The organism is Streptomyces sp. NPDC054770 (assembly GCF_053611985.1).
In genome coordinates this window covers 70,912-124,205 of sequence record NZ_JBSHBL010000026.1, presented here as the reverse complement: position 1 = coordinate 124,205, position 53,294 = coordinate 70,912, and the positions used below count along the sequence as shown (strand labels likewise).

The 53,294-nt window shown below is 70.8% G+C and carries 50 protein-coding genes, 5 tRNA genes and 1 other RNA gene (1 of these 56 running past the window's edge); 27 read left to right on the top strand and 29 right to left on the bottom strand.

Features of this window, described 5'->3' with window-relative positions; all coding sequences use genetic code 11:
- Window positions 1-50: 50 nt before the first annotated feature.
- Together ACWGKQ_RS23385 and ACWGKQ_RS23380 are read right to left on the bottom strand one after the other, a co-directional pair.
- Complete coding sequence (locus ACWGKQ_RS23385) at window positions 51-518, bottom strand: ArsI/CadI family heavy metal resistance metalloenzyme (protein WP_453293878.1); 468 nt, start codon at window positions 516-518, stop codon at window positions 51-53.
- A gap of 28 nt (window positions 519-546) precedes the next feature.
- A complete protein-coding gene (locus tag ACWGKQ_RS23380) occupies window positions 547-1,926 on the bottom strand; it encodes an NAD(P)-binding domain-containing protein (protein WP_453293877.1) in 1,380 nt (459 codons plus the stop codon).
- 105 nt (window positions 1,927-2,031) lie between these two features.
- On the opposite strand from ACWGKQ_RS23380, the gene ACWGKQ_RS23375 reads away from it, so the two are divergent.
- From ACWGKQ_RS23375 to pstS, 3 genes are all read left to right on the top strand, one after another.
- Window positions 2,032-3,090 carry a flavin-containing monooxygenase gene (locus tag ACWGKQ_RS23375; protein WP_453293876.1) on the top strand — a complete coding sequence of 353 codons (1,059 nt, stop codon included), beginning with the start codon at window positions 2,032-2,034 and terminating at the stop codon, window positions 3,088-3,090.
- A gap of 48 nt (window positions 3,091-3,138) precedes the next feature.
- On the top strand, window positions 3,139-3,504 hold the full coding sequence (locus ACWGKQ_RS23370) for an ArsR/SmtB family transcription factor (RefSeq protein WP_234540149.1): 366 nt from the start codon (window positions 3,139-3,141) through the stop codon (window positions 3,502-3,504).
- 119 nt (window positions 3,505-3,623) lie between these two features.
- Window positions 3,624-4,772, top strand: coding sequence for a phosphate ABC transporter substrate-binding protein PstS (gene pstS, locus ACWGKQ_RS23365; protein WP_453293875.1), 1,149 nt, complete (start codon window positions 3,624-3,626; stop codon window positions 4,770-4,772).
- 14 nt (window positions 4,773-4,786) lie between these two features.
- Here pstS and ACWGKQ_RS23360 read toward each other — a convergent pair whose 3' ends face one another.
- Genes ACWGKQ_RS23360 through ACWGKQ_RS23350 form a run of 3 tightly spaced genes read right to left on the bottom strand, consistent with a single transcriptional unit; the run spans window position 4,787 to window position 6,932 of the window.
- Window positions 4,787-5,851, bottom strand: coding sequence for an ArsO family NAD(P)H-dependent flavin-containing monooxygenase (locus tag ACWGKQ_RS23360; protein WP_453293874.1), 1,065 nt, complete (start codon window positions 5,849-5,851; stop codon window positions 4,787-4,789).
- Window positions 5,848-6,627, bottom strand: coding sequence for an aquaporin (locus tag ACWGKQ_RS23355; protein ID WP_453293873.1), 780 nt, complete (start codon window positions 6,625-6,627; stop codon window positions 5,848-5,850). The genes ACWGKQ_RS23360 and ACWGKQ_RS23355 overlap by 4 nt, the downstream gene beginning before the upstream one ends.
- Window positions 6,624-6,932, bottom strand: a complete 309-nt coding sequence (locus ACWGKQ_RS23350; RefSeq protein WP_453293872.1) for an ArsR/SmtB family transcription factor — start codon at window positions 6,930-6,932, stop codon at window positions 6,624-6,626. The genes ACWGKQ_RS23355 and ACWGKQ_RS23350 overlap by 4 nt, the downstream gene beginning before the upstream one ends.
- 88 nt (window positions 6,933-7,020) lie before the next feature.
- Between ACWGKQ_RS23350 and ACWGKQ_RS23345 the strand changes: the two genes are divergently transcribed.
- From ACWGKQ_RS23345 to ACWGKQ_RS23330, 4 genes are all read left to right on the top strand, one after another.
- Window positions 7,021-7,434, top strand: coding sequence for an arsenate reductase ArsC (locus ACWGKQ_RS23345; RefSeq protein ID WP_389331596.1), 414 nt, complete (start codon window positions 7,021-7,023; stop codon window positions 7,432-7,434).
- Window positions 7,431-8,414 carry a thioredoxin-disulfide reductase gene (gene trxB, locus ACWGKQ_RS23340; RefSeq protein WP_453293871.1) on the top strand — a complete coding sequence of 328 codons (984 nt, stop codon included), beginning with the start codon at window positions 7,431-7,433 and terminating at the stop codon, window positions 8,412-8,414. Before ACWGKQ_RS23345 ends, trxB begins: the two co-directional genes overlap by 4 nt.
- A gap of 17 nt (window positions 8,415-8,431) precedes the next feature.
- On the top strand, window positions 8,432-8,755 hold the full coding sequence (gene trxA / locus ACWGKQ_RS23335; RefSeq protein ID WP_453293870.1) for a thioredoxin: 324 nt from the start codon (window positions 8,432-8,434) through the stop codon (window positions 8,753-8,755).
- A 63-nt stretch (window positions 8,756-8,818) separates the two neighbouring features.
- A complete protein-coding gene (locus ACWGKQ_RS23330; RefSeq protein WP_453293869.1) occupies window positions 8,819-10,261 on the top strand; it encodes an FAD-dependent oxidoreductase in 1,443 nt (480 codons plus the stop codon).
- 6 nt (window positions 10,262-10,267) lie between these two features.
- Here the strand turns inward: ACWGKQ_RS23330 and ACWGKQ_RS23325 are convergent, their stop codons facing one another.
- Window positions 10,268-10,669: an ArsR/SmtB family transcription factor gene (locus ACWGKQ_RS23325; protein WP_453293868.1), complete on the bottom strand. Its 402-nt coding sequence runs from the start codon at window positions 10,667-10,669 to the stop codon at window positions 10,268-10,270.
- Window positions 10,670-10,872: 203 nt separating this feature from the next.
- Here ACWGKQ_RS23325 and ACWGKQ_RS23320 point away from each other — a divergent pair, with 203 nt between their 5' ends.
- Both ACWGKQ_RS23320 and ACWGKQ_RS23315 read left to right on the top strand, forming a co-directional pair.
- Window positions 10,873-11,568 carry an arsenate reductase/protein-tyrosine-phosphatase family protein gene (locus tag ACWGKQ_RS23320; protein WP_453293867.1) on the top strand — a complete coding sequence of 232 codons (696 nt, stop codon included), beginning with the start codon at window positions 10,873-10,875 and terminating at the stop codon, window positions 11,566-11,568.
- Window positions 11,561-12,223 (top strand): arsenate reductase ArsC, encoded by a 663-nt coding sequence (locus tag ACWGKQ_RS23315; protein WP_453293866.1) that lies wholly within the window; start codon window positions 11,561-11,563, stop codon window positions 12,221-12,223. Before ACWGKQ_RS23320 ends, ACWGKQ_RS23315 begins: the two co-directional genes overlap by 8 nt.
- 53 nt (window positions 12,224-12,276) lie before the next feature.
- On the opposite strand, the gene ACWGKQ_RS23310 is transcribed toward ACWGKQ_RS23315, so the two are convergent.
- The 3 genes from ACWGKQ_RS23310 to ACWGKQ_RS23300 all read right to left on the bottom strand — a co-directional run bounded on the left by ACWGKQ_RS23310 (window position 12,277) and on the right by ACWGKQ_RS23300 (window position 15,254).
- Entirely contained in the window at window positions 12,277-13,803 is a 1,527-nt protein-coding gene (locus ACWGKQ_RS23310) for an FAD-dependent monooxygenase (protein WP_453293865.1), read from the bottom strand.
- A gap of 90 nt (window positions 13,804-13,893) precedes the next feature.
- Window positions 13,894-14,799, bottom strand: a complete 906-nt coding sequence (locus tag ACWGKQ_RS23305; RefSeq protein ID WP_453293864.1) for a ClpX C4-type zinc finger protein — start codon at window positions 14,797-14,799, stop codon at window positions 13,894-13,896.
- 47 nt (window positions 14,800-14,846) lie between these two features.
- Window positions 14,847-15,254, bottom strand: coding sequence for a heavy metal-responsive transcriptional regulator (locus ACWGKQ_RS23300; protein ID WP_453293863.1), 408 nt, complete (start codon window positions 15,252-15,254; stop codon window positions 14,847-14,849).
- A gap of 84 nt (window positions 15,255-15,338) precedes the next feature.
- Here ACWGKQ_RS23300 and merB point away from each other — a divergent pair, with 84 nt between their 5' ends.
- Together merB and ACWGKQ_RS23290 are read left to right on the top strand one after the other, a co-directional pair.
- The gene (merB, locus tag ACWGKQ_RS23295; protein WP_453293862.1) at window positions 15,339-16,367 is read left to right on the top strand and encodes an organomercurial lyase; all 1,029 of its coding nucleotides are present in this window, start codon (window positions 15,339-15,341) and stop codon (window positions 16,365-16,367) included.
- A complete protein-coding gene (locus ACWGKQ_RS23290; protein WP_453293861.1) occupies window positions 16,361-16,843 on the top strand; it encodes a DUF5990 family protein in 483 nt (160 codons plus the stop codon). Before merB ends, ACWGKQ_RS23290 begins: the two co-directional genes overlap by 7 nt.
- A gap of 129 nt (window positions 16,844-16,972) precedes the next feature.
- Here the strand turns inward: ACWGKQ_RS23290 and ACWGKQ_RS23285 are convergent.
- Window positions 16,973-17,060: transfer RNA gene (locus ACWGKQ_RS23285), tRNA-Ser, on the bottom strand.
- A gap of 72 nt (window positions 17,061-17,132) precedes the next feature.
- Here ACWGKQ_RS23285 and ffs point away from each other — a divergent pair.
- The 6 genes from ffs to ACWGKQ_RS23255 all read left to right on the top strand — a co-directional run bounded on the left by ffs (window position 17,133) and on the right by ACWGKQ_RS23255 (window position 25,786).
- An RNA gene (ffs, locus tag ACWGKQ_RS23280) (signal recognition particle sRNA small type) lies at window positions 17,133-17,231 on the top strand.
- 45 nt (window positions 17,232-17,276) lie between these two features.
- Entirely contained in the window at window positions 17,277-19,469 is a 2,193-nt protein-coding gene (locus ACWGKQ_RS23275) for a DNA polymerase III subunit gamma and tau (RefSeq protein ID WP_453293860.1), read from the top strand.
- A 130-nt stretch (window positions 19,470-19,599) separates the two neighbouring features.
- A complete protein-coding gene (purD, locus tag ACWGKQ_RS23270) occupies window positions 19,600-20,862 on the top strand; it encodes a phosphoribosylamine--glycine ligase (protein ID WP_453293859.1) in 1,263 nt (420 codons plus the stop codon).
- Between the two features lie 281 nt (window positions 20,863-21,143).
- Complete coding sequence (locus ACWGKQ_RS23265; protein ID WP_453293858.1) at window positions 21,144-23,039, top strand: hypothetical protein; 1,896 nt, start codon at window positions 21,144-21,146, stop codon at window positions 23,037-23,039.
- Window positions 23,040-23,297: 258 nt separating this feature from the next.
- Complete coding sequence (locus ACWGKQ_RS23260) at window positions 23,298-24,794, top strand: N,N-dimethylformamidase beta subunit family domain-containing protein (protein WP_453293857.1); 1,497 nt, start codon at window positions 23,298-23,300, stop codon at window positions 24,792-24,794.
- A 92-nt stretch (window positions 24,795-24,886) separates the two neighbouring features.
- Window positions 24,887-25,786: a phosphoribosylaminoimidazolesuccinocarboxamide synthase gene (locus ACWGKQ_RS23255; RefSeq protein ID WP_453293856.1), complete on the top strand. Its 900-nt coding sequence runs from the start codon at window positions 24,887-24,889 to the stop codon at window positions 25,784-25,786.
- A 42-nt stretch (window positions 25,787-25,828) separates the two neighbouring features.
- Here the strand turns inward: ACWGKQ_RS23255 and ACWGKQ_RS23250 are convergent.
- From ACWGKQ_RS23250 to ACWGKQ_RS23215, 8 genes are all read right to left on the bottom strand, one after another.
- Window positions 25,829-25,901: transfer RNA gene (locus tag ACWGKQ_RS23250), tRNA-Gly, on the bottom strand.
- A 22-nt stretch (window positions 25,902-25,923) separates the two neighbouring features.
- On the bottom strand, window positions 25,924-26,538 hold the full coding sequence (locus tag ACWGKQ_RS23245) for a response regulator (RefSeq protein ID WP_453293855.1): 615 nt from the start codon (window positions 26,536-26,538) through the stop codon (window positions 25,924-25,926).
- Complete coding sequence (locus ACWGKQ_RS23240; RefSeq protein ID WP_453293854.1) at window positions 26,535-27,767, bottom strand: histidine kinase; 1,233 nt, start codon at window positions 27,765-27,767, stop codon at window positions 26,535-26,537. The genes ACWGKQ_RS23245 and ACWGKQ_RS23240 overlap by 4 nt, the downstream gene beginning before the upstream one ends.
- A 17-nt stretch (window positions 27,768-27,784) precedes the next feature.
- Window positions 27,785-28,552, bottom strand: coding sequence for an ABC transporter permease (locus tag ACWGKQ_RS23235; RefSeq protein ID WP_453293853.1), 768 nt, complete (start codon window positions 28,550-28,552; stop codon window positions 27,785-27,787).
- Window positions 28,549-29,472 (bottom strand): ABC transporter ATP-binding protein, encoded by a 924-nt coding sequence (locus ACWGKQ_RS23230; RefSeq protein ID WP_453293852.1) that lies wholly within the window; start codon window positions 29,470-29,472, stop codon window positions 28,549-28,551. Before ACWGKQ_RS23230 ends, ACWGKQ_RS23235 begins: the two co-directional genes overlap by 4 nt.
- Window positions 29,473-29,632: 160 nt before the next feature.
- Window positions 29,633-29,708: transfer RNA gene (locus tag ACWGKQ_RS23225), tRNA-Gly, on the bottom strand.
- Between the two features lie 80 nt (window positions 29,709-29,788).
- Window positions 29,789-29,860 (bottom strand) — tRNA-Gly (locus ACWGKQ_RS23220).
- A 134-nt stretch (window positions 29,861-29,994) separates the two neighbouring features.
- Window positions 29,995-30,312: a histone-like nucleoid-structuring protein Lsr2 gene (locus ACWGKQ_RS23215; RefSeq protein WP_453293851.1), complete on the bottom strand. Its 318-nt coding sequence runs from the start codon at window positions 30,310-30,312 to the stop codon at window positions 29,995-29,997.
- 344 nt (window positions 30,313-30,656) lie between these two features.
- Between ACWGKQ_RS23215 and purS the strand changes: the two genes are divergently transcribed.
- From purS to purL, 3 genes are read left to right on the top strand one after another with little or no spacing between them, the layout of a single operon-like run.
- Window positions 30,657-30,920, top strand: coding sequence for a phosphoribosylformylglycinamidine synthase subunit PurS (purS, locus tag ACWGKQ_RS23210; protein ID WP_015659417.1), 264 nt, complete (start codon window positions 30,657-30,659; stop codon window positions 30,918-30,920).
- Window positions 30,917-31,621: a phosphoribosylformylglycinamidine synthase subunit PurQ gene (purQ, locus tag ACWGKQ_RS23205; protein WP_453293850.1), complete on the top strand. Its 705-nt coding sequence runs from the start codon at window positions 30,917-30,919 to the stop codon at window positions 31,619-31,621. The genes purS and purQ overlap by 4 nt, the downstream gene beginning before the upstream one ends.
- Window positions 31,618-33,876, top strand: a complete 2,259-nt coding sequence (gene purL, locus ACWGKQ_RS23200; protein ID WP_453293849.1) for a phosphoribosylformylglycinamidine synthase subunit PurL — start codon at window positions 31,618-31,620, stop codon at window positions 33,874-33,876. Before purQ ends, purL begins: the two co-directional genes overlap by 4 nt.
- 56 nt (window positions 33,877-33,932) lie before the next feature.
- Here the strand turns inward: purL and ACWGKQ_RS23195 are convergent, their stop codons facing one another.
- Both ACWGKQ_RS23195 and ACWGKQ_RS23190 read right to left on the bottom strand, forming a co-directional pair.
- Window positions 33,933-34,517: a Uma2 family endonuclease gene (locus tag ACWGKQ_RS23195; RefSeq protein WP_453293848.1), complete on the bottom strand. Its 585-nt coding sequence runs from the start codon at window positions 34,515-34,517 to the stop codon at window positions 33,933-33,935.
- Between the two features lie 90 nt (window positions 34,518-34,607).
- Window positions 34,608-35,030, bottom strand: coding sequence for a MarR family winged helix-turn-helix transcriptional regulator (locus ACWGKQ_RS23190; protein WP_453293847.1), 423 nt, complete (start codon window positions 35,028-35,030; stop codon window positions 34,608-34,610).
- Window positions 35,031-35,138: 108 nt separating this feature from the next.
- Between ACWGKQ_RS23190 and ACWGKQ_RS23185 the strand changes: the two genes are divergently transcribed.
- Window positions 35,139-36,002 carry an SDR family oxidoreductase gene (locus ACWGKQ_RS23185; RefSeq protein ID WP_453293846.1) on the top strand — a complete coding sequence of 288 codons (864 nt, stop codon included), beginning with the start codon at window positions 35,139-35,141 and terminating at the stop codon, window positions 36,000-36,002.
- 30 nt (window positions 36,003-36,032) lie between these two features.
- Here ACWGKQ_RS23185 and ACWGKQ_RS23180 read toward each other — a convergent pair whose 3' ends face one another.
- Window positions 36,033-36,497, bottom strand: coding sequence for a Clp protease N-terminal domain-containing protein (locus ACWGKQ_RS23180; RefSeq protein WP_453293845.1), 465 nt, complete (start codon window positions 36,495-36,497; stop codon window positions 36,033-36,035).
- A gap of 7 nt (window positions 36,498-36,504) precedes the next feature.
- Window positions 36,505-36,708, bottom strand: a complete 204-nt coding sequence (locus ACWGKQ_RS23175; protein WP_089100649.1) for a helix-turn-helix domain-containing protein — start codon at window positions 36,706-36,708, stop codon at window positions 36,505-36,507.
- 105 nt (window positions 36,709-36,813) lie between these two features.
- Here ACWGKQ_RS23175 and ACWGKQ_RS23170 point away from each other — a divergent pair, with 105 nt between their 5' ends.
- From ACWGKQ_RS23170 to purM, 4 genes are all read left to right on the top strand, one after another.
- Window positions 36,814-37,611: a sterol carrier family protein gene (locus tag ACWGKQ_RS23170; protein WP_453293844.1), complete on the top strand. Its 798-nt coding sequence runs from the start codon at window positions 36,814-36,816 to the stop codon at window positions 37,609-37,611.
- Between the two features lie 165 nt (window positions 37,612-37,776).
- Window positions 37,777-38,124: an META domain-containing protein gene (locus ACWGKQ_RS23165; protein ID WP_453293843.1), complete on the top strand. Its 348-nt coding sequence runs from the start codon at window positions 37,777-37,779 to the stop codon at window positions 38,122-38,124.
- A gap of 221 nt (window positions 38,125-38,345) precedes the next feature.
- The gene (gene purF / locus ACWGKQ_RS23160; protein WP_453293842.1) at window positions 38,346-39,875 is read left to right on the top strand and encodes an amidophosphoribosyltransferase; all 1,530 of its coding nucleotides are present in this window, start codon (window positions 38,346-38,348) and stop codon (window positions 39,873-39,875) included.
- Window positions 39,876-39,909: 34 nt separating this feature from the next.
- Window positions 39,910-40,980, top strand: a complete 1,071-nt coding sequence (gene purM, locus ACWGKQ_RS23155) for a phosphoribosylformylglycinamidine cyclo-ligase (protein ID WP_453293841.1) — start codon at window positions 39,910-39,912, stop codon at window positions 40,978-40,980.
- Between the two features lie 122 nt (window positions 40,981-41,102).
- On the opposite strand, the gene ACWGKQ_RS23150 is transcribed toward purM, so the two are convergent.
- Both ACWGKQ_RS23150 and ACWGKQ_RS23145 read right to left on the bottom strand, forming a co-directional pair.
- On the bottom strand, window positions 41,103-41,369 hold the full coding sequence (locus ACWGKQ_RS23150) for a DUF3073 domain-containing protein (RefSeq protein WP_189262707.1): 267 nt from the start codon (window positions 41,367-41,369) through the stop codon (window positions 41,103-41,105).
- Window positions 41,370-41,669: 300 nt separating this feature from the next.
- Window positions 41,670-42,761, bottom strand: coding sequence for a Leu/Phe/Val dehydrogenase (locus tag ACWGKQ_RS23145; RefSeq protein ID WP_453293840.1), 1,092 nt, complete (start codon window positions 42,759-42,761; stop codon window positions 41,670-41,672).
- A 253-nt stretch (window positions 42,762-43,014) separates the two neighbouring features.
- Between ACWGKQ_RS23145 and ACWGKQ_RS23140 the strand changes: the two genes are divergently transcribed.
- A complete protein-coding gene (locus ACWGKQ_RS23140) occupies window positions 43,015-43,857 on the top strand; it encodes a hypothetical protein (RefSeq protein ID WP_453293839.1) in 843 nt (280 codons plus the stop codon).
- A gap of 656 nt (window positions 43,858-44,513) precedes the next feature.
- Complete coding sequence (bldC, locus tag ACWGKQ_RS23135; protein ID WP_003949541.1) at window positions 44,514-44,720, top strand: developmental transcriptional regulator BldC; 207 nt, start codon at window positions 44,514-44,516, stop codon at window positions 44,718-44,720.
- 519 nt (window positions 44,721-45,239) lie between these two features.
- On the opposite strand, the gene ACWGKQ_RS23130 is transcribed toward bldC, so the two are convergent.
- The 5 genes from ACWGKQ_RS23130 to ACWGKQ_RS23110 form a co-directional block, all read right to left on the bottom strand.
- Window positions 45,240-45,431: a DUF6274 family protein gene (locus ACWGKQ_RS23130; protein ID WP_453293838.1), complete on the bottom strand. Its 192-nt coding sequence runs from the start codon at window positions 45,429-45,431 to the stop codon at window positions 45,240-45,242.
- 631 nt (window positions 45,432-46,062) lie between these two features.
- A tRNA-Asp gene (locus ACWGKQ_RS23125) sits at window positions 46,063-46,137 on the bottom strand.
- Between the two features lie 94 nt (window positions 46,138-46,231).
- Window positions 46,232-50,176, bottom strand: coding sequence for an ATP-dependent RNA helicase HrpA (gene hrpA / locus ACWGKQ_RS23120; RefSeq protein WP_453293837.1), 3,945 nt, complete (start codon window positions 50,174-50,176; stop codon window positions 46,232-46,234).
- A 202-nt stretch (window positions 50,177-50,378) separates the two neighbouring features.
- Entirely contained in the window at window positions 50,379-50,657 is a 279-nt protein-coding gene (locus ACWGKQ_RS23115) for a hypothetical protein (protein WP_453293836.1), read from the bottom strand.
- A gap of 36 nt (window positions 50,658-50,693) precedes the next feature.
- Window positions 50,694-53,294 carry the 3' portion of a PKD domain-containing protein gene (locus ACWGKQ_RS23110; RefSeq protein WP_453293835.1) on the bottom strand. Its footprint extends 267 nt past the window's final position, so 2,601 of the gene's 2,868 nt are visible here — the last part of the coding sequence; its start codon lies off the right edge, out of view; it ends in the stop codon at window positions 50,694-50,696.

Genomic DNA, 53,294 nt, shown 5'->3' with positions numbered 1-53,294 from the left:
CTCCCGTCCCGGTCACGGCCTCGCTGGTGTGGAGGTCGGTCATCGGCGGATCAGCAGCAGCCGCCCGCAGCGACCGGTTCCTTCGCGTCGGCGTCGATCGCCGCCGGGCCGGTACAGCAGGTGCTGCCCTGCTGCTTGGCCAGGGAGTCGGCGTCGGCCTTGACGACGTACACCTCCCACGATTCCTGGCCGGGGCCGTGGACCCAGACCTTGTCCTGGAGGGCGTAGCAGCAGGTGGTGTCGTTCTCGACGTCCGTGGTCAGGCCGGCCTCGCTCAGGCGGGCGGTGGCGGCGTGGACGGCCTCCGTCGACTCGACTTCGACGCCGAGGTGGTCCAGGCGGGTGTCCTCGTCCGCGGTTCCTTCGATCAGGACGAGCTTGAGCGGGGGCTCGGCGATGGCGAAGTTGGCGTAGCCGTCGCGGAGTTTGGCGGGTCCGGTGCCGAACAGCTTGCTGTAGAAGGCGATGGACGCGTCGAGATCCGGGACGCGGAGGGCGAGCTGTACGCGGGACGTCATGGCGAACCTCCTTGGTTGGGTGGGGCGTTCAGCAGCCGCCGGAGGCGGCGGTCGGGGCTCCGATGCCGATCTGGAGAGTGGCAGGCGCGGCACAGCATCCGCCGCCGGACTGCTCGGCGTTCTCCGGCTCGTCGAACAGGCCCGCGCCGCCGCACACACCGGTCTCCGGGAGGGTGAGTTCGACGCGCTCGGCGGCCTCCTGGTCGCCTGCGAGGGCGGCGGTGATGGAGCGGACCTGCTCGTAGCCGGTCATCGCGAGGAAGGTCGGGGCGCGGCCGTAGGACTTCATGCCGACCAGGTAGACGCCCTGTTCGGGGTGGGAGAGCTCGGCCACGCCGTGCGGGTAGACGGTGCCGCAGGAGTGGACGTTCGGGTCGATGAGCGGGGCGAGGGCGGCCGGGGCCTGGAGGCGTTCGTCGAGGCCGAGGCGGAGCTCGGAGAGGAAGGACAGGTCGGGACGCAAGCCGGTCAGGACGATGATCTCGTCGACCGGGTCGAGGCGACGGCCGTCCTCGGCAACGAGGACGAGCTGGTCACCGTCGCGTTCCACAGCCTGTGTGCGGAAGCCGGTGACCGCGCTCGCGTGGCCGGCCTCGACGGCATCCTTGGCACGCAGGCCCAAGGCGCCTCGGGCAGGGAGCTGGTCGGCCTCGCCGCCGCCGTACGTGTTCGCGCCGATACCGCGCCGCAGGATCCACACCGCGTGCGTGCCCTCCTCCTCCTTCGCCAGGTCGGCGAGGAGGGCCAGGGCGGTGAAGGCGGAGGCGCCGGACCCGACGACAGCGGTGCGCTTGCCCGCGTAACGGGCGCGTACGGCTGGGTCCTTCAGGTCCGGGACGCGGTAGGAGACGCGGTCGGCGGCCGACTTCTCACCGAGGGCGGGCAGGCCGTCCGCTCCCATCGGGCTCGGGACGGACCAGGTGCCGGAGGCGTCGATGACGGCGCGAGCGGTGATCCGCTCCTCGCGTCCGTCGGCGGACTGGATGTGCACGGTGAAGGGCTGCTCGTCGCGGCCGGCGTCGACGATGCGGTCGCGGCCGGTGCGGGCGACGCCGGTCACCGTGGCGCCGTAGCGGACCTTGTCGCCGAGGACGTCGGCGAGGGGCTGGAGGTAGCGCTCGGCCCAGTCGCCGCCGGTCGGGTAGGCCGTGCCGTCGGGGCGGATCCAGCCGGTCGGGGCGAGCAGCTTCTCGGCGGCCGGGTCGATGACCTCGCCCCAGGTCGAGAACAGGCGGACATGGGACCAGTCGCGTACGGCGCTGCCTGCGGTGGGGCCGGCTTCCAGAACCAGGGGTTCGATGCCGCGCTCGACGAGACGGGCTGCGGCAGCCAGGCCGATCGGGCCGGCTCCGATGACCACGACGGGTAGCTGGTCGGTGGTGAGCACGCAGTTGGTGGACACGGCCACGAGGTTCCCCTTTGCTTCGACATTCGTCGATCTCTTGCGCGGCCCAGCATGACACCTGTATCGATAAGCGTCAACATAGACATTCGTCGAATCCGGGAGTCGGATATGGAACGTGTGGATGTAGCGGTGATCGGCGGCGGACAGTCCGGACTGGCCGCGGCACATGCCCTGCGCAGGGCGGGCTTGGTGCCGGTGATCCTGGAGGCGTCCGACCGGCCGTCAGGATCGTGGCCGCGCTACTACGACAGCCTCACGCTCTTCTCTCCCGCCGCATACAGCTCGCTGCCAGGGTTGTCCTTCGGCGGGGACACGGGCCGCTATCCGCACCGGGACGAGGTAGCCGCCTACCTGCTGCGCTATGCCGACTGGTTGGATGCCGACATCCGTACGGGGGTGCGGGTCCGGGAGGTCCGAGCCGCAGCCGACGGCACATTCACCCTCGTACTGGAGGGCGGGGACGCTCTGTGCACCCGGAGCGTGGTTGCGGCTTCCGGTACCTTCGGTCGCCCGTACCGCCCACCGCTGCCGGGGCTGGAGGGCTTCGCCGGCGCGGTGCTGCACGCGGCCGAGTACCGCACTCCGGAGTCGTTCACCGGGCAGCGGGTGGTGGTCGTCGGCGCCGGGAACTCGGCCGTGCAGATCGCTGCCGACCTGGCCGCACACGCCCAGGTCACCCTGGCCACGCGGCACCCGGTGCGCTTCGCAGCACAGCGCACACTGGGGCGGGATCTGCACTGGTGGCTGAAGCGGACCGGGGCAGACACCCTGCCCCTGGGCCGGTTTCTGCGTACGCCTCCGACCCAGCTGGTCATCGACGACGGCCGCTACCGGGCCGCCGTTGCTTCCGGCGCTCCGGACCGGCGTCCCGTGTTCACGGGGATCAACGGAACCAAGGTCACCTGGGGCGACGGCGGCAGTGAGGAGGTCGACACGATCCTGCTGGCCACCGGCTACCGCCCCGACCTCGCCTACCTGGCCCCACTGGGTGCTCTCACGGCATCCGGTCACCCTCGCCATCGCGAGGGGGTGTCGCTTTCGCATCCCGGGCTGACCTACGTCGGCCTGGAATGGCAGCGCAGCCTGTCGTCGAACTCCCTGCGCGGGGTCGGCCGGGACGCGGAACGGATCGCGCGACACCTCACTGCCCGCCTCTCCCGAACCTGAGGCCGTCCCGCCCTCGCTCACTGGTTCGACATATGTCAACATAGATGCATGTCGAATACGAAGGCGCTGCCGCTGCTGGAACCCGCCTCTGGCGAGGCCGCGGCGCCGTGCTGCCCGCCGCTCACCGAGCGTCCGTTCACCGCGGAGGAGGCCGACGTGGCGGCGCGGATGTTCAAGGCGCTCGGCGATCCGGTGCGGTTGCGGCTGTTCTCCGCGGTCGCCTCCCACGAGGGCGGTGAGGCGTGCGTGTGCGACATCTCCGACGTCGGTGTCTCCCAGCCGACCGTCTCCCACCACCTGAAGAAGCTCAAGGACGCCGGCCTGCTGACCTCCGAGCGGCGTGGCACGTGGGTGTACTACCGGGTCGAGCCGTCGGTGTTCGCCGCGATGGGACAGCTTCTCGCTCCGCGCTGATCCTGCGGGTTACGCACGAGAAGGCATCTCGCCGCCTCGCATTCACGCGTCCGCCTCCCGCCACCGTCGAAACATAGGCAACCATCTATGTACGGTCCGACGGAGTTCCGGGAGGCGCGGTGCGTCCACACCAGCGGGATCTTCGGGTGATGGTGCCGGTCGCCGCGGCGACCCTGGCGGCGTGCCTCGCGGTCGGGGGCGCGGTGTGGATGTGGGTGTCGGGCGATGAGGGCGTGGTCAGCGGCAGGCCCCCGGTAGTGGGTGCCGGCATCCGGGACCCGAGGATCCACTGCGCGTCGCAGGGCCAGCTTCAGGGCGACGGCGCGACCTCCCAGCAGTCGCCCATGACGTACTGGATCACCGCATACGAGCAGTCGTGCCCGAGCGTGGAGGTCGCCTACCGGCCCAGCAGTTCGGCCGGCGGCGTGGCCGTGTTCCTCGACGGCTCCGCGGCGTTCGGCGGGACGGACGAGGCGCTGAAGCCCGCGGACGTCGCCCGGTCCCGGGCAGTCTGCGGCGGTGGGCAAGCCGTCGATGTGCCGGTGGCGGGCGCAGCGATCGCCGTCGTCTACCACCTCAAGGGAGTCGACGGGCTGGTGCTGGACGCCCCCACCCTGGCGAAGATCTTCGATTCGGCGATCACCCGGTGGAACGACCCCGCGATCCGCGCGCTGAACCCGTCCGCCGCGCTGCCCGACGAGCCGATCCGGACCGTGCACCGCTCCGACAGTTCGGGCACCACTTACCACTTCACGGGTTACCTCTCCGCTGCCGCACCTCGATCCTGGCCCCATGCCGTGGCGCAGCTCTGGCAGGCCGACGGGGGCACCTCGGCCACCGATTCGGACGGGCTCGCAGCCATGGTGGGCCGGTATCAGGGAGCGATCGGCTACGTCGACTCAACGTTCGCGACCACCCACCGCCTCAAGGCAGCCGCCATCAGGACGGGCCCGGGCAAGCCGGTCGTGCCGAGCGTCGAGGCCGTTTCGGCCGGCATCGCCGGGGCACGAGTGACCGGCACGGGCAAGGACCTGGCGCTGAAGCTGGACTACGTCCCGCGCTCGGCCGGTGCGTATCCGATCGTCATGGTGACCTACGACGTCGTGTGCGAGCGCGGCAACAAGCCCTCCGTTCTGCCCGCGTTGAAGTCCTTCCTCTCCTACACCGTCGGCGAAGCGGGCCAGGAACTCCTTCCCATGGTCGGATACGCGCCGCTGCCCGAAGGCATCGCCGCCCGGGCCCGCAAGGTCGTCGGCACCCTGTCCTGATCCAGGGCGTGCCTTCAAGACCGGGTGAGTTCGGCGAGCGCCCGTGCGGCATCGCGCGCCGGGCGGCCGACGCCGATGAGGGTGGCGGAGGCGGGGCCGGTCCAGTCGCCGTAGCCGAGCAGGTGCACGCGGGGCTCGTCCACCGCGCGCGTCCCGGCGGTGGCGATATGGCCGCGTCGGCCCCGGAGCCGGAGCCGGAGCGGGGCGAGGTGCGAGAGGGCGGGGCGGAAACCGGTGCACCAGATGATCACGTCGGCGTCGGCGCGGCTGCCGTCGGCCCATTCGACGCCATCGGGGATGAGACGCGAGAACATCGAAGTGGCCTTCAGCAGGCCACGATCACGGGCTTCGCGTACGGGCCGGACCGCGACGATGTCGCCGAGCGAGGCGACGCCGCCCGTGTCGGTGCGGCCCTCGTCGAGGGCGCGGCGGCGTGCGGTGGCCGCGTCGAACAGGGCACGGCCGTCGATGTCGTCGGCGAGGAAGCGGGGCGGGCGCTGGGTGACCCAAGTCAGGTCCGTGTCGTACGCCAGGTCAGCGGCGATCTGGGCGCCGGAGTTGCCGCCGCCGACCACGATCACGCGTTGGCCTGCGACGTCGGCGGGGTTGCGGTACTCGGCCGTGTGCAACTGGCGGCCCCCGAAGGCCGCTTGCCCAGGAACGGCGGGGAGGAAGGGCCGCCACCAGGTGCCGGTCGCGCTCATCACCGCACGGGCGTGCCAGGTGCCGGAGTCGGTCTCCACCCGCAGGTGCCGGCCGTCCTGGTGGACACCGAGGACGCGTACGGGGCGCTCGACGGGTAGCTCGTATCGCCTCTCGTAGTCGGTGAGGTACTCCACCACGTGCTGCGCGTCGGGGTAGGTCTCGCCGGACTGCGGTGGCATGAGGCGGCCGGGCAGCGAGGAGTACGCGGCCGGGGAGAACAGGCGCAGTGAGTCCCAGACGTGCTGCCAGGCGCCGCCGGGGGTGGTCTGGGCGTCGAGGATGACGAAGTCGAGGCCCAGGCGGCGCAGGTGGTAGCCCGCGGCGAGCCCGGACTGGCCGCCGCCGATCACCACCACCTGCGTACTGTGGCTCATTCCGCCGATCGTCCGGGCATGAAGATGAGCGCCACCAGGGCCAGCCCGACCACGGCGCCCACGAGTTGCACGCCGATGAAGCCCAGAACCGAACCCGGCGCGATGCCCGCGAAGGTGTCGGTGAAGGCGCGGCCGATGGTCACCGCCGGGTTGGCGAAGGACGTCGACGAGGTGAACCAGTACGCGGCGCCGATGTAGGAGGCGACCGCGACGGGCGCGAAGCGCAGCTGGTTCGCCCGAGCCAGGCCGAAGATCAGCAGGATCAGACCGGCTGTGGCGACGACCTCACCCAGCAGCAGATGGCCCGCAGACCGGTCGTGCGTGGACCACTTCACCAGCGGCTCGCCGAACATCGCGTCCGCCAGGATCGCGCCCGCGATAGCGCCGACGATCTGCGCGGGCAGGTACACGGCCGCCTCGCGCAGGGTGACCCCGGCGCCCCCACGTCGTGCTGTCCACCACTCGGCCAGCGTGACCACGGGGTTGAAGTGGGCGCCGGAGACCGGGCCGAGCAGCAGGATGAGGATGCCGAGGCCGAAGACGGTGGCCGTGGAGTTGGCCAGCAGCTGCAGGCCGACGTCCTTGGTCAGTTCGGTGGCCTGGATGCCGGAGCCGACCACGACCGCCACCAGCGCCGCGGTGCCTATGAGTTCGGCGGCGGCCCGGGCGACCAGCGGGGTGCGCGGCGGGGTGGCACCCGGCGCGGGCGCGACGGACTCGGCCGCAGGCGCCGCTGGCGCGGACTCCTCGGTCGGGGCGGCTTCGGCGGGGGTCATGGGCAGGCCCTCTTGTTCTCTGCGGCGGCGCGGGCGGACTCGGCCAGGTCGGCGAACTGATCGGCGAGTGAGGCGATGACGTCCGGACGCAGCTTGTAATACGTGAACCGGCCGCACGGCTCCGTCTCCACGACCCCGGCCTCGCGCAGCACCTTCAGGTGGTTGGAGAGGTTGGTCTGTCTCGCGCCCGTCTCCTCGACGAGATGCGTGGTGCACAGCGTCTCTTTGGCGAGCAGGGTCACGATCTGGAGCCTGAGCGGGTCGGCCAGGACCCGGATCAGATCAGTGTCGACTGACGTCAGCATGCACTGATACTGTCACATCAGCGGTGACTGACACCACCGGGTACTGATATGTCGTGCCCGTTCTGTTGCGAGACAAGAGAGACCTCTGATGTCCGACAAGCCCTCTGTGCTGTTCGTCTGTGTCCACAACGCCGGCCGTTCCCAGATGGCCGCCGCGTGGCTGACCCACCTGGCCGGGGACCGCGTCGAGGTCCGCTCGGCCGGTTCCAACCCCGGCGCGGGCGTCAACCCGGCCGCCGTCGAGGCCATGGCCGAGGTCGGCATCGACATCTCCGCCGAGGTCCCCAAGATGCTGACCGTCGACGCCGTCAAGGAGTCCGACGTCTGCATCACCATGGGCTGCGGCGACACCTGCCCCGTCTTCCCCGGCAAGCGTTACCTGGACTGGGATCTGGAGGACCCGGCCGGCCAGGGTGTCGAGGCCGTCCGCCCGATCCGCGACGAGATCAAGGTGCTGGTCGAGGGCCTGATCAAGGAGATCGCGCCGGAGCCCCAGGCGTGAGCACGGCGACGGACATACGCAACGTCATCGTCATCGGTTCCGGTCCCGCCGGATACACCGCCGCCCTCTACACCGCCCGCGCCTCGCTGAAGCCGCTGGTCTTCGAGGGCGCGGTCACGGCCGGCGGCGCGCTGGTGCAGACGACCGAGGTGGAGAACTTCCCCGGCTTCCGCGACGGCGTCATGGGCCCGGACCTGATGGACAACATGCGGGCCCAGGCCGAACGCTTCGGCGCCGAACTCGTCCCCGACGACATCGTCGAGGTCGACCTCACCGGCACCGTCAAGACGGTCACCGACAGCGCGGGCACGGTCCACCGGGCGAAGGCCGTGATCGTGGCGACCGGCTCGCAGCACCGCAAGCTGGGCCTGCCGGGCGAGGACGCGCTCTCCGGCCGCGGTGTGTCGTACTGCGCGACCTGCGACGGCTTCTTCTTCCGCGAGCATCACATCGTGGTCGTCGGCGGCGGCGACACGGCGATGGAGGAGGCTACCTTCCTCTCCCGCTTCGCTGCCTCCGTGACGATCGTCCACCGCCGTGACACCCTGCGGGCTTCCAAGACCATGCAGGACCGCGCGTTCGCCGACCCGAAGATCTCCTTCGCCTGGAACAGCGAGGTCGCCGAGATCCACGAGGACGGCGGCAAGCTCGCCGGGCTCACCCTGCGCGACACCGTCACCGGCGAGACCTCCCGGCTGCCGGCCACCGGCCTGTTCGTCGCCATCGGCCACGACCCGCGCACCGACCTGGTCACCGGCCAGCTCGACCTGGACGACGAGGGCTACCTCAAGGTCGCCTCCCCCTCCACCCGCACGAACATCCGGGGCGTCTTCGGCGCGGGTGACGTGGTCGACCACACCTACCGGCAGGCGATCACCGCGGCCGGCTCCGGCTGCGCGGCCGCCCTGGACGCCGAGCGGTACCTCGCAGCCTTGAGCGACACCCACACCGCAGGCGAACCGGCCGTGGCCGCCGTCTGACGCCCCGAAGGAAGATCATGGCTCTCAAGAACGTCACCGACGACTCCTTCGAGCAGGACGTCCTGGCCAGCGACAAGCCGGTCCTGGTCGACTTCTGGGCCGCCTGGTGCGGCCCGTGCCGCCAGATCGCGCCCTCGCTGGAGGCGATCGCCGCCGAGCACGGCGACAAGATCGAGATCGTCAAGCTCAACATCGACGAGAACCCCGCCATCGCCGCCCGCTACGGCGTGATGTCCATCCCGACGATGAACGTCTACAAGGGCGGCGAGGTCGTTCAGACCATCGTGGGTGCCAAGCCGAAGGCCGCCCTCGAACGCGAACTCGCCGACCACCTCGCCTGACACCCAACCCACAGCGGGGCATCCGCTCTGCCCCGCCGTCCTCTCCCTTTACGGAGGCACCCGGTGGCCAGTAAGCGCATCGTCGCCATCGGCGGCAGCGACGCCGGTATCAGCGCGGCCCTGCGCGCCCGCGAGCTGGATCCCGACAGCGACGTCACCGTCGTCGTGGCCGACGCCTACCCGAACTTCTCCATCTGCGGCATCCCGTACTACGTCTCCGGCGAAGTCGGCCACTGGAGCGACCTCGCCCACCGCACCCTGGCCGACCTGAAGGCCACCGGCATACGGGTGCGCACCGACACGCTCGCCACCGGCATCGACGTACCCGGAAAGCGCCTGGCCGTACGCGACGCCGACGGCCGCACCGAGCAACTGCCGTACGACGCACTGATCGTGGGCACCGGCGCGGTCAGCGCCCGCCCGCCCATCGAAAGGCTGAGCGGCCCGGACGCCCTCGGCCCGGCCGACGGCGTCCACCTCCTGCACAGCATGGGCGACACCTTCGCCGTCATGCAGACGCTCACCGCCCGCCAACCGAAGTCCGCCGTCGTCATCGGCGCCGGCTACATCGGTCTGGAGATGGCCGAGGCCCTGACCACCCGGGGCATCAAGGTCATCCAGATCGAGGCGCTGCCCGAGGTCCTGCCCACCGTCGACCCGGAGCTGGGTGCGCTCGTCCATGCCGAGCTCGAAACCCACGGCGTCGACGTCATCACCGACACCCAGGTTTCCGCGATCACCCGCACTCCCGCCGGCGACCTGCTCCGAGTCACTGCCGCGGCCAAGGACGGCACGACCGTCACTTGTGACACCCACCTCGTCCTGGTCGTCGTCGGCGTACGCCCCGACACCGCCCTCGCCGCCGATGCCGGAGCCCAACTCGGCGTGAAAGGCGCGATCGACGTCGACGAGTACATGCGCACCTCACTGCCGGACGTGTACGCGGCCGGCGACTGCGCTGTCACCCACCACCGCCTCCTCGGCAAGACCTGGCTGCCTCTGGGCACAACCGCCCACAAGCAAGGCCGGATCGCGGGCGAGAACGCCCTCGGCGGTACCCGCTGGTTCGCCGGCAGTCTCGGCACCCAGGTCGTGAAGGTCTTCGACCTCGTCGCCGCCCGCACCGGCCTGCGCGACCACGAAGCCGCAGACGCCGGACGAGGCTGGATCCCGGCCACCACCGCCAGCCACCCCGACGACCACAAGGCGTACTACCCCGGCGCCACCCCGATCTCCATCCGCATCACCGGCGACACCTCAAGCGGACTCCTGCTCGGCGCCCAACTCGTCGGACGACGCAGTGCCGAGATCTCCAAGCGCGTGGACACGTACGCCGCCGCGCTCTTCCACGGCATGCCGGTCGACGGCCTCAGCGAACTCGACCTCTCCTACACCCCACCTCTCGGCTCCCCTTGGGACGCGGTCCAGGTCGCGACGCAGGCGTGGATGCACGAGCACCACCTCGATGTGCAACGCCGCATGGTGCGGACGTCTACCGAGCCGTGACGGCGGTCAGGCGGCGGTAGCCCCGGCCTCCGGCTCGTCCGCCGGCTGCAGGATCGCCTGGAGACGGCTCAGCCCCTGATGGTCGACGGAGTACCAGGCCCAGGTACCCCGCCGCTCGCGGTTGAGCAGCCCCGCGTCAGTCATCACCTTCAGATGGTGGCTGACGGTCGGCTGACGCAGACCGAGACACGCGGTCAGGTCACACACGCACGCTTCGCCGCTGGGTGCGCGTTCGATGAGACGGAAGAGCTGCAGCCGGGTCGGGTCCGCGATGGCCTTCAGCATGGCCGCCAGCCGCTCCGCCTCATCGCGGTCGATCAGCAGACAGGACAGCGACGGGGCGCAGGTGTCCGGCTGATCCGCAACCGTCACCGCCTCCGTCACTCCGCCCTGCTGAGAGAAAGCCACCGCAACACCATAGGCAGTGACCGCGCGCCGCCCACAGTGCTCGAAGACCCCGGCCGGGAGTTGTTCGCCGTGGGTTCACCTGCCCCGTAGCCCTCGGTGGCCGGCCACCTCGCACCTGCCGACCGACCCGTCGGCCGGACCCGTGCGGCCCGGTCAGCACGGACCCATTGACACCCTGATTTATCTCAACCAAAATTGAGTCAATGAACGCTGAGTGGTCTTCATCGGTAGTGGCGCGAGCCCAGCGGCACGCGGCACTGGGGGAACCCGCGCGCCTGGCGATCATCGACCGGCTGCTGCTGGGCGACGCCTCGCCCGGCGAACTCGGCCAGGAGCTGGGCCTGCCCAGCAACCTTCTGGCCCACCACCTCAAGCTGCTCGAACAGGTCGGCCTGATCGAGCGGTCCCGCTCCGAAGGTGACCGACGGCGCACCTACCTGCGCCTACGCGTCGAAACCCTGGCTGACACCATGCCCGCACCCCTGCGGACGGCACCCCGCGTCGTGTTCGTCTGCACCCACAACTCCGCCCGCTCCCACCTCGCCGCCGCCCTCTGGAAACGCCACAGCAGCATCCCCACCGCCTCGGCGGGAACCGACCCCGCGCGACGCGTCCACCCCGGCGCCGTCGCGACCGCCCGCAGACACGGTCTCTCCCTCGCCGCGGCCCGCACCGCCCACATCGACGAGACGCTCCGCCCGGACGACCTGGTGGTCGCCGTCTGCGACAACGCCCACGAACAACTCGGCACCCGCATCCCCGACCGCCTGCACTGGTCGGTCCCCGACCCCACCCGCACCGGCACCGACGACGCCTTTGCCGACGCCCTGAGTGATCTCGCCGACCGGATCGACCGGCTGGCTCCCGCCGTCCGCCCTCCTGGAGGCAGCGATGACTGAGACCGCGTCCACCCCGCACCGCAACCTGAGCATCGACCAGCAACTCGCCCTGCGCACCGCCGCCACCCACCTCAGCCGCGAGTTCGACGGGATCTTCGGCCAGGAGACCATCGAACGCTTCCTGCACACCAGCTACGACCAGTTCGCCGGCCGGAGCACCATCCCCAACTACCTCCCTCTCATCGCCGAACGCTTCGCCCGCCAGCGCCTGCGGGCCCTGGCCAAGGTCGAGGGCCACCACACCGACGGCAAGCCCGTCGTGCTCTTCCTCTGCGTCCACAACGCCGGACGCAGTCAGATGGCCATGGGCTTCTTCCAGCACCTCGCCGGCGAGGGCGCCGTCGCCTGGTCGGGAGGCTCCGAACCCGGCAACGAGGTCAACCCGTCAGCCATCGCCGCGATGAGCGAGCGCGGCATCGACATCTCCCGCGAGTTCGCCAAGCCCTGGACCGACGAGATCGTCCGGGCCGCCGATGTCGTCGTCAGCATGGGCTGCGGCGACGCCTGCCCCGTCTTCCCCGGCAAGCGCTACCTCGAATGGACTCTGGACGACCCCGCCGGCCAGTCCGTCGACGACGTCCGCCCCATCCGCGACGACATCGAGCGCCGCGTCCGCGGACTCCTCGACGACCTCGGCGTCCCGGCACAGCACTGACCGCATGCAGGGCGTACGGAGGCCGGACCCGCACAGCTCGGTCGCCGTACGAATCAACCATGCTGTGCGGGCAGCCAACGCTCCAGGTAAGCGCGGAGCCCTTCGAGGTCTGCACCGCGCGCGACGTAACCGAGGTAGCCGTCAGGGCGTACGAGCCCCTGGACCACTTCCGGCCACGGACTCTCCCCGCCAAGCCGGTGCACGCTGATCAGGTCGTCCCGTCCGCGCAGGACTGAGGCGCAGCGTTCGTCGGGCCACAGCGCGGGCGGTCCGGACAGAAGCAAGTGCCAGCCCGGCCCCGCACTTCGCGCTTGGAGCCCGCGTGGCAGGTCGGGCAGCCGGTCGCCTGCCCGGGGCCCCTTCCTTGGTGGCCGCGAGCCCGCGCTGGAGACGGGGCTTCGCCGGTAGTGGATGCCCAGCTCGGAGACGGTACGGAAGACCCGCCCGCGCGGTCCTGTCGCGCGCAGCGCCAACGGGGCCAGGCGCGGGGCGAGTCGGGTGCGGGCGAAGCGGATGAGCGGGTTGCGGCTGGTGCCGATCGTGAAGGCGCGGTCGGTGAAGCGCAGCACGCTGCGGCCTACCGGGGCGCGCTCGATCTCATACGTGTCCAGAAGCTCCGCCGGTGCCCTGCCCGAGCAGACGAGGGCGAGCTTCCAGCCCAGGTTGAGGGCGTCCTGGATGCCGGTGTTCATGCCCTGGGCGCCGGCCGGGCTGTGGATGTGCGCGGCGTCGCCGGCAAGGAAGAAGGGGCCCGAGCGGTAGTGGGCGGCGCCGCGGTTGTGGAGCCGGAAGTCGGTCATCCAGACCGGGTCCCGCAGGGCCAGCCGGTCCGGGGTGTACTCGTCGGTGATCTTCTGCAGGAGCCCGAGCTTCACCTCGGTGTCCGGGGCGCCCGGCGGACGCATCGCGAGCATCCGCCAGGTCGCCGGCGAGCCGAGTGGGAAGAAGAGCAGCATCCCGGACCCGGTCATGTACGCATGCACTGCGTCCGGCTCCAGGCCGTCGACCTCCAGGTCGGCGAGCAGGAAAGTCTGTGGATAGGCGTAGCCCTCGAATCCGATGCCGGCCTGGTCGCGGACGGTGCTGTGTGCGCCGTCGCAGCCCACCACGTACCGCGCGTGCACGGTCTCCTCGCCGCCGCTGCTCCGGAGCCAGCACGTCACGGATGAGGCCGTTCGCTCCAGACAGACCACCTCCGTGCCCCGCTCCACCAGCACGCCCTGCCCCGCCAACTGCTCCGAGAGGACGCTCTCGGTCTCCGCCTGCGAGAGGAACAGCAGGAACGGATACGCGGTGTCGGCCAGCCCGATGTCGAACAACGGCATCTGCACCACACGCCCGGGCAGGTGCATCCTCAGCTGCATCGCCGGGTTACCGCGAGCGACCAGCTCGTCCGGCACCCCGATCCCGGCGAGCGCCTCCAGAGTGCGAGGTTGGATACCCAGGGCGCGCGACTCGTGGACCCGGTCGAGAGAGCGGTCGACGATCCGGAATGACACGCCGTACGTGCGCAGTTGCGCGGCGAGCGCAAGCCCTGTGGGCCCCGCGCCGACCACCAGCACGTCCAGGGGCGCCGTCATGGATCCACGGTAGTGCTCGGCTGCCTCGGCAGGAGCCTGCGCGGGCTCGTCCTCGCCGAGCGCCGCCGCCCGAGCCTCGCCTTCAGCGCGCTACGCGGAGCCCGCACCCGCGGGTTGAGCGAGGATCTCGCCGCACAGCGTGACGCAGTCGGCGCAGATCCACACGTCGGGACCGGCGACGAGGCGGCGCTCGTCGTTCCCCGGCTTGCCGCAGAAGGAGCAACGGGCGGAGGAATCCTCGGGCCGCCGCTTGTGGCGGGTGCGGCGCCCGAAAACTGTACGAGGAACGTTGATGTAGCAGTGGAGCAGGCGCTTGATGTCCGCCACGTCGACGCCGAGGTCATTGAGCACACGGCGGGCCCGGGAGCCCGGATTGGTCGCGATGACCGCGAGCAGCTGCGGTGTGTTGACCACGACCGGCGCGCAGGAGGGGGTCCGTTCGGTGGCAAGTTGTTCCGCGGTTGCGAGTGCGGCCTTGGCCTCGCCCGAGAACGCGGCCTGCCCCGTCCTCGCCGTACCCGCCGGGTAGTCGAAAAGCCGACGGCTTGCCTCGCGGATCTTTTCGCGGGTCACGCCGAGCTGTTCCAGGGCAGCGGCCGCCACGCCGTCGGTGAGCAGACCGAACAGCAGGTGCTCGGTGCCCGCCTCGGCCAGCCCGTCCGTCTCGGCCGCGGCCAGTGCGGCAGACAGGCCGCTCTCCAGGTCGCGGCCCCGGATCAGTCCCACGGCTGGCGGTGCTTTGGTGAGGCGCTCGACGCGGTCGGCGTACCGCTGGCGGGCCGCCTGCCGCGAGACGCCCAGGCGTTCCCCGATCACCGTCCAGGAGTGCCCGGCGGCGCGGACCTCGCGTACGACCTGGTCGACGGCTGCGTCGGCTTGGGCGGACAGGTCCCGGGTGACAGCAATCACGGCATCCAGCAGTGCGAGTTCGTCGTCACTGCCGGCGCGGGCGTGGGCGGCTGCGATGAGCTGCTCCACAGTGGGCTCTTGGCTCATGCTGACAACCGTAGATTGTCAGCAGGGGTGGTGACAATCCCTTGTTGTCACCTCTCTGCGGAGCTGCCGATGATGCTGCAGATGTCCGCCTCCCTACACGTGCCCGGATCGGTGGCGGCGGCACGTTCGGCCAGGCCGCGCAGCGCGGTGCGGGTCTTGCGCAGCTCGGCCATGCGCCGCTCGATGTCGGTGAGGTGCTGCTGAATCAGATCCGTGACATGGGAACACGGTGCCTCGCCCGAGTCGCGCAGGGCGAGGACCGAGCGGATCTCGGCGAGCGTCAGTCCGGCCGACTGGGCGTCGCGGATGAAGGTGAGTCGTGGGCCGGCTTGCGGCGGGTAGTCGCGGTAGCCGCCCGCCGTGCGGGGTGGTGCGGGCAGTAGTCCGGCCTGCTCGTAGAAGCGGATGGTCTTTGGCGTCAGATCATTCGCTGCGGCCAGTTCTCCGATGCGCATGACATCGAGGCTACGCCTTGACCTTCCAGTGCGCTGGAATGTCTACCGTCGGCCTCATCCGCAGTGACCTGGGAGGACACCACCATGCGCATCAAGGTTCTGACGGTCCCCGGCTGCCCGAACGCACCGCTGGTACGGGAGCGGATCGACCAGGCGCTCGGCGGACGGGCCGTAGCGGTGGAGCTGATCGAGGTCGCCGACGAGGCACAGGCCGCCCGGCTCGGCATGACCGGTTCTCCCACCGTCCGTGTCGACGGCACCGACCCCTTCGCCGTGCCGGCGGCAGCCGCTTCCGTTTCCTGCCGCCTCTATCGGGGCCCGGACGGACGGGTCGAGGGGGCACCGAGTGTGGCCGACCTCCAGCGCGCCCTGTACATCGCGGAGGCCGCCGAAGCCTGTGACTGCCCGCCCATGGATGCAGCCGGTCGCCGTGGCCGCGGTCGGCTCGCGCCCGTCAGCGGGGGACTGCGTGCCGTGCAACAGGCCATCCTGCGGTCCTTCGCAAGCATCGGCCGCGCACCCGACCCGGTCGACCTGGAACAAGTGGCACGCTCCTTCCACCGCGACCCGCGCGAGGTCCTGGCCGAACTGGCCGCCGAGGACTTCCTCACCCTCGACGAGCAAGGCCGTATCCAGGCGGCGTATCCCTTCTCTGCCACGCCCACGGACCACCACGTCCGGCTCGCCGACGGCACCGAGATGTGGGCAATGTGCGCGATCGACGCGCTCGGCATCCCGGACATGCTCGACACCGACGCCGTGATCACCTCCGCCGACCCGGTCACCGGCGAGACCGTCACCGTCACCTCCGCCGGTCGGCGCATGACCTGGCAGCCCTCCACTGCCGCGGTCTACGTCGGCCAGCGCGCCTGCACCGGTTCCGCCGCCGACGTCGCCTGCGGCGCCCTGAACTTCTTCACCAGCCCACGCACCGCACGGGTCTGGGCCGAGCAGCATCCCGACTTCACAGGCAAGGCCGTCGACCAGGCCGGAGCCGAAGCTCTGGGGCGGTCCGTTTTCGGCTCGCTCCTGACGGAAGCCGAGCCCTCCCGAACACCGGTCAACCCGGCACTGAGCCCCCGGCTTCAAGGCGAACGGGAGCGTGGATGGTGACCGCCATGCGCATCCGCATCGACGCCGTCGACCTGCCCGGCCTCACCTGCCCACCCGGAGCGATCACCGGCGACGACGTCCCCGAGTACCGCAACATCCACGTCGCCGTACAACGCCGCGACCGCAGAGGCGAACTCCTCGACCCACAGCCCGGCGACGCCGCCTCCGCAACCTGGACGCTGGAGTGCACCACAGCCGCCTCACCGACCGGAACCGACGTGAAGGGCCCCTTCGTACAGGGCCGCCCAGGCAGCCGGTTCATCTATCTGTCGTGGGGCACCGTCGACGACCGCGGCACCTTCACGATGTTCCGCCGAGCCAAACTCATGCTTGAGGCCGTGCCTGCCGAGGTGCTCGGCACCGCCTCAAGCACTGGCCTACTGGTCGGCCGCCTCGGCCTGACCGATGCATGCGGCGGGCCTCTGTGTGCACGGGTCGTACCGCCGCGCATCAAATGGACCGCCAGAGCCGCGTGAACCAGATCACCGTTCACGGAAGTCCGCCCCGGTCCAATCACAGCAACTGAGACCAAAACTGAGACCACGCACGTCGAAGGGCCCCACCATTTCTGGTGGGGCCCTTCGACATCGTGCCCGGTGAGGCACTGGCGGAGGATACGAGATTCGAACTCGTGAGGGGTTGCCCCCAACACGCTTTCCAAGCGTGCGCCCTAGGCCTCTAGGCGAATCCTCCGCTGGGAACATTACATGACCGAGAGGAGTGCTCGCGAACTCGTTCCTACCTGCTGACGTCGGGTACTCTGTGCAGAGCCCCTCACGCGGCGCTATCTGACTGAACTCCCCCAGGGCCGGAAGGCAGCAAGGGTAGGTCGGCTCTGGCGGGTGCGTGGGGGGCGCTTGCGTTTGCGGGCGGGGCCGGCTGTCAGTGGGCGCCTATAACCTCGTATGTGTGTCGTCTCTCGCGCTGTACCGCCGCTATCGCCCGGAGTCGTTCGCCGAGGTCATCGGGCAGGAGCATGTCACCGACCCGTTGCAGCAGGCGCTGCGGAACAACCGGGTCAATCACGCGTACCTGTTCAGCGGGCCGCGTGGCTGTGGCAAGACGACCAGTGCGCGGATCCTGGCCCGGTGCCTGAACTGCGAGCAGGGGCCCACCCCGACCCCGTGCGGGGAGTGCCAGTCGTGTCAGGACCTGGCGCGGAACGGGCCGGGTTCCATCGACGTCATCGAGATCGACGCGGCCTCCCACGGTGGTGTGGACGACGCCCGTGAGCTGCGCGAGAAGGCCTTCTTCGGGCCCGCCTCCAGCCGCTACAAGATCTACATCATCGACGAGGCCCACATGGTCACGTCGGCCGGCTTCAACGCGCTGCTCAAGGTCGTCGAGGAGCCGCCGGAGCACCTCAAGTTCATCTTCGCCACGACCGAGCCCGAGAAGGTCATCGGGACCATTCGCTCGCGGACCCACCACTATCCGTTCCGGCTGGTGCCGCCGGGGACCCTGCGGGACTACCTCGGCGAGGTGTGCGGCAAGGAGAAGATCCCCGTCGAGGACGGCGTGCTGCCGCTCGTCGTGCGGTCCGGTGCCGGGTCCGTGCGTGACTCCATGTCCGTCATGGACCAGCTGCTCGCCGGGGCCACCGAGGAGGGTGTGACGTATGCCATGGCCACCTCTCTCCTCGGCTACACCGACGGCTCGCTGCTCGACTCCGTGGTCGAGGCCTTCGCGACCGGGGACGGCGCCGCCGCCTTCGAGGTCGTGGACCGGATCATCGAGGGCGGTAACGACCCGCGCCGCTTCGTCGCCGACCTGCTGGAGCGGCTGCGCGACCTGGTGATCCTCGCCGCCGTCCCGGACGCCGCGGAGAAGGGGCTGTTCGACGCCCCCGCCGACGTCCTCGAACGTATGCAGGCCCAGGCCGGCACCTTCGGCGCCGCCGAGCTCAGCCGCGCCGCCGACCTCGTCAACGCGGGCCTGACCGAGATGCGCGGCGCCACCTCCCCGCGCCTCCAGCTGGAGCTGATCTGCGCCCGCGTGCTGCTGCCGGCCGCCTACGGCGACGAGCGGTCCGTGATGGCACGCCTCGACCGGCTGGAGCGGGGCGTCAACTTCTCGGGCGGGGGCGGCGCACCCGCCATGGGGTACGTCCCCGGTCCCGAGGCGCACGCGCAGCCTCCGGCTCCCGTCCCGCAAGGGGGAGGTCCGGCGGCGGCCCGGGCAGCCGTACGAGGGGGAGCGGCACCCGCGCCGACTCCGGCACCCGCGCCGACTCCGGCACCCGCGCCGACTCCGGCACCCGCGCCGGCTCCGGCTCCGGCTCCGGAGCCTTCCGTCCCCGCTCCGGTCGCCCCGCCCACCCCTCCTCCGCCCGCTCCCACGCCCACGCCCGCTCCCGCGCCCGGTGCCTGGCCGACGGCCACCCCCGCAGGCGGCGGTAACCGCCGGCCCGGCGGCTGGCCGACGGCCACGGGCGCCCCGGCGGCCCAGCAGGCCCCGCCGCCCTCGGCGACCCCCGCAGCGTCCTCGCCTCCGCCCCCGGCTGCCGCTCCCGCGGCCCCGGCCGCCGCCCCTGCCGGTGGCCTCGACCCCCGTGTGCTCTGGCCGAACGTCCTGGAGGCGGTCAAGAACCGCCGCCGCTTCACCTGGATCCTGCTCAGCCAGAACGCCCAGGTCACCGGTTTCGACGGCACCACCCTCCAGCTCGGCTTCGTCAACGCCGGCGCCCGCGACAACTTCGCGAGCAGCGGCAGCGAGGACGTGCTGCGGCAGGCGTTGAGCGAGCAGTTCGGCGTGCAGTGGCGGATCGAGGCGGTCGTCGACCCGACGGGTGGCGGCGGTGCGGCCGCGCCCGGCACCGGGTACGGCGGCGGCCAGACCGGCGGCTACGCCGCCCCCGCGGCCCCGGCCCGCCCTGCGCCCGCCCAGCAGGCCCCGGCGGCCGCCCCGGCCCAGAGCCCGCCGCCGCCCACCCGGACGGCACCCGCCCCTGCGCCCGCCGCCCCCGAACCGCCGCCGGTCTCCCCCGAGGACGACATCCCCGAGGAGGACGACCCCGACCTCGACGAGTCGGCCCTCTCCGGCCACGAACTGATCGTGAGGGAACTGGGGGCGACGGTGGTGGAGGAGATCCAGAACGAGTGACGCGGGGCGGGCGCCGACGGCCCGAGTGCCACGGCAGCCCCCAAGAGCGAGCGCTTCGACAGGCGGCCACCGTGTAGCCGAGCCCCCTTGGAGAAACCTCCAGTCGGCCCACCCGGCTACGCTGGCCCCCGTGAAGGTCCTCGTCATCGGCAGCGGCGCCCGCGAACACGCCCTGTGCCGCTCCCTGTCCCTCGATTCCGACGTCACCGCGCTGCACTGCGCCCCCGGCAACGCCGGCATCGCCGAGGTGGCCGAGCTGCACCAGGTCGATGCCCTGGACGGCGCGGCGGTCGCCGCCCTCGCCCTGGAACTCGGCGCCGACCTGGTGGTCGTCGGCCCGGAGGCCCCCCTCGTCGCCGGGGTCGCCGACGCCGTGCGCGAGGCGGGCATCCCGGTCTTCGGCCCCTCCGGGGCGGCCGCACAGCTCGAGGGGTCCAAGGCGTTCGCCAAGGACGTGATGGCGGGCGCCGCGGTGCCCACCGCCCGTTCGTACGTCTGCACGAACGCCGAGGAGGTCGCCGAGGCGCTGGACGCCTTCGGCGCGCCCTACGTCGTGAAGGACGACGGGCTCGCGGCCGGCAAGGGCGTCGTGGTCACGGACGACCTGGACGCGGCCAAGGCGCATGCCGCCGCCTGCGACCGCGTCGTCATCGAGGAGTTCCTCGACGGTCCCGAGGTCTCCCTCTTCGCGATCACCGACGGCGAGACGGTCCTCCCGCTCCAGCCCGCGCAGGACTTCAAGCGCGCTATGGACGGCGACGAGGGCCCGAACACGGGCGGCATGGGCGCGTACTCCCCGCTGCCCTGGGCCGACCCCAAGCTCGTCGACGAGGTCCAGGAGACCGTCCTCCAGCCGACCGTCGACGAGATGCGGCGCCGCGGCACCCCGTTCTCCGGTCTGCTCTACGCCGGCCTCGCGATCACCTCGCGCGGCGTGCGGGTCATCGAGTTCAACGCCCGCTTCGGCGACCCGGAGACCCAGGTGGTCCTCGCCCGCCTGAAGACCCCGCTGGCCAGCGTGCTGCTCGCCGCCGCGAACGGCACCCTGGCCGACCTCCCGCCGCTGCGCTGGAGCGACACCGCCGCGGTCACCGTCGTCGTCGCCTCGCACAACTACCCGGACACCCCGCGCACCGGCGACCCCATCACCGGCCTCGACGAGATCGCCGCCGAGGACGCGCCGCACGCCTATGTCCTGCACGCGGGGACGAAGCGGGCCGGCGGCGACGTCGTCAGCGCCGGCGGCCGGGTCCTCTCCGTCACGGCGACGGGCGAGGACCTGACCCGGGCCCGCGAGCGGGCGTACGCGGCGGTGGCGCGGATCGGTCTCGACGGCTCCCAGCACCGTACGGACATCGCCGCGAAGGCGGCGGAGCAGGCCCAGGAGGCCTGAGTCCCGCCAGCCCCGCAGGATCCACCACCCCCGACAGGCCCCGGACCCGAAATCCGGGGCCTGATCATTGCTGTCTGTCGATCACCTCTGACCAAAGCCATTCCATCGAGTGACCGATGCCCCATCCGGCTGACGGGGGCCGAGGCCCCAACTAGGGTGCGGCGCAGGCGTTCCGGCACTTGGCCCACCGGCATTGCGATGTCAGTGGCGGGTGCCACAGTGGGGGAGTGAGCAACAGCCAGGAAAGGCCGAGGACAGCAGGGAGGGGGTGAGGTCCGGACGTGACCAGTACCGGTATCGGTGCGGAGGCGGGAGCGCAGGCGGCGCGTACCCGGGCCCTCGCCGTGCTGCGCATCCGCGGCCGGGCCCTGGCCGTGGCCCTGCTCCCCGCCGCGGCCACGGTGATCCTGCTGACCGGCGGTTCCACCGGCCACTTCGTCGGCCACGGCTGGGACACCGCCCGCTGGATCGTCGCCGTGCTCGCCGTGCTGGTGCTGCTGGCCGCCGCCGGTGTCGCGCTGGTCGTGGCCCGCTCCCGCCCGGCCGTGACCCCCACGGTCCCGATCCCGGAGGAGTCCGCCCCGGACCTGTACCGGATGGTGCGCGACCTCGCCGACCGCCTCGACGTGCCGGCGCCCTCCGCCATAGCGCTCACCCCGGACTGCGACAGCTGGCTGGAGGACCGCACCCATCCGGCCCACGGCCCGCCCGCGCCCAGGGGCGGCGACGAGCTCGGCGACCCGGGCTCGCACCGCCGTACCCCGGCCGCGCCCGTCCTCGTCATCGGCTCCCCGTTCCTGTGGTGGATGCGTGTCGGCGAGCTCCGCGCGGTCCTCGCCCCGGTCGTCGCCGGTACGGGACCCTCGGCGCACCCGGACATAGCCGCCGCCCGCCGTTTCGTCCGGGGCCTGGACGCGGCGGTGGCCGTCTCCGCGACGCGCGGCCGATGTCCGGCCACCCGCCCGCTCTGCACGGGTGTCGGCTGGGTGGCCCGGCTGCTGCTGCGCGGCTGCCGGGAGCACGCGGCGCTGATGGAGCGCGGGGTCGCCGCCGCGGCAGCCGAGCGGGCCCAGGCCGTGGACTACGGACTGCGGATCGTCGCCCAGGAACAGGTCGGCCTCGCGTACGCAGGCTGGGACCGCCTGCTCACCCGGGTCGCGCTGCCCGCCTGGCGGATGGGCCGCTGGCCCTCCCGGCTGGACGCCGGCGTGGTCGCGGCCCTCACCGAGCTGTCCCGGCGCGACCGGCTGGCCGAGGGCTTCGCCTCCCGGCTGGGCGAGCGGCCCGCCTGCGACCTGCTGGAGGAGCCGGGCCTGGTGGACGAGGCCGCCTCGCTGCTCGCCGCCCGCCTCTTCCACGGCGGCCCCGCCGAGCCCGGTCCCGCCTGGTCGCCGGTGGCCTGGCAGGAGTATCCGGACGAGGTCGTCGACCGCACCTGGCGCACCGAGGCGGCCCGCCTGCACCGCGTCCTGGACACCCTCGGCGTCCGCGCCACCCTGGACCCCGCCGCCCCCGACCCCGGCGGCCCCACCCTGGCCCGCGTCATGGACCACCTGACCGACCCGTCCGCCCAGAGCAGGCGCCCGTGCCCTCCGGCGTACGACGAGGGTCCCCGCACCCCCGGCCACGACGAGGACGCCCGCCTCCCCGGCCACGACGAGGACGCCCGCCTCCCCGGCTACGACGAGGACGCCCGCCTCCCCGGCTACGACGAGGACGCCGAGGAGCCCACCGGCACCGAACGCAGCGCCGCCCTCGCCGCCGGCCTCACCGCGGCCCTCGCCCGCGAGGAACGCGCGGAAGCGACCGGCACCACGCGCCCCGGCTGCCCCGCCGCGACCGCCCCGGCCGCCTCGACCGGCCAGGGCAGCGGCCCCGGCGGCCCGCTCTGGGACGACGGCGCACTGCCTCTCTTCCCCCTCCAGCCCCCGCGCACCGCACGCGAACTCCTCGCCGACCACGTCAAGGCGATGGTGTGCTGCGCGGCCGTGGACACGGCCGGAGCCACCCCCGGTCTGGACTGGCTCGACGGCCCGTCCCTGCTGGTCGACGGCGAGCGGGCCGCCGACCTGACCCCCAGAGTCCTCAGCCTCATCGAGGAGGGAGACCCGGGCCCGCTGCGGGCCTGGCTGGTCGAGTCCGGAATACGTCCCGAGAAACCGGTTCGACTGGTCTGACCTCGGCGTTTCGGCCGCTTTGGCGGAGCGAAGTGTTCCACTTCAGGCAAATTCGCAACGAACCGTGACCGGACGCGTGCGTTATGTGATGTGCTGGGACCGTTCGCGGTTGTGGCAAGCGCATCCGACATAAGACAAACGCCACAGTCACAGCACGGCACAGCCCGGCAGGACGCCGGCACAGCGCAGCACGGCACACACATCGCACTTCGGCTCGTATCAGCACACTTCACGGGGGCACGAGGGAGGGGAGCCACCATGGCATCGGACCACATCCGCCGCTGGGAGTCGGGAGCACTCGCGCACGCCGTCACGGACCCCTTCGGCCAGGGTCCCGTCCCCTGGCTGCGCGGCAGCGAGACCTATTTCGACGACACGGGTCATGTCGTCCCCTGGTACGTGGACCCCAGCCGGCCACAGCCCACCGGCGAGAACCCCCGGGTCCCCGCACCGCGCACCGCCATCGGCGGCCCGCGCTCGGCCGACGACGTGCACCGCCAGATCAAGGGGTTCACCTCGACCGGTGCGGTCGCCCCGGGCGAGGCCGTCGACTTCCACATCACCGTCGACCCGCCACAGGAATTCAGCGTCGACGTCTACCGCATCGGCCACTACGGCGGCGACGGCGCATCCAAGATCACCACCAGCCCCCGGCTGTCGGGCATCGTCCAGTCGCCGCCGCTGGCCGCCGACCGCACGGTCTCCTGCCACCACTGGTGGCTGTCCTGGCGGTTGCAGGTCCCGTCGTACTGGAGCATCGGCGCGTACGTCGCCGTGCTCACCACGGCCGACGGCTACCGCTCGCACGTGCCCTTCACGATCCGCGACAACCACCCGGCCGACCTGCTGCTCCTGCTGCCGGACATCACCTGGCAGGCGTACAACCTCTACCCCGAGGACGGCCGCACCGGGGCCAGCCTCTACCACGCCTGGGACGAGCGGGGCCGGCTGCTCGGCGAGGCCGACGCGGCGACCACCGTCTCCTTCGACCGGCCGTACGCGGGCGCCGGCCTGCCCCTGCACGTCGGCCACGCCTACGACTTCATCCGCTGGGCCGAGCGCTACGGCTACGACCTCGCCTACGCCGACGCCCGCGACCTGCACGCCGGCCGCGTCGACCCCACCCGCTACCGGGGCCTGGTCTTCCCGGGCCACGACGAGTACTGGTCCCCGCAGATGCGCCGCACGGTCGAACTGGCCCGCGACAGCGGCACGAGCCTCGTCTTCCTCTCCGCCAACACCATGTACTGGCAGGTGGAGTTGGGCCCGTCCCCGTCCGGGGTCGCGAACCGCCTGCTGACCTGCCGAAAACGCAGGGGCCCGGGAAAACCCGTGCTCTGGCGCGAGATCGACCGGCCCGAACAGCAGACGGTCGGCATCCAGTACGCGGGCCGGGTGCCCGAGCCGTACCCCCTGATCGTGCGCAACGCGGGGCACTGGCTCTGGGAGGCCACCGGCGCGCACGAGGGCGACGAACTCCCGGGCCTGGTGGCCGGCGAGGCCGACCGCTACTTCCCGCGGACCGCGCTGCCCGAGCACGAGGAGCGCATCCTGCTCGCCCACTCCCCCTACACGGACAACGACGGCGCCCTGCGCCACCAGGAGACCTCCCTGTACCGCGCCCCCTCCGGCGCCCTGGTCTTCGCCTCCGGCACCTTCGCCTGGTCCCCGGCCCTGGACCGCCCCGGCCACATCGACCCCCGGGTCCAGCGCGCCACCGCCAACCTCCTGGACCGGATCTGCAAACACGACTGACCCGCACAGGCGTCCGTACGGCCCCCGTGTCCGTGCGCAACCCGGCATACGGGAGAATCGAGGGCACCTGTACAGAACCACGGGGAGGAACCGTGTCCGGATTCGTCGAAAAGCCCGAGCCCGTCGAGGTGCCGGGTCTGGTGCATCTGCACACCGGCAAGGTGCGCGAGCTGTACCAGAACGCGGCCGGTGACCTCGTGATGGTCGCCAGCGACCGCCTGTCCGCGTACGACTGGGTGCTGCCGACCGAGATCCCCGACAAGGGCCGGGTGCTCACGCAGCTCTCCCTGTGGTGGTTCGACAAGCTCGCCGACCTGGTCCCCAACCACGTCATCAGCACCGAGCTGCCCGAGGGCGCCCCCGCCGACTGGGCGGGCCGCACTCTCATCTGCAAGTCCCTGAAGATGCTCCCGGTCGAGTGCGTGGCCCGCGGCTACCTCACCGGCTCGGGCCTCGCCGAGTACCAGGAGTCCCGCACGGTCTGCGGCCTCGCCCTTCCCGAGGGCCTGGTCGACGGCTCCGAGCTGCCCGCCCCGATCTTCACCCCGGCCACCAAGGCCGAGGTCGGCGAGCACGACGAGAACGTGTCGTACGAGGAGGTCGCCCGCCAGGTCGGCGCCGAGACCGCCGCCCAGCTGCGCCAGGCCACCCTCGCGGTGTACGGGCGGGCCCGGGACATCGCCCGGGACCGGGGGATCATCCTGGCCGACACGAAGTTCGAGTTCGGCTTCGAGAACGACACCCTGGTCCTCGCCGACGAGGTCCTCACCCCGGACTCGTCCCGCTTCTGGCCGGCCGACGAGTGGCAGCCGGGCCGCGCCCAGCCGTCGTTCGACAAGCAGTACGTGCGCGACTGGCTGACCTCGGCCGAGTCCGGCTGGGACCGCAGGAGCGAGCAGCCCCCGCCGCCGCTGCCGGAGCACGTGGTCGAGGCGACCCGCGCGAAGTACATCGAGGCGTACGAGCGGCTGACGGGCAACACCTGGTCGTGAACGCGGAAGGCCCCCGGCAAGAACCGGGGGCCTTCTCTGCTGAGCGGACGACGAGGCTCGAACTCGCGACCTCAACCTTGGCAAGGTTGCGCTCTACCAACTGAGCTACGTCCGCATGCGCCGTGGCGCGAGAGCAACTATACCCAACCTCGGTCCCGGGCGAGACGCACTGCCGCATGACGGTTCTCCGCACCGAGCTTGGTGACGGCCGAGGAGAGATAGTTCCGCACGGTTCCGGGCGACAGCGCGGCCCGCTCGGCGATCTCCGCGACCGGCGCCCCGTCGGCCGCCAGCTCCAGCACCTCGGCCTCCCGCGCGGTCAGCGGCGAGTCCCCGGCGGAGATCGCGTCGGCGGCCAACTCCGGGTCGATGTACCGGTTTCCGGCGTGCACGGTCCGGATGATCTCCGCGAGCCGCTGGGCGCTCACCGTCTTCGGGACGAACCCCCGCACACCGGCCGCAAGGGCCCGCTTCAGATGGCCGGGCCGTCCGTGACCGGTGACGATCAGTACCTGGCAGGCGGGCAGTTCGGCGCGCAGCGATGTGGCGACCCTCACACCGTCCGCGCCGGGCATCTGGAGATCGAGCACCGCGACATCGGGGCGATGGGCCCGCGCCATGGCGAGCGCCTCCGGGCCGGTGGCCGCCTCGGCGATCACGACCAGGTCGTCCTCAAGGCCGAGCAGCGCGGCCAGCGCGCCCCGGATCAGATGCTCGTCGTCCGCGAGCAACAGCCGTACCGGAGACGTCATGACGTGACTCCACTCACCTTCGCATCAGCCGTACGACCGGACAGCGGCACCGACGCCACCACCCGGAACCCGTCCGCTCCCACCGGCCCGGCCTCCAGCGTCCCGTCGACCACCGCGAGCCGCTCCCGCAGTCCGGCCAGCCCGGAGCCCCCGCCGCTGCCGCGCACCACGACCCCGTCGTTCTCCACCGTCAGCACCACGCATCCCTCCCGCACCCGCAGCCCCACCGCACACCGTCCCGCGTCCCCGTGCCGCAGCACGTTGGTGGTCGCCTCCCGCACCACCCATCCGAGCGCCGACTGCACCTCGGCGGGCAGTCCGGCGGCGTCGCCGGACACCTCGCAGGCGATTCCCGCGGCCGTCAACACACCCTGCGCGCCGTGGAGTTCGGCCCCCAGATCGGCGTCCCGGTAGCCGCGTACGACATCCCGCACCTCGCGCTGCGACTCCTGTGCGATCCGCTGCACCTCGATCATCTGCTCCACGGCCTCGGGCCGTTCGCGCCGGGCGAGCTGGACCGCCAGTTCGCTCTTGAGGGCGATGACGGCGAGGTTCCGGCCGAGCACGTCGTGCAGGTCGCGGCCGAACCGCAGCCGTTCCTCGGCGACGGCGAGCCGGGCGCGGGTCTCGCGGGCCTCGTCGAGTTCGTAGACGGCGTTCAGCAGCCAGAGGGAGATGATCGAGGTGAAGGCGAGGAACGCGCCGCCGAGGAACACCACGAGCGCGGTGAACAGCGCGGCCGCCCCGGGGAAGCCCAGCAGGAAGGAGACCGCCCCCGCCCCGCAGGCGAAGCCCGCGACGAGCGACAGCACCCGCTTCCGGTCGTACACCCCGAGTGCCGTGGTCCCGGAGCCGAAGGCCAGCACCCCGGTGAAGACGCTGCCGCCGGCGGCGTGCACGTCCGGTCCTGACCCGTGCTCGCGCAGGACGAGGGCGACGACGCCGACGACGTAGGTCGCCGCGGCGAGCACCCACAGCAGCCGCACCGGCTGCGGCCGCCGGCCCCGCGTCCAGTCCAGCGCCCGGGAGGCGGTCAGCGCGCAGAGCAGCGCGTGGACGACGACCATCGCCATCAGCCAGCCCGCGACCTCCGTCCCCGCCTGCGCGAACACCGGCAGCCCGATCGCCGCGACCTCGATCACCGCGAAGAAGTGGAACGACCACCGCGTGTACGTCTCGACCTTGGCGGGCGTGGTCTTCCCCCGCCACCAGCCGCCTGCCCCGCTCATCCCGGTCCCGTCTTCCCTCAGTGCCGAGGTTCCCAGCGGAACCACCGCCGTACAGCAAACACCGCGACCACGGTCCAGGCCAGCGCGGTGGCGACCGTCACCAGCGCCTCGGACGCGCTCATCTCCCCGGTCCAGCCGGCCCGGACCAGCCGGACGGCCGGGGAGAGCGGGAGCAGTTCGCAGACCCTGGCGACCCGGTCGGGCAGGACGTCCGCCGGGACGGCGATGCCCGAGCCCAGCATGGAGACGAAGACCAGTGGCAGCGCGGTGACCTGGGCGCTCTCGGCGGTCCGGGTGAAGGCCGAGGTCAGCGCGGCGAGCGCGGCACTGATCAGCAGGCCGAGGAGCAGCCCAAGGAGCGTGAGATACGGCGCCTCGGGCGAGCCCGCGTCGAGGAGCACCGTGCAGCCGGCGGTCAGCAGCAGCGCCTGCGCCAGGCCGAGGCAGACGGCGGGCAGGGCGGTGCCGGTCAGGATCTCCGCGTCGGACAGCTCGCCGGTGCGCAGCCGCTTGAGGACGAGTTCCTCGCGTCGGGCGACGAACGCGCCGACCAGTGAGCTGTAGACGGCGAACAGGAAGGAGAAGCCGACGGCGGCGGTCAGCATCAGCGTGCCGACGTTCAGTCCCTTCTCCTTGAGGTCGAACTGGTCGAGTGTGGGCCGCACCGTGACCGGCAGCGCGAGCGGGACGAGCAGCGCGGTGAGCACCGCACTGCGATTGCGGCCGAAGAGGATCAGCTCGGCGCGGGAGAGGGCGCGCAGCCGCGTCGTGATCACCGCGTTCATGCGGCCGCCTCCTTCGCGATCCCGAGAAACGCCTCCTCCAGAGAGGCGGACCGCACCTCCAGCCGGTGCAGTTCGACCCCGGTCCGCTCGGCCCACCCCAGTACCCCGGTGGCGGTCCGCTGCACCTCGCGGGTGCGCAGCCGTACGGTTCTGCCGTCGAGCTCGTGTCCGCAGACGCCCATCGCGGCGAGCGGCGGCAGGTCCCCGAGGAAGTAGCCCGTGGGCAGCTCGAAGGACATCCGCGCGGGCCGGCCGGCGGTCACCTCGGCCGGTGTTCCGGTGGTCGCGATGCGCCCCTCGTGCAGGATCGCGAGCCGGTCGGCGAGGTCCTCGGCCTCCTCCAGGTAATGCGTGGTGAGCAGGACGGCCGTCCCGGTGTCGCGCAGCGTGCGCACCAACTCCCAGGTGTCGCGGCGCCCTTCGGCGTCGAGTCCGGTGGTCGGCTCGTCCAGGAACAGCACCTCGGGCCGCCCGAGCAGGGCGAGTGCCAGGTCGAGGCGGCGCCGCTCCCCGCCGGAGAGCTGCTTGACCCGGACGTCGGCCCGCCCGGCGAGCCCGACCAGGCCGAGCGCCTCGGCCGGGGGCCGGGCTCCGGTCGTACAGCCGGCCCACATCCGTGCCGTCTCGCCGACGGTCAGTTCGGAGGGGAAGCCGCCCTCCTGGAGCATCACGCCGGTGCGCGGGCGTACGGCGGCCCGTTCCCGGTGCGGGTCGTGGCCCAGTACCCGGACCCGGCCGCCGTCCGGTGGTGCGAGTCCTTCCAGCAGTTCGACCGTCGATGTCTTTCCGGCGCCATTGGTGCCGAGCAGCGCGAAGATCTCCCCGCGGGCCACGGAGAAGGTGATTCCGCGGACCGCTTCGAACCCGCCCCCGTAGACACGCCGGAGATCTGTGACCTCAATCACGTGTTCGTCGTCCATGACTCCAGCGTCCCCGCGGCGGGGGCCCGGGAGCAGTGCGCGGTGTCATCACTCGCCATGACAAATGTCAGAGCGCCCCGGCAGAAGGCGAAGGCCCCGGCAGATGCGGGTGGGCGCACGAAAAAACCCCAGCCATATGACTGGGGTTTCCTCTTTGAGCTGGAGCGGACGACGAGGCTCGAACTCGCGACCTCAACCTTGGCAAGGTTGCGCTCTACCAACTGAGCTACGTCCGCACTGCTCCCGACCGGCTCCCACCGATCGGTGCGAGCACCAGCCTACCTGATCCACAAGCATGCTCAGGACGGCGGTGCAGAGCGGGTGACAGGAATTGCACACTGCGCCTTCCCCCTGGAAGGGGGATGTTCTGCTACTGAACTACACCCGCATGTACTCCGTGGGCTCCGGCTTTTCGACCGTGTCCCTCGGCGTGCTCCAGACATTAGCTGATCAGCAGGGGGGTAGCGCAAGTCGGCTGCCCACAGGGGCGGCTGACGCACCCTGAGGGCAGCCGTCCCCCTGTCACTGGGCGGAGCTGAACGCCTCGTACACCTTCTTCGGGATGCGGCCGCGGGCGGGGACGTCCATCTTGTTCGCCTGCGCCCAGGCGCGGACGGCCGCCGGGTCGGGGGCGACCTCCGTCTGCTTGTACGCCTTGCCCGACTTCGACCGCTTGCGGCCGGCCACCACGTAAGGCTCCAGGGCCTTGCGCAGTTTCTTGGCGTTTGCTTGATTCAGATCGATCTCGTACGACTTGCCGTCGAGTCCGAAGGCGATCGTTTCCGCCGCTTCCGAGCCGTCGATGTCGTCAAAGAGAGTGACCACGACCTTCTGCGCCACGAATATTCGGTCCCTTCGTGTGGCACGTCTATACAGCTCATCGTCAGCTCATCGGTGATGACCGCGATGGTGCGAGATGACGTGCCGAGTATCGGCTATTGCCAATTCATTTGTACAGTGCCTGGCAATACAAAGTGAAGCCCGACTAAATCCGTCCGCGTGTCTCCAGTGCAATAGATGTCGCGGGCGAACCCGGGGAACTTTCCCAGAACTTTTCGTGAGGACCCCTGGCTGTCACCCGATCGTGATGCGGCTCACGTAGTTTCCTACAACTCTACCCGCGTAGAAATTTTGTGCGGGTAGTCTGAAGGCACCAGCTCAGCACCACAACACCGGGAGTGCCAGTGGCACGCGTCGTAGTCGACGTCATGCTCAAGCCGGAGATCCTCGACCCCCAGGGCCAGGCGGTCCAGCGTGCCCTGCCGCGCCTGGGTTTCGAAGGCATCTCCGATGTACGTCAGGGAAAGCGATTCGAACTGGAAGTTGACGGGCCGGTCGACGAGGCCGCACTCGCCCGCATCCATGATCTTGCGGAATCCTTCCTCGCCAACACCGTGATCGAGGACTTCACCGTCAAGGTGGAGGAAGTCGCGGAGGCGGCGAAGTGACCGCTCGTATTGGCGTCGTCACTTTCCCGGGAAGCCTCGACGACCGTGACACCCAGCGCGCGATCCGGCTCGCGGGTGCGGAACCGGTCGCCCTCTGGCACAAGGACAAGGACCTCCACCAGGTCGACGCGGTGGTCCTTCCCGGCGGTTTCTCCTACGGCGACTATCTGCGGGCCGGCGCCATCTCCCGCTTCTCGCCGGTGATGGAGGCCGTCATCGAGCAGGCGAAGGCCGGCCTTCCGGTCCTCGGTATCTGCAACGGCTTCCAGATCCTCACCGAGGCACATCTGCTCCCCGGTGCGATGCTCGGCAACAACCACCTCCACTTCATCTGCCGCGACCAGAAGCTGCGGGTGGAGAACGCGGGCACGGCCTGGACCAGCGACTACCGCGAGGGCCAGGAGATCCGCATCCCGCTGAAGAACATGGACGGCCGGTACGTCGCCGACGAGTACACGCTCGACAAGCTGGAGGCCGAGGGCCGGGTCGCCTTCCGGTACGTCGTCCGCGGCGAAGCCGCTGATGGATACGGCAATCCCAACGGCTCGCTCCGTGACATCGCCGGCATCACCAACGAGGCCGGGAACGTCGTCGGCCTCATGCCGCACCCCGAGCACGCCGTCGAGCCGCTGATCGGCACGGGCCGTACCGACGGCCTCCCCTTCTTCACCTCGATCCTCAAGAAGCTGGTCAACGCATGAGCCGGACGCCTCTGGACACGGTCGAGCACGCGGCCGCGACCCCCGACGTCGCGCTGCCCTGGGCCGAACTCGGTCTGAAGAAGGACGAGTACGAGCGGGTGGTGGAGATCCTCGGCCGCCGCCCGACCGGCGCCGAACTCGCCATGTACTCGGTCATGTGGTCCGAGCACTGCTCGTACAAGTCCTCCAAGGTCCACCTGCGCCAGTTCGGCGAGAAGGCCCCGCAGAGCGACGCGATGCTCGTCGGCATCGGCGAGAACGCGGGCGTGGTGGACGTCGGCCAGGGCTACGCCGTGACCTTCAAGGTCGAGTCCCACAACCACCCCTCCTACGTCGAGCCGTACCAGGGCGCCGCGACCGGTGTCGGCGGCATCGTCCGCGACATCATCGCGATGGGCGCGCGGCCGGTGGCCGTGGTCGACCCGCTGCGCTTCGGCGCCGCCGACCACCCCGACACCAAGCGCGTCCTGCCGGGCGTCGTCGCCGGCATCGGCGGCTACGGCAACTGCCTGGGCCTGCCCAACATCGGCGGCGAGGTCGTCTTCGACGCCTGCTACCAGGGCAACCCGCTGGTCAACGCCGGTGCCATCGGCGTGATGCGGCACGAGGACATCCACCTCGCCAAGGCCTCCGGCGCGGGCAACCAGGTCATCCTGTACGGCGCCCGGACCGGCGGCGACGGCATCGGCGGCGCGTCGATCCTCGCGAGCGAGACCTTCGACGACGCGAAGCCCTCGAAGCGCCCCGCCGTCCAGGTCGGCGACCCCTTCCAGGAGAAGCTCCTCATCGAGTGCACCCTGGAGGCCTTCCGGGAGAAGCTGGTCGTCGGCATCCAGGACCTCGGCGCGGCCGGCCTGTCCTGCGCCACCTCCGAACTCGCCTCGAACGGCTCCGGCGGTATGACCGTCACCCTCGACGACGTCCCGCTGCGCGACTCCACGCTCTCGCCCGAGGAGATCCTCATGAGCGAGTCGCAGGAACGCATGTGCGCGGTCGTGGAGCCGGCGAAGGTCGAGCGCTTCCTGGAGATCTGCGAGAAGTGGGACGTCATCGCCACCGTCATCGGTGAGGTGACCGACGGCGACCGCCTCGAGATCTTCTGGCACGGCGAGAAGATCGTCGACGTCGACCCGCGCACGGTCGCCCACGACGGCCCGGTCTACGAGCGCCCCTACGCCCGCCCGGCCTGGCAGGACGAGCTCCAGGCGGACGACGCGAACAAGCTGCCGCGCCCGGCGACGAGCGAGGAGCTGAAGGACCAGGTCCTCAGGCTGGTGGCCTCTCCCAACCAGGCCTCCAAGAAGTGGATCACCTCGCAGTACGACCACTTCGTGCAGGGCAACACGGTCCTCGCCCAGCCCGAGGACTCCGGCATGATCCGCGTCGACGAGGCGACCGGCCTCGGTGTCGCCATCGCCACGGACGGCAACGGCCGCTACGCCAAGCTCGACCCCTACACGGGCGCCCAGCTGGCCCTGGCCGAGGCCTACCGCAACGTGGCGACGACCGGCGCCAAGCCCCTTGCGGTCTCCGACTGCCTGAACTTCGGCTCGCCCGAGGACCCGGCGGTCATGTGGCAGTTCGCGGAGGCCGTGCGCGGTCTCGCCGACGGCTGCCTCCAGCTGGGCACCCCGGTGACCGGCGGCAACGTCTCGCTCTACAACCAGACCGGCGAGGCGGCCATCCACCCGACCCCGGTGGTCGCCGTCCTCGGCGTGATCGACGACGTGGCCCGCCGCACCCCGGTCGCCTTCCAGGAGGAGGGCCAGCTGCTCTACCTCCTCGGCGACACCCGCGAGGAGTTCGGCGGCTCGGCCTGGTCGCAGGTCGTCCACGACCACCTCGGCGGCCTGCCCCCGAAGGTCGACCTGGAGCGCGAGCGCCTCCTGGCCGAGATCCTGATCTCCGCCTCCCGCGACGGCATGATCGACTCGGCGCACGACCTGTCCGACGGCGGTCTGATCCAGGCCGTGGTCGAGTCGGCTCTGCTCGGCGGCAAGGGCGCGCGGCTGGTGGTACCGGACGGGCTCGACGCGTTCACCTTCCTCCTCTCCGAGTCGGCCGGGCGCGCGATCGTCGCGGTGCCGCGCTCGGAGGAGGTCCGCTTCAACGACATGTGCGGCGCGCGCGGCCTGCCGGTGGCCCGCATCGGTGTCGTGGACGGTGACTCGGTCGAGATCCAGGGTGAGTTCGCGCTCAGCCTGGCGGAGCTGCGCGAGGCGCACGAGGGGACGATCGAGGCGCTGCTGGCGTAGCCGGTGGTACGACGCCGAAGGTCCCGCCCGTGTGTCACGGGCGGGACCTTCTCGGTTCACCGGACGTAGTTCTTGAGGATCTCCGTGTCGAGTTCGATGCCGATCGGATCGGGAAGGAGCACCTTCTCACCGAACTTCGCGGTACGGACGACGCGGTAGCCACCGACATTCCGGTCCGGCGAACTGTGCACCATGACCGTGCAGGAGTCGCGGTCGATCAAGAGGCAGAGAGGGATGTCCGCCTGGCCGTACGCGGTCGGCTTCTCGTGCCGGTCCCGCCGGTCGGTGTCCGAGTCGTACGAGGTGACCTCGACGACCATGAGCGCCCCGTCCGGGTCGGCCCACTCACCGTGTCCCGCGAAGTGCGCCTCTGGAGCGATCACCGCATCCGGTTTCGCCCTGCCCTCTCGACACGCATCGACCCGGAGCCCCTGGGCCTGGTACAGGTCCAGGTCGGGCCGGGTCTGCATACAGCGCCGGGCCAGCCAGGACACCATGGCGCTGTGGTCCCCGTCCGTCACCTTCTTGACCCCGATCCGTCCGTTGATGAACTCCAACGTGACGGTCTCGGGAGCCGCGGAGGCGATCGTTTCGAACTCCTCCACCGACATCTGAGACGTGCGCTCGGCCATAACGGTCATGCTGCACCCCCTGCCAGGCGAAGGCCAGTTTGCCGGGGGCCCGGCGGGGCAGGGTGGTTTTCGCCGCGCGTCACCCTCACGGGTGGCCCTTCACCCCAGCAGGTCGTTCGCGGTGGCGTTGATCTTTGTCAGCGCGCTCAGCAGGTGCCGCCGTTCGTCCTCGGTGAGGTTCGCGGTGACCGCTGCCTCCAGTTGCCGCCGTTCCTCCTCGACCGGTTTCCGCAGGGCGCGGCCGGCGTCGGTGAGCCACAGTCTGACCAGGCGGTTGTCGTGGTCGTCAGGGCGCCTGGTGAGGAGGCCGGCGGCGGCCATGCGGGTGGCCATCTTGGTGACGGTGGGGGTGGTGACGTGGACCGCCGCGGCGATCTCGCCCGGGGTACGGCCGTCCTGTTCCCAGAGCGCCGCGAGGAGATGGTTCTGGCCGAGGTGGAGGCCGTACTCCCGCATGCCGCGCTCGGCCAGCGCCCGCAGGGCCTTCGACGTCTTGCTGTGCAGGTCCAGGAACTCGGGCATCGCGGCCTTTCGGTGCGGCGGCAGCAGTCGATCGTTTGACGGCTAATCATTTCCCGGCTAACGTCCGCCCTCTGAACTCGTTAACCGGCAAATGACTGGAGGGGCGTCATGTTACTTCTCACCGGGGCCACCGGGAACATCGGCCGCGAACTCGTCCGCCGACTCGACGCCCAGGGCGCCGAGTTCCGCATCCTGGTACGGGACCTGGCCCGTGCCGCCGAGCTGCCCGACCGGGCCGAGCGTGTCGTCGGCGACCTGGACGAGCCGACGACCCTCACGCCCGCCTTCGACGGCGTCGACCGTCTGTTCCTGCTCGTTCCGGGTATCGGCACCGCCCACACCGCGCACGCCCTCGCCGCCGCGCGGGCCGCCGGAGTGGGCCACATCGTGCACCTGTCCTCCGTCCATGTGCTGCTCGATCCCCTGCCCGCCATGGCCCGCTGGCACCACGAACGCGAGAGCCTGATCCGTGCCACCGGCATCCCGGCCACCTTTCTGAGACCCGGCGGTTTCATGACCAACGCCCTGGACTGGCTGCCCACCCTCCGCGAGGCCGGCTATGTCCTCGACCCCGCCGGACCGGGCCGCTACGCGCCGATCGACCCCGCGGACATCGCCGCCGTGGCCGCCCTCGCCCTTACCGAGGACGGTCACCAGGGGCAGGAGTACGCCCTCACCGGCGCCGAGACGTTCACCGTCGCCGAACAGGTCCGCGTCCTCGCCGAGGCGATCGGGCATGCCATCGAGGTCCGCGAGGTGGCCACCCCGGCGGAGGCGGTGCGGTTCCGCTTCCCCGGCGGGGCGCCGCCTGCCCTCGCCGCGGCCCTCGTCGAGGGGTTCCACCTCATGCGGGCCGACACCGTCGGAGTCCGCACGGACACCGTCGAACATCTCCTCGCCCGCAAGCCACGCACCTTCACCGACTGGTGCGCCGAGCACGCGGACGTCTTCCGGCGGGCTCTCGGCGCCTGAACGCCCGACGCGCGGCGAGAGCCCCGCGGCTCAGCGACCTGCCTGTCCGATGCGCTCACGGACGGCCGCGCGGTCGATGCCGAGTTCGGTCAGGAGGTCCGCCGCGGGATCGGGTCGTTCGCAGTCGAGCAGTGCCAGCAGCAGGTGTTCCGGTGTGATGCGGCGGCTGCCGGCCTTCCTCGTCTCGGCCAGGGCGCGGGGGAGGACTGCGCGGGCGCCGGATGTGAAGGGGGTGCGCTTGCGCGAGGCGGGGGTCGGTGCCCGCTCGATTCCGTGCACGTCGATGCCGACCACGGCCAGCGCGGCCCGGTCGAGGGTGTCGAGGGCGGCGCGTGCGGTCTCCAGGTCGGTTCCGAGCGCCCGCACCGCGCGGGGTTCGTGGAGCACTCCCAGCAGGAGGTGCTCGGTACCGATGCGGCGATCGCCGCGCAGCGTGGTTTCGTCGAGCGCCGATGCGACGGTCGCCCGGGCCTCTGCTGCGAACTGCTCGAACATGGTCGTCTCACTTCCCGTACTTGGCGTGGACGGACTGCCGGGACACGCCGAGGGCGTCCCCGATCTGCTCCCAGGACCATCCCTGTTCCCTGGCGCGCGCGACCGCCGCCGCTTCGACCTGCTCGGCCAGTCGGTGCAGGGCACCCACGGCCCGCAGTCCCACCGCGGGATCGTGCGACCTGAGGCGTTCTGAGAGATCTCCTGCGTTCATGCCTGTCAGTCTGGATTGACATCTCCCTGTTTGTCAATCCAGACTGACAGGCGCTCGCCGATAACCGCTCGCCGGGAAGCCGCGCCCCTGCATAGGCTCACCGCCATGCCTCAGGCCAAGAAGCGTCCCCGCAGCTACGACCCGGCCAGGACCCGTGCCGCGGTGCTCGCCCAGTTCGACGGCGTGCGGGCGGCCGTCGCGCGCCTCACCCCCGAGCAGTTCGCGCTCCCCACCCGGCTCGACGGGTGGACCGTACGGGACCTCGTCGCCCACATCGGCATGGCGCTCACCGCCGTCCACCGGGCCCTGGACCAGCCCGAGCCCGCGAAGGCCGACGCGGTCCTGCTCGACTGGCCGTTCGGGACCTCGGGGAACTCCGCCGCCATCGACGACTTCACCCGGCGCCTCGCCGTCGACCACCCCGACCTGGACGCCTACCTCGCCGACACCGACGCCAGCCTGCGCGCCCTGCTCGCCGCACACCCCGGCACCCGGCTGCTCGCCACCAGCGCCGGCGCGATGCCCCTGGACGACTACCTGGTCACCCGGGCCGTCGAGCTGGTCGTCCACACCGACGACCTCAGCGCGGCCGTCGCCGGACTGGAAGTGCCGTACGACCGGCAGGCCCTGGCCGCCTGCACCCGGCTGCTCGCCGACGCGCTCGCCGTCAAGGCGCCCGGCGGCTCCACCGAGGTGCGGGTGCCGCCGTACGCCGTGGTGCAGTGCGTCGAAGGACCCCGGCACACCCGGGGCACCCCGCCGAACGTCGTCGAGACCGACCCGCTGACCTGGATCCGGCTGGCCACCGGACGGCTGGCGTGGAAGGAAGCCGTGGCGGACGCCAGGGTCAGGGCCGGCGGGGAGCGGGCGGACCTCGGGGCGTACCTGCCCGTCATGGGGTGAGGAAACCCGTGAGGGAACCCGTGAGGGAACCGATCGGCCGGTGCGCGCCGTCGAATCGGCATGTACGGGTTGAAACAGCGCATGCGCCGTATGACCCTGACTACGGCAGTGGCCGCCCTGCTCGTCCTGCTCGCGGTGGCCTGTGGCAGTGAGAGAGGTGGATCCGTGGGGACTCGGCCGTCCGTGACCGGGATCGACTGGACCGTCGACAGCGTGACCGTCGACGGCACCACCCACCGCGCCCCGGCGCGCGCCCATGTGAAGATCGAGGACGGCCGGGCGGCGGGCAGCCTCGGGTGCAACCAGTTCAGCGCCACGGCCCAGATCACCGATGACCGGATCCAGCTGAGCCATGCCAGGACCACCCGGATGGCCTGCGACAACGCTCGGATGACCTTCGAGCGCGCGCTCGCCCGCACGCTCATCTCCGGGCCGCTCACCATGACGGGCGAGGACGGGAAACTCACCCTCACCGCGGCGGGCGGGGACCGCGTCGAGCTGTCCAGGACATGACCGCGGACACCCCCAATGATGTGCGACACCTCACTCAGGGATACGGTGCCAGGGGGTTGCGCCGGCACCGGTCCGCACGAACCGTCGCCGCCTGGAGAAAGCTCTCACCGCGCTGACCTGCGAAAATGGAGAAAGCCACAACCGGGTCCGGAGTCGTAGATCCATTACGGCCGTGTATCCCCAATTCGGACCAGTGGTCGATCTCGCCTACACTCGGTGCCGTGCCACGTGGTGACGGTCTCCTCAATCACGATCTGCTCCCCGGTGAGAAGGGCCCCCAGGACGCTTGCGGCGTCTTCGGTGTCTGGGCTCCGGGCGAAGAGGTCGCCAAGCTCACGTACTTCGGGCTCTACGCCCTCCAGCATCGGGGCCAGGAATCCGCGGGTATCGCGGTCAGCAACGGCTCCCAGATCCTCGTCTTCAAGGACATGGGCCTCGTCTCCCAGGTCTTCGACGAGACCTCGCTCGGTTCGCTCCAGGGTCATATCGCGGTCGGTCACGCCCGCTACTCGACCACCGGTGCCTCCGTGTGGGAGAACGCCCAGCCGACGTTCCGCGCCACCGCGCACGGCTCGATCGCGCTCGGCCACAACGGCAACCTCGTCAACACGGCGCAGCTCGCCGAGATGGTCGCCGAACTCCCGAAGGACCACAACGGCCGGTCCACCCGGGTCGCGGCCACCAACGACACCGACCTGCTCACCGCGCTCCTCGCGGCCCAGGTCGACGAGGACGGCAAGCCGCTGACCATCGAGGAGGCCGCGCACACGGTCCTGCCGCAGGTGCGCGGTGCCTTCTCCCTCGTCTTCATGGACGAGCACACCCTGTACGCCGCCCGCGACCCGCAGGGGATCCGTCCCCTGGTCCTCGGCCGCCTGGAGCGCGGCTGGGTGGTCGCCTCGGAGTCCGCCGCGCTCGACATCTGCGGCGCCAGCTTCGTCCGCGAGATCGAGCCGGGCGAGTTCGTCGCCATCGACGAGAACGGCCTGCGCACCTCGCGATTCGCTGACGCGAAGCCCAAGGGCTGTGTCTTCGAGTACGTGTACCTGGCCCGCCCCGACACCGACATCGCCGGGCGGAACGTCTACCTCTCCCGCGTGGAGATGGGCCGGAAGCTGGCCAAGGAAGCCCCGGTCGACGCCGACCTGGTGATAGCGACCCCGGAATCCGGCACCCCCGCCGCCGTCGGCTACGCGGAGGCCTCCGGCATCCCCTTCGGCAACGGCCTGGTGAAGAACGCCTACGTCGGCCGGACCTTCATCCAGCCCTCGCAGACCATCCGGCAGCTCGGCATCCGCCTGAAGCTGAACCCGCTGAAGGAAGTCATCAAGGGCAAGCGCCTGGTGGTCGTCGACGACTCGATCGTCCGCGGCAACACCCAGCGGGCCCTGGTGCGGATGCTTCGCGAGGCGGGCGCCGCTGAGGTCCACATCCGGATCTCGTCCCCGCCCGTGAAGTGGCCCTGCTTCTTCGGCATCGACTTCGCCACCCGCGCCGAGCTCATCGCCAACGGCATGTCCATCGAGGAGATCGGCACCTCGCTCGGCGCCGACTCGCTGGCGTACATCTCCATCGACGGCATGATCGAGGCGACCACCATCGCCAAGCCGAACCTCTGCCGTGCCTGCTTCGACGGCGAGTACCCGATGGAGCTCCCGGACCCCGAGCTGCTCGGCAAGCAGCTCCTGGAGACCGAGCTGGCGGCCGGTCCGGCAGCCACGGCCGCGGCCGACGCGATCCGTCGCCCGTAAGCCTCGTAGAAACCAACCCGAAAGATCCCAGGCAATGTCTGAGAACTCTGTTCCCGGTGCTTCCTACGCGGCTGCCGGAGTCGACATCGAGGCGGGCGACCGCGCCGTCGAGCTGATGAAGGAGTGGGTGAAGAAGACGCAGCGCCCCGAGGTCCTCGGCGGCCTCGGCGGCTTCGCCGGCCTCTTCGACGCCTCAGCCCTCAAGCACTACGAGCGCCCGCTGCTCGCCTCCGCCACGGACGGCGTCGGCACCAAGGTGGACATCGCCCGGCAGCTGGGCGTGTACGACACCATCGGCCACGACCTGGTCGCCATGGTCATGGACGACATCGTGGTGTGCGGCGCGGAGCCGCTGTTCATGACCGACTACATCTGCGTCGGCAAGGTCCACCCCGAGCGGGTCGCCGCGATCGTCAAGGGCATCGCCGAAGGCTGTGTGCTGGCCGGCTGCGCCCTGGTGGGCGGCGAGACCGCCGAACACCCGGGCCTGCTCGGCGCGGACGACTTCGACGTGGCCGGCGCCGGTACGGGCGTGGTGGAGGCCGACCGGCTGCTCGGCGCGGATCGTATCCGTACGGGTGACGCGGTGATCGCCATGGCGTCCTCCGGCCTTCACTCGAACGGGTACTCCCTGGTCCGGCACGTCCTGCTGAACCAGGCGGGCCTCGCGCTCGACGCCCGTATCGAGGGCCTCGGCCGCACCCTCGGCGAGGAACTCCTGGAGCCGACCAAGATCTACTCACTGGACTGCCTGGCCCTGATGCGTACGGCGGAGGTGCACGCCTTCAGCCACGTCACCGGCGGCGGGCTGGCCGCGAACCTGGCCCGGGTGATCCCGGACCACCTGCACGCGACCGTGGAGCGCGCCACCTGGACCCCGGGCCCGATCTTCGACCTGGTCGGCCGCACCGGCAGCGTCGAGCGGCTCGAACTGGAGAAGACGCTCAACATGGGCGTCGGCATGATCGCGATGGTCCCGCAGGAATCGGTGGACGTGGCGCTGACCACACTGGCCGACCGCGGGGTCGACGCCTGGGTGGCCGGCGAGATCACCGAGCGCGGCGAGCACACCACCGGTGCGGAACTGGTGGGCGACTACGCATAGGCCCAGCCCCTCCGGCGTTTGAGGAGCGGGGTCCGGGGCGGAGCCCCGAAAGGCCAGCACAAAACCCGGTCCGGCATGGAATCCCGGACCGGGCAAGTGAAACGGCTAAACCGCCGTAGGCATCACGCACCGCGACGATGCTGGGAGTGCGGACCGGACTGGTCGTCCTCGTCCTCGTCCTCATCGTCGTCGTTATAGAGATCCGCGTACTGGGCGTACGGGTCGTCTTCGTCCTCGTCGTCGTCCTCGAACGGCTCGCCGTTCGGCGGCTGGCTCGAAGTCGATGCGCCCAGCTCGCTGGCCAGACGTGACAGGTCAGTCCCACCGCTGTTGTACTTCAGCTGGCGGGCGACCTTCGTCTGCTTGGCCTTGGCCCGGCCGCGCCCCATGGCTCGACCCCCTCGGTGACGGGGCTCGACGGCCCCAGAGTCTGACACGCGTTCATGATCCGGAACGGACTCTCCTCGGAGAGACCGGTCCGTAGGGCTTCCACGGTACCTGAGCCCGCGCCCATACGGTACGTCGCCCGCACCACGCGCCTGACTCGATGACCCGCGAGGCGCCCCGTCCCCGCTGGTCAACCACGATTTTAACCACTTCCTGGCGGGCGACCCGCCGACGAACGTGAGAGTTCTCTCGAACTGCCCGCCGGCAGGTACCGAAAAACCGCCCGGAAACCCGGCCGTCGGTCAGCGTCCACCCGCCGTTACGGCTTCGTGCATCCGCTGTTCGGCGATCCGGTCGGCCGCCGCGGCCGGCGGAATCCCGTCATCCTTCGCACGTGCGAAGATGGCCAGCGTGGTGTCGAAGATCTCCGCCGCCTTGGCCTTGCACCGGTCGAAGTCGAACCCGTGCAGCTCGTCGGCGACCTGGATCACCCCGCCGGCGTTCACCACGTAGTCCGGCGCATAGAGGATGCCGCGGTCCGCGAGGTCCTTCTCGACGCCCGGGTGGGCGAGCTGGTTGTTGGCCGCGCCGCACACCACCTGGGCGGTCAGCACCGGCACGGACGCGTCGCTCAGGGCGCCGCCGAGCGCGCAGGGGGCGTAGATGTCGAGGCCCTCGACCCGGATCAGCGCGTCGGTGTCGGCGGCCACCGCGACCTGGGGATGCCGGTCGGAGATCCGGCCCACGGCCTCCCGGCGCACGTCCGTGACGACCACCCGGGCGCCCTCCTCCAGGAGGTGCTCCACGAGGTGGTGGCCGACCTTGCCGACGCCCGCGATGCCGACGGTACGGCCGCGCAGCGCGGGGTCGCCCCACAGGTGCTGGGCGCTGGCCCGCATGCCCTGGTAGACGCCGTAGGCGGTGAGTACGGAGGAGTCGCCGGCGCCGCCGTTCGCGGGGGAGCGCCCGGTGGTCCAGCGGCACTCCCGGGCCACCACGTCCATGTCGGCGACGTACGTGCCGACGTCGCAGGCGGTGACGTACCGGCCGCCGAGCGAGGCCACGAACCGCCCGTAGGCGAGCAGCAGCTCCTCGGTCTTGTCGCGGTCCGGGTCCCCGATGATCACGGCCTTGCCGCCGCCGTGGTCGAGCCCGGCCATGGCGTTCTTGTACGACATCCCGCGCGCGAGGTTGAGGGCGTCGGCGACGGCCTCCTCCTCGCCCGCGTACGGGTAGAAGCGGGTGCCGCCGAGGGCGGGGCCCAGCGCGGTGGAGTGGATGGCGATGACGGCCTTGAGGCCGCTCTTGCGGTCCTGACAGAGCACGACCTGCTCGTGACCGCCCTGGTCCGAGTGGAACAGGGTGTGCAGGACGCCGGTGGAAACGTCGGTCACTGTGGTGACTCCCGGTTGTGTCGCGTGTGTCGCGGCGGTGGAAGCGGGGCTCCCGTAAGGGTGGCGGGGGCCGTGGCATGAGCGTAGAGCCATTGCCCGTACACCATCCGCGCAGTGTTCAGGATCACTCTCCCGTGCCGTGTGTGCACGTATGAGCGTGGGACGATTTGCTTTGGTTTCCGCGGCCTGCCCCGGCTGACTCCGTCGTGGGTTCCGCTGGTTTCGAGCCCGGTGCGATGGGGAGGGAGCAGGCGTGCCCAAGGTGTCCTCGGTGGTCGTCCCCTATGCGACGTACCTGCGCGTGTACGAGCCGCTGGCCGCCTTCCCGGCCCGGGAGCGCGAGCACTGGACGCGCTACGCCCGCCGTCCGGAGCGCCCCTCCTATCAGGACGAACTCCGCCGCTCCCTGGCCGACTTGCTGCCCACCCCGCCGGTCGCGGTGCCGGTGCAGGAGAGCGCCGACGCATTCGTCCTGGAGGTCGACGGCGTCGTCTGCGTCTGCCCGTGGCGGACCCGGCTGCGCGGCTGGCAGGCCCTCCAGGAGCTCTCCGACGAACTGCCGAAGCCGGTCCTGGACGCGATGCTCCCGCCGGTCGTGCGCCGGCAGGCCACGATGGACTACGAGCGCTGGCTGGTCCGCAACCCCGACTCCCGGCCCTGGATCCGCACCGCGACCTGGCAGGTGCCGCTGAACTGGTTCGTGCTGGTCTCCGACGAGGAGCGCCGGTACGAGAAGGGCACCGGCGAGATCCCGCCGCTGCTGCGCTACCGCACGCCGATGGTGCAGGCCCGGCGCCGGGTGGCCCGGTCGCTGCGCACGCTCAAGGACACCGTGGAGGAAGGGCCGCTGATCGACGGCCTGGTGGACGTCGGCCGCTGGCTGGAGGAGTTCCACCCGCGCTCGCTGGTCGAGCTGGACTACGGCGGTCTCGTGCACACCCTGCCGGCCGGGGACCTGGAGGACGACCATTCGGCGGCCGACGTGGCGGCCGGCATCGAGGCGCTGCGCGTGGGCGACGGGGCCGCGGCCGGGGAGGCGTACGGGCGGCTGGTGGAGCGGTGGCGGACGGTACGGGACCGCCGTTCGGCGAACTGAGTGCCGGGTCTGCCTGCCGGTCTGCGTGCCGGTCCGTGTGCCGGTCTGAGTGCGGATGCCCGCTGCTCCGTACTAAGTGACGAGGTGTCTGATGCTGTTTACAACCGGATGACACCTGCGTGACGTGTGTGCGGTGAGTGATGTACGTCACGGCCCAGAAGGCATGAAACAACGTACGTTGACGGCACTTCAGTGAACGCACTGGACGTTGGATCCCGATCCGGGCTTTTGCGTCAAGGGTGACGGATAGCACTTACACGGCTCTTGCGCCTCTTGCCACTCCTCGTGCCAAAATAGGACAAGGAGTCCGGGGAGGGCTCCATCCGTCCAAGTGTGGTGCACTGTGGGCGGATTCTCAGCATTACGTGCTTTGGGGGGTCTGGTGACTCCTGATCGTCCTGTGACTGATCGTCACAGAGGCGTGACTGTCCGCTATGGCATGGTCCATCGGCTTCCGCGGCTGATGCCTACCTGGGAGGGCAATTCCATCGGTTTGGCCGACGCGGCTGGACAGATGGTGTAGTTGTAGTGCCGAGGACAAGCCGTTCGTCCTATAACCGACTCGACTCGCGTCCGCCATTTCGGGCAACGCGGGTCAAGGTGCAGAATTTAGAGGAAAGAACCGAGAAGGTTCGGTTCTCCCGAGGAGGCCGCTCATGACCGCTCGCACCCCTGATGCCGAGCCGCTGCTGACCCCGGCTGAGGTCGCCACGATGTTCCGCGTCGACCCCAAGACGGTCACGCGGTGGGCGAAGGCCGGCAAGCTCACGTCGATCCGCACGCTCGGCGGACACCGCCGCTACCGCGAGGCTGAGGTGCGCGCCCTGCTGGCGGGCATCCCGCAGCAGCGCAGCGAGGCCTGACCAAAACTGAATAGCGGGCATACCGACCGGTCCCCCAATTGGCCGGGACGCCCGAAACCCTAGCTACAAGCGACGCGGGACCTGCCCCAACAGGGCCCACGCCCAGGCCGACAAGAACTTCTCAGGCAAGCGACACAGGGTGCGTCGTAGATCGCGCTGGACTCCGCCGGGTCCAGCGCGATCTTTTTTGTGCGCCCTTGGGGGCTTGGCCCACCGTGGCCGGCGGCTCTGTGAGCGGCCTTGTCGGAGTCTGGGGAGCGCTGTCGGATCCGCTGTGGAAGCCACCCGGAGAGCGGCCCGCGGGGGCCTCGCGGCGGGCTCGGGGTGGGTCCACAGGGTGGTGCAATTGCACATATTAAATTGACCAGTTGTAGGAAGGGGGTAAGTACCGCCCTTTCGGAAACTCATGCGGTGACACCCGTCACATACCGCACGGGTTGTTTGTACTCCGCGGTGTGCGATAGAGGGGCGACGCGGCGAACCGGACCCGCCACCGCCCCTCCCGGGAACGGCCGTTGGTCACACGCCGACGGGACCTTCGTCCTCCAGGGCCTCCTCGGGGGCCTCGGCGGTGTGCGGGGCGGAGTCCATGGCCAGCCGCAGCAGCCGGTGGCAGACCGGACAGTGGCGGGTCAGATGCCGGTACGACGAGGCGGCCGCCAGGTGGGCCCTCAGCAACGCCCGCGTCTCGTGCCGCACCGAAGCCGCCATACGCCACCTCCAGAAGGCCGCCGAGAAATCCAGGCCCTCCCTCCTGGTTAACCACCGAATGTGACCCCGTCAAGGGCCCCCGCTCGCCCTCACCGCCTACCTACGCCGCCCCCGTCCCCTCCTGCCGCGACGGTCCTCGGCCACGACGCCGGTTTCCGGCGGCGCCGGGCCTGCCGACTGCGGCCGGTTGGGCACCGCCGGTCCGCGTCGCTGTGGCGGCGCGCCGTGGCGGCGGAAATGGGGGTGGGCGCGGAGGAGGGGGTGCGGCGAAACGGAGTGGTCGGTCGGATTGCGCGACCGCCCCGGGCACCTGCCTTCGCGCTGCGCCGCCTGTCCCCGCGTTGCCCCCGTCTCGGCTGCGGCCTGCTTGCCTCCCCCGCCCCCTTTCCCGCCGCGGCGCCAGCCAGCCACGACGCCGGTTTCCGGCGGCGCCGGACCCGTCGGCTGCGGCCGGTTGGGCACCGCCGGTCCGCGTCACTGTGGTGGCGCGCTGTGGCGGTGGAATGGAGGTGGGGGCGGAGGAGGGGGTGCGGTGAAACGGGGTGGTCGGTTGGGGGTGTGGGTGGGAGGAGAGGTTCTGGGTACGCGAAAGGCCCGCTTTCCCCAGGGGGAGCGGGCCTTCGTGGTTGGGCGGTCCTGACGGGATTTGAACCCGCGGCCTCCACCTTGACAGGGTGGCGAGCACTCCAAACTGCTCCACAGGACCAGGTTTCGCGGCACTTTGTCTTGCGTTGTGCTGCGAGAAGGACTGTACAGGAGGGGGCGGGCCCTGGTCGAACTCACTTGGCGTGCCCGGTCGGTTACGGAGCAGCCGTGTCGATCGCCTTCACGATCCGCTTGTCGGAGACGGGATACGCCGTGCCCAGTGCGTGGGCGAAGTAGCTGACCCGGAGCTCCTCCAGCATCCAGCGGATGTCCAGGACCTGCTGCGGCACCGGCCGGCCCTTCGGGAGCTGCTCCAGGAGCCAGGCGTACTCGTCCTGCATCTCGTGGACCTTCTCCATGCGGGTGGTGTCCCGCTGGACGTTGGCCGGCATCTGCTGGAGGCGACGGTCGGCGGCGACCAGGTAGCGCATGAGGTCGGGGAGGCGTCGTATACCGGCCCAGGTAACGAAGCCAGGCTTCACCAGGGCGTCCAGCTGCTTGCGGACGTCCGTCAGGTTTGCCAGCAGCGCAGGGCTCCGTACGGCCTTCAGACGGCGCTCACAGGCCTGCCAGGCGGCGAGCACCTGCTGCACCTGCCCGACCGTGCGGACCGTCGTGTCGACGATCTCGGCGCGCACCTTGTCGTACAGCTTCCGGTACGACTCCTCGTCCCACACCGGCCCCCCGAAGTCGGCGATCAGTTTGTCCGCCGCCGCCATCGCGCAGTCGTCGAACAGGGCCTGGATCGTGCCGTGCGGGTTCGCCGACAGCGCGAGCTTCTGGGCGTTCGTCAGCTTCTCCGACGCGAACTTCGCCGGGTTCACCGGGATGTTGCGCAGGATGAGCCGCCGCATGCCCTTCCACATCGCCTCGGTCTGCTCCTCCTCGGTGTCGAAGAGGCGGACGGAGACCGTGTCGCCGTCGTCGACGAGGGCGGGATAGGCCTTGACCGGCTGGCCGGCCCGGCGCGTCTCGAAGACGCGCGTCAGGGTCCCGATCGTCCAGTCCGTGAGGCCCTTGCGTTCGAGGGACTCGCCGCCCTCGCGGGACGCGGTGGCGGCCGCCGCCTGGGAGAGGGCCTGGCGCGCCTTCGGCTTCAGCCGGAGCTTCAGTGCCTCCAGGTCCTTGTCCTCGGCCAGCTTCCGGCGCCGTTCGTCGACGATCCGGAAAGTGATCTTCAGGTGGTCGGGGACCCTCGCCCAGTCGAAGTCCTCGGCCTCGAAGGGCACGCCGACCATGCGCTTCAGCTCGCGCGCCATGGTCACCGGCAGGGGCTCCTGCAGCGGCACCGCCGTGTCCAGGAAGCGCTTCGCGAAGTTCGGCGCCGGCACGTAGTTGCGGCGGATCGGCTTCGGGAGGGTCCGGATCAGCTCCGTGACCACCTCGTCCCTGAGGCCCGGGATCTGCCAGTCGAAGCCCTCGTCCTTGACCTGGTTGAGGACCTGGAGCGGGATGTGGAGGGTCACACCGTCGGCGTCCGCGCCCGGCTCGAACTGGTAGGTGACCCGGAACTTCAGCTGCCCCTGCCGCCAGGAGTCCGGGTAGTCGGCCTTGGTGACCGCCTCCGCCGACTCCCGGATCAGCATCTCCCGCTCGAAGTCGAGGAACTCCGGCTGCTCGTGCCGCTTGTGCTTCCACCAGGAGTCGAAGTGGGCGCCGGAGACGACGTGTTCGGGCACCCGCTGGTCGTAGAAGTCGAAGAGCGTGTCGTCGTCGACGACGATGTCCCGGCGCCGGGCCCGGTGCTCCAGCTCCTCGACCTCGCTGAGCAGCCTGCGGTTGTCGGCGAAGAACTTGTGGTGGGTCCGCCAGTCGCCCTCGACCAGTGCGTTGCGAATGAAAAGCTCGCGGCTGGTCTCCGGGTCGATCCGGCCGTAGTTCACCTTCCGGTCGGCGACGATCGGTACGCCGTACAGCGTGACCTTCTCGAACGCCATCACGGCCGCCTGGTCCTTCTCCCAGTGCGGCTCGCTGTACGTCCGCTTCAGGAGGTGCTCGGCGAGCGGCTCGACCCATTCCGGCTCGATCTTCGCGTTGACGCGGGCCCAGAGGCGCGAGGTCTCCACCAGCTCCGCCGACATAACGAACCGGGGAGTCTTTTTGAACAGCGCGGAGCCAGGGAAGAGCGCGAACTTGGCGCTGCGCGCCCCCAGGTACTCGTTCTTCGCGCCGTCCTTCACATCCTTCATGCCGATGTGGGACAGCAGGCCGGCGAGCAGCGAGACGTGCACGCGGTCGGCGGGGGCGTCGTCCTCGCTGAGGTGGATGCCCATCTGCTTGGCGACCGTGCGCAGCTGCATGTAGATGTCCTGCCACTCACGGATGCGCAGGAAGTTCAGGAACTCCTGCTTGCACATCCGCCGGAAGGAACTGGAGCCGCGCTCCTTCTGCTGCTCCCTGACGTATCTCCACAGGTTGAGGAAGGCGAGGAAGTCACTGGTCTCGTCCCGGAAGCGGGCGTGCTGCTGGTCGGCCTGGGTCTGCTTGTCGGCCGGGCGTTCGCGCGGGTCCTGGATGGAGAGCGCGGCGGCGATGACCATGACCTCGCGGACACAGCCGTTCTTGTCGGCCTCCAGGACCATGCGGGCGAGCCGCGGGTCCACGGGCAGCTGGGCGAGCTTGCGGCCGGTGTCGGTGAGCCGCTTGCGGGCGTCCTTCTCGGCCGGGTCGATCGCGCCCAGCTCCTGGAGCAGCTGCACACCGTCGCGGATGTTGCGGTGGTCCGGCGGGTCGATGAACGGGAACTTCTCGATGTCGCCGAGGCCGGCCGCGGTCATCTGGAGAATGACGGAGGCGAGGTTGGTCCGGAGGATCTCGGGGTCCGTGAACTCCGGGCGGGAGACGAAGTCGTCCTCGTCGTACAGCCGGATGCAGATGCCGTCGGACGTACGGCCGCAGCGGCCCTTGCGCTGGTTGGCGCTGGCCTGCGAGATCGCCTCGATGGGCAGCCGCTGCACCTTGGTGCGGTGGCTGTAGCGGGAGATACGCGCGAAGCCGGGGTCGATGACGTACTTGATGCCGGGAACGGTCAGCGACGTCTCGGCGACGTTGGTCGCCAGAACGATCCTGCGGCCGGTGTGCGGCTGGAAGACGCGGTGCTGCTCGGCGTGCGAGAGCCGGGCGTAGAGGGGGAGGACCTCCGTGAACCTGTAGTTCTTCCTGGTGAGCGCGTCGGCGGTGTCCCGGATCTCCCGCTCCCCCGAGAGGAAGACGAGGATGTCCCCCTGCCCCTCGCCCTGGAGCTCCTCCACGGCGTCGCAGATGGCGGTGATCTGGTCCCGGTCGGTGTCCTCCGCGTCCTCTTCGAGGAGCGGCCGGTACCGGACCTCCACCGGGTACGTCCGCCCGCTGACCTCGATGATCGGGGCGTCGCCGAAGTGCCGGGAGAAGCGCTCGGGGTCGATGGTCGCGGAGGTGATGACGACCTTGAGGTCGGGCCGGCGCGGCAGCAGCTGGGCGAGATAGCCGAGCAGGAAGTCGATGTTGAGGGACCGCTCGTGGGCCTCGTCGATGATGATCGTGTCGTAGGCGCGCAGCTCGCGGTCGGTCTGGATCTCGGCGAGCAGGATGCCGTCCGTCATCAGCTTGACGAAGGTGGCGTCGGGGTTCACCTGGTCGGTGAAGCGGACCTTCCAGCCGACGGCCTCCCCGAGCGGTGTCCGCAGCTCCTCGGCCACCCGCTCGGCGACGGTACGGGCGGCGATGCGGCGGGGCTGGGTGTGCCCGATCATGCCGCGCACGCCCCGCCCGAGCTCCAGGCAGATCTTGGGGATCTGGGTGGTCTTCCCGGAGCCGGTCTCACCGGCCACGATCACGACCTGGTGATCGCGTATCGCCTCCGCGATCTGGTCCTTCTTCTGGCTGACGGGCAGCTGCTCGGGGTACGACACGGCGGGCACGACGGTGCGCCGGCGGGCCATCCGTTCCTCGGCCCTGGCCACCTCGGCCTCGATCTCGGCGAGGACGGCGGCCCGGGCCTCTGGTTTACGGATCTTGCGCGCGCCTTCCAGCCTGCGCCCGAGCCGGTGCGCGTCGCGCAGTGAGAGCTCGGTCAGGCGAGGGGCGAGGGGGCCGAGGGCGGGGGCAGGGTGCGTAGACATACGCGGTCCAGGATCTCACCTCGGGGAAATTCATGGCGAACGCTTTTGCCTCCGGCGGTTTGGCCGGTTGTTACGGGGGCCGAGGTAGTGGTTCGGGTGCGGGTGGGTGGGGGCTGAGCGCGCAGTTCCCCGCGCCCCTTACGGGGCGCTGCAGTCGCGTCAGCTACAGCGGCACCCGGCGAGCGCCGGTGAGTGAAAGCCCCTACGGGGTTCGCTGGGTAGGGGTTGTGGGTGCGGAGGCGGCTGCTGCCATGGACTTCGCCGTGTTGGATACGGCCTTGATCCCCAGGTACGCCGTGGTCATGCTGCTGACCGCCGTGAAGGCGGCGCTGAGGACGCCGATGATCACGGACTCGTTGCCGTTGAGCCGCCAGACGCCGAAGACGGCGACCCCGGCGATCGCGAGGTTGCTGACGACGACGGCGAGCAGGCCGTATCTCGCACGGTCCTTCTCCAGCTGTATGTCCTGGTCCCGGTTCATCTTCCCCACCCTGGTGACGTCTCGACCCGCCAGAACCTAGCGGAAGACGTCGTAGTCGCCCAGCAGGTCCGCGTACACGTCCACCGAGGTGGCACCGGCGTTGTAGAGGTCGATCTCGCCGTCGGTGCCGACCTTGACCAGCGCGCGGTTGGCCGTGGTGTGAGCCTTGGTGAAGTTCAGCGAGTAGACGCCGGGGCGCGGGGTGCCGTCGGGGTAGGCGACGAGGTAGCCGCTGCCGGACGGGGCGGGCACCGTGAGGTTCAGGTCGGCGGCGGTGACCCCGGTCGCGGGGACGCCGTGGGCGCCGGTGACCTTGAGCTTGAGGGTGGCGTGGGCGGCGAGCCTGGCGACCTTGCCGGTGCCGGTTCCGGTGCGGGTGTTGAGGATGCGGGCGGGGGTGACCGGAAGGAACTCCGAGCCGTTCGCGGCGGTGCCGTACCAGCCGGCGAGGTCCGCCACGAGGTTCGCCGACGCCTTGCTGTCGTTGTGCAGGACGACCTTGCCGTCGTACACGGGGATCACGACCTGGGAGGTGGCGGTCTGTCCGGTGGTCCAGTAGGGGCCGTTCACGACGGAGTCGTTGGTGCTGTGCGTGGCCACGGTGAGGTCGCCGGACGCCTTGGTGGTGGTCGCCGTGACGTCGAGGACCACCGCGGTCGCGTTCGCCGGGACGCCGTGGGTGCCGCCGACGGTCAGGGTGAGCGAGTGGCCGCCCGCGACCGGGCTCCGGGTGCCGCCGGTGCCGGTGCGGGTGTCGAGCAGACGGGCCGGGGTGACCGGGTGGTAGGTGTCGGCGTACTGGGCGTGGGACTGGAGGCCGACCGTGGCGACGTTGACCGTCACCGCGCCGGAGCTGCCGTTGTAGAGGTCGACGGAACCGGTCGGGGTGACCTTCACCGTGGTCTCGGCGGTGGTCGTACGGCCCGGCTCGAAGGTGGTGTCGCCGGTGCCCGGGCGGCTGGTGCCGTGGGGGTAGAGGGTGAGCGCGCCGCTCGCCTTCGCGTTGCTGGTGACGAGCTGGAGCTGCACCGCGTCCACGCCGTTCGAGTCGGCTCGCAGCGTGGCCGCCGAGAGCTTCAGGACGCCGTGCGCGGCGATCGTCTTCTCGGTGTCGTACTGCGGGGTCATCGCGACGAAGGCGTCGGCGGCGTGGAAGGTCGTCCTGGCGGTCGTGGTCCGGCCGAACAGGTCCGTCTGGGTCAGGGTGGCGGTGTAGGTGCCGGGGGCCGCGTACTGGTGCGTGGGCCGCGCCGGCTCCTGGGCGTCGGAGAGCAGGTTCTCCCGCGTGCCGTCGCCGTAATCCAGGGTGCGGTACGCGACCTCCCACGGGTCGGCCGGGGCCGCCACCGTGAACTGCGCGGACCCGGCGTCGACCTGTCCGCTCGCGGTGTCCGGGGCGACGGACAGGGCGGTTGTGGGCGGGGTGGCCGTACCCGCCGCCACCCCGGCGTAGGACTTCTCGGCGCTCGTCCCGTCGGGTTCGGTGAAGGTGATGCGCGTGGTGTACAGCCCCGGCGTGGCGTAGGTGTGGGCGACCGGGATGCCGGGGGTGCCCGTGGCCGGGTCGCTGCCGTCGCCGAAGTCGACCGAGTAGGCGAGCGGCGCGCCCCAGGCGCTGGTGGCGTCGGTCTTCATGGAGATGCCGAGCGGCGCGAGCCCCTTCGGGGGCGTCGGATCGTCGTCGGCGGAGACGGTGAGGGTGTCCTGCCGCTCCAGGGCGCCCCGGTCGGGGCGGCTCGTGCCGTTGCCGGTGTCGGCGACCAGCAGGTCGTCGACCCGGGGGTGGCCTTCCTGGTCGGTGGTGAGTTCGCCGGGCGCGGTGGCGTCGGCCGAGTCGATCAGGGGGGAGTGCTCGGACGGCGTCCCCGGGGGCGCGGTGATCCCGTCGAGGTCATGGGTGCCCTGGCCGGTTCCGCCCCGGAACGCCGCGCTGGTGGCGTAGGAGGTGCCGGCCCAGGAGTACTCGGTGCGGGCCGGGGTGGAAGCGGACCCCCCGCTCGCCGCCACGTTGTAGTCGGCGGTGACCCGGCTCGTGGAGTCGGCCGACATCGCGTAGAGCGGAGCGGTCGGCGCCGGGCAGGCCTTGCTCTGCATCGAGTTGAGGGTGATGGCCACGTTGTTCTCCACCACCCCGGAACTCCCGCCGTCCAGCGAGATTCCGGCGGCGCAGGGCGTGAAGACCGTGTTGCTGGTCACGTCGGTGTCGGTCGCCCCCGACACCGCGATGCCGCCCTGCTGCTGCGTGAGGATCACGTTGGTCGTCACGGTGACCCGGGCCGCTCCCGACTCGACCCGCACGCCGTATGCGGTGCCGGCGTAGATCGAGGTCCGTGACACGGTCACGTCCGAGGACGTGCCGTCCACACCGATCGCCGTCCCGGTGACGGGGACCGTCGGGGCCGAGTTGGCCACGTTCAGCCGGTCGAGGGTCACATGGTCGGACCCGGTCACCGCCACCACGTCCGAGTGGTGCTCGTCGCTGAAGGCCAGCGATTCGACGCGTACGTCGTGCACGCCCTTCAGCGTCAGCGCCGGTGCGGAGGCGGGCGTGGCGAGGACCGCCTGCGAACGGCTCGTGGGGAGGGGAGCCCCGCTGAACGTGATCGGTTCGTCGCTGGTCCCCGACCGGGTGAGGGT

What these genes read in the sequence shown, in the direction of transcription:
- ACWGKQ_RS23385 (WP_453293878.1), bottom strand. Translation starts at nt 518, where the DNA reads ATGACGTCCCGCGTACAGCTCGCCCTCCGCGTCCCGGATCTCGACGCG.
- ACWGKQ_RS23375 (WP_453293876.1), top strand. Translation starts at nt 2,032, where the DNA reads ATGGAACGTGTGGATGTAGCGGTGATCGGCGGCGGACAGTCCGGACTG.
- ACWGKQ_RS23370 (WP_234540149.1), top strand. Translation starts at nt 3,139, where the DNA reads ATGTCGAATACGAAGGCGCTGCCGCTGCTGGAACCCGCCTCTGGCGAG.
- ACWGKQ_RS23360 (WP_453293874.1), bottom strand. Translation starts at nt 5,851, where the DNA reads ATGAGCCACAGTACGCAGGTGGTGGTGATCGGCGGCGGCCAGTCCGGG.
- ACWGKQ_RS23355 (WP_453293873.1), bottom strand. Translation starts at nt 6,627, where the DNA reads ATGACCCCCGCCGAAGCCGCCCCGACCGAGGAGTCCGCGCCAGCGGCG.
- ACWGKQ_RS23350 (WP_453293872.1), bottom strand. Translation starts at nt 6,932, where the DNA reads ATGCTGACGTCAGTCGACACTGATCTGATCCGGGTCCTGGCCGACCCG.
- ACWGKQ_RS23345 (WP_389331596.1), top strand. Translation starts at nt 7,021, where the DNA reads ATGTCCGACAAGCCCTCTGTGCTGTTCGTCTGTGTCCACAACGCCGGC.
- trxA (WP_453293870.1), top strand. Translation starts at nt 8,432, where the DNA reads ATGGCTCTCAAGAACGTCACCGACGACTCCTTCGAGCAGGACGTCCTG.
- ACWGKQ_RS23320 (WP_453293867.1), top strand. Translation starts at nt 10,873, where the DNA reads ATGAACGCTGAGTGGTCTTCATCGGTAGTGGCGCGAGCCCAGCGGCAC.
- ACWGKQ_RS23315 (WP_453293866.1), top strand. Translation starts at nt 11,561, where the DNA reads ATGACTGAGACCGCGTCCACCCCGCACCGCAACCTGAGCATCGACCAG.
- ACWGKQ_RS23310 (WP_453293865.1), bottom strand. Translation starts at nt 13,803, where the DNA reads ATGACGGCGCCCCTGGACGTGCTGGTGGTCGGCGCGGGGCCCACAGGG.
- ACWGKQ_RS23305 (WP_453293864.1), bottom strand. Translation starts at nt 14,799, where the DNA reads ATGAGCCAAGAGCCCACTGTGGAGCAGCTCATCGCAGCCGCCCACGCC.
- ACWGKQ_RS23300 (WP_453293863.1), bottom strand. Translation starts at nt 15,254, where the DNA reads ATGCGCATCGGAGAACTGGCCGCAGCGAATGATCTGACGCCAAAGACC.
- merB (WP_453293862.1), top strand. Translation starts at nt 15,339, where the DNA reads ATGCGCATCAAGGTTCTGACGGTCCCCGGCTGCCCGAACGCACCGCTG.
- ACWGKQ_RS23290 (WP_453293861.1), top strand. Translation starts at nt 16,361, where the DNA reads ATGGTGACCGCCATGCGCATCCGCATCGACGCCGTCGACCTGCCCGGC.
- ACWGKQ_RS23260 (WP_453293857.1), top strand. Translation starts at nt 23,298, where the DNA reads ATGGCATCGGACCACATCCGCCGCTGGGAGTCGGGAGCACTCGCGCAC.
- ACWGKQ_RS23245 (WP_453293855.1), bottom strand. Translation starts at nt 26,538, where the DNA reads ATGACGTCTCCGGTACGGCTGTTGCTCGCGGACGACGAGCATCTGATC.
- ACWGKQ_RS23240 (WP_453293854.1), bottom strand. Translation starts at nt 27,767, where the DNA reads ATGAGCGGGGCAGGCGGCTGGTGGCGGGGGAAGACCACGCCCGCCAAG.
- ACWGKQ_RS23235 (WP_453293853.1), bottom strand. Translation starts at nt 28,552, where the DNA reads ATGAACGCGGTGATCACGACGCGGCTGCGCGCCCTCTCCCGCGCCGAG.
- ACWGKQ_RS23230 (WP_453293852.1), bottom strand. Translation starts at nt 29,472, where the DNA reads ATGGACGACGAACACGTGATTGAGGTCACAGATCTCCGGCGTGTCTAC.
- purL (WP_453293849.1), top strand. Translation starts at nt 31,618, where the DNA reads ATGAGCCGGACGCCTCTGGACACGGTCGAGCACGCGGCCGCGACCCCC.
- ACWGKQ_RS23195 (WP_453293848.1), bottom strand. Translation starts at nt 34,517, where the DNA reads ATGACCGTTATGGCCGAGCGCACGTCTCAGATGTCGGTGGAGGAGTTC.
- ACWGKQ_RS23190 (WP_453293847.1), bottom strand. Translation starts at nt 35,030, where the DNA reads ATGCCCGAGTTCCTGGACCTGCACAGCAAGACGTCGAAGGCCCTGCGG.
- ACWGKQ_RS23185 (WP_453293846.1), top strand. Translation starts at nt 35,139, where the DNA reads ATGTTACTTCTCACCGGGGCCACCGGGAACATCGGCCGCGAACTCGTC.
- ACWGKQ_RS23180 (WP_453293845.1), bottom strand. Translation starts at nt 36,497, where the DNA reads ATGTTCGAGCAGTTCGCAGCAGAGGCCCGGGCGACCGTCGCATCGGCG.
- ACWGKQ_RS23175 (WP_089100649.1), bottom strand. Translation starts at nt 36,708, where the DNA reads ATGAACGCAGGAGATCTCTCAGAACGCCTCAGGTCGCACGATCCCGCG.
- ACWGKQ_RS23170 (WP_453293844.1), top strand. Translation starts at nt 36,814, where the DNA reads ATGCCTCAGGCCAAGAAGCGTCCCCGCAGCTACGACCCGGCCAGGACC.
- purM (WP_453293841.1), top strand. Translation starts at nt 39,910, where the DNA reads ATGTCTGAGAACTCTGTTCCCGGTGCTTCCTACGCGGCTGCCGGAGTC.
- ACWGKQ_RS23150 (WP_189262707.1), bottom strand. Translation starts at nt 41,369, where the DNA reads ATGGGGCGCGGCCGGGCCAAGGCCAAGCAGACGAAGGTCGCCCGCCAG.
- bldC (WP_003949541.1), top strand. Translation starts at nt 44,514, where the DNA reads ATGACCGCTCGCACCCCTGATGCCGAGCCGCTGCTGACCCCGGCTGAG.
- ACWGKQ_RS23130 (WP_453293838.1), bottom strand. Translation starts at nt 45,431, where the DNA reads ATGGCGGCTTCGGTGCGGCACGAGACGCGGGCGTTGCTGAGGGCCCAC.
- hrpA (WP_453293837.1), bottom strand. Translation starts at nt 50,176, where the DNA reads ATGTCTACGCACCCTGCCCCCGCCCTCGGCCCCCTCGCCCCTCGCCTG.
- ACWGKQ_RS23115 (WP_453293836.1), bottom strand. Translation starts at nt 50,657, where the DNA reads ATGAACCGGGACCAGGACATACAGCTGGAGAAGGACCGTGCGAGATAC.